At 68.1% G+C, this 56504-nt stretch carries 56 protein-coding genes (2 of these 56 running past the window's edge); 22 read left to right on the top strand and 34 right to left on the bottom strand.

From position 1 onward, the window contains the following. Positions 1-442: the beginning of a GTPase gene (locus VZC37_RS18080; protein WP_330434257.1), read on the bottom strand. Its footprint begins 995 nt before the window's first position; only the first 442 of its 1437 coding nucleotides appear in the window; it begins with the start codon at positions 440-442; its stop codon lies off the left edge, out of view. Further along, a complete protein-coding gene (locus VZC37_RS18085) occupies positions 439-2268 on the bottom strand; it encodes a dynamin family protein (RefSeq protein ID WP_330434259.1) in 1830 nt (609 codons plus the stop codon). Before VZC37_RS18085 ends, VZC37_RS18080 begins: the two co-directional genes overlap by 4 nt. Before the next feature lie 249 nt (positions 2269-2517). Between VZC37_RS18085 and VZC37_RS18090 the strand changes: the two genes are divergently transcribed. After that, a complete protein-coding gene (locus VZC37_RS18090; protein ID WP_330434261.1) occupies positions 2518-3777 on the top strand; it encodes a DUF7373 family lipoprotein in 1260 nt (419 codons plus the stop codon). On the opposite strand, the gene VZC37_RS18095 is transcribed toward VZC37_RS18090, so the two are convergent. Further along, the gene (locus VZC37_RS18095; protein ID WP_330434263.1) at positions 3778-5247 is read right to left on the bottom strand and encodes an MFS transporter; all 1470 of its coding nucleotides are present in this window, start codon (positions 5245-5247) and stop codon (positions 3778-3780) included. 309 nt (positions 5248-5556) lie between these two features. Between VZC37_RS18095 and VZC37_RS18100 the strand changes: the two genes are divergently transcribed. Then, positions 5557-7182, top strand: a complete 1626-nt coding sequence (locus VZC37_RS18100) for a peptidoglycan recognition protein family protein (RefSeq protein WP_330434265.1) — start codon at positions 5557-5559, stop codon at positions 7180-7182. A gap of 29 nt (positions 7183-7211) precedes the next feature. Here the strand turns inward: VZC37_RS18100 and VZC37_RS18105 are convergent, their stop codons facing one another. From VZC37_RS18105 to VZC37_RS18120, 4 genes are all read right to left on the bottom strand, one after another. Next, the gene (locus VZC37_RS18105; RefSeq protein WP_330434267.1) at positions 7212-8837 is read right to left on the bottom strand and encodes a DUF222 domain-containing protein; all 1626 of its coding nucleotides are present in this window, start codon (positions 8835-8837) and stop codon (positions 7212-7214) included. A 268-nt stretch (positions 8838-9105) separates the two neighbouring features. Continuing rightward, a complete protein-coding gene (locus tag VZC37_RS18110) occupies positions 9106-9963 on the bottom strand; it encodes an HAD family hydrolase (protein ID WP_330434268.1) in 858 nt (285 codons plus the stop codon). Beyond that, positions 9960-10733, bottom strand: a complete 774-nt coding sequence (locus VZC37_RS18115) for a lysophospholipid acyltransferase family protein (protein ID WP_330434270.1) — start codon at positions 10731-10733, stop codon at positions 9960-9962. Before VZC37_RS18115 ends, VZC37_RS18110 begins: the two co-directional genes overlap by 4 nt. 26 nt (positions 10734-10759) lie before the next feature. Then, positions 10760-11542, bottom strand: a complete 783-nt coding sequence (locus tag VZC37_RS18120; protein WP_330434272.1) for a lysophospholipid acyltransferase family protein — start codon at positions 11540-11542, stop codon at positions 10760-10762. A 74-nt stretch (positions 11543-11616) separates the two neighbouring features. Here VZC37_RS18120 and VZC37_RS18125 point away from each other — a divergent pair, with 74 nt between their 5' ends. From VZC37_RS18125 to VZC37_RS18135, 3 genes are all read left to right on the top strand, one after another. After that, positions 11617-12225: a P-loop NTPase family protein gene (locus VZC37_RS18125; RefSeq protein WP_330434274.1), complete on the top strand. Its 609-nt coding sequence runs from the start codon at positions 11617-11619 to the stop codon at positions 12223-12225. Positions 12226-12297: 72 nt separating this feature from the next. Continuing rightward, positions 12298-13902 carry a Rieske 2Fe-2S domain-containing protein gene (locus VZC37_RS18130; RefSeq protein ID WP_330434276.1) on the top strand — a complete coding sequence of 535 codons (1605 nt, stop codon included), beginning with the start codon at positions 12298-12300 and terminating at the stop codon, positions 13900-13902. Between the two features lie 74 nt (positions 13903-13976). Further along, the gene (locus VZC37_RS18135; protein WP_330434279.1) at positions 13977-14576 is read left to right on the top strand and encodes a TetR/AcrR family transcriptional regulator; all 600 of its coding nucleotides are present in this window, start codon (positions 13977-13979) and stop codon (positions 14574-14576) included. On the opposite strand, the gene VZC37_RS18140 is transcribed toward VZC37_RS18135, so the two are convergent. Beyond that, the gene (locus tag VZC37_RS18140) at positions 14577-15452 is read right to left on the bottom strand and encodes a hypothetical protein (RefSeq protein ID WP_330434281.1); all 876 of its coding nucleotides are present in this window, start codon (positions 15450-15452) and stop codon (positions 14577-14579) included. A 143-nt stretch (positions 15453-15595) separates the two neighbouring features. Between VZC37_RS18140 and VZC37_RS18145 the strand changes: the two genes are divergently transcribed. Next, on the top strand, positions 15596-16108 hold the full coding sequence (locus VZC37_RS18145; RefSeq protein WP_330434284.1) for a hypothetical protein: 513 nt from the start codon (positions 15596-15598) through the stop codon (positions 16106-16108). Positions 16109-16118: 10 nt separating this feature from the next. Here VZC37_RS18145 and VZC37_RS18150 read toward each other — a convergent pair whose 3' ends face one another. The 6 genes from VZC37_RS18150 to VZC37_RS18175 all read right to left on the bottom strand — a co-directional run bounded on the left by VZC37_RS18150 (position 16119) and on the right by VZC37_RS18175 (position 23897). Continuing rightward, positions 16119-17948, bottom strand: coding sequence for a glycosyltransferase family 2 protein (locus VZC37_RS18150; RefSeq protein WP_330434286.1), 1830 nt, complete (start codon positions 17946-17948; stop codon positions 16119-16121). Next, positions 17945-19948 (bottom strand): hypothetical protein, encoded by a 2004-nt coding sequence (locus VZC37_RS18155; RefSeq protein WP_330434288.1) that lies wholly within the window; start codon positions 19946-19948, stop codon positions 17945-17947. The genes VZC37_RS18150 and VZC37_RS18155 overlap by 4 nt, the downstream gene beginning before the upstream one ends. A 3-nt stretch (positions 19949-19951) precedes the next feature. Further along, positions 19952-21139, bottom strand: coding sequence for an NAD-dependent epimerase/dehydratase family protein (locus tag VZC37_RS18160; protein WP_330434290.1), 1188 nt, complete (start codon positions 21137-21139; stop codon positions 19952-19954). 70 nt (positions 21140-21209) lie between these two features. Beyond that, positions 21210-22151, bottom strand: a complete 942-nt coding sequence (locus VZC37_RS18165) for an EamA/RhaT family transporter (RefSeq protein WP_330434292.1) — start codon at positions 22149-22151, stop codon at positions 21210-21212. A 44-nt stretch (positions 22152-22195) separates the two neighbouring features. After that, positions 22196-23452, bottom strand: coding sequence for a serine--tRNA ligase (gene serS, locus VZC37_RS18170; protein WP_330434294.1), 1257 nt, complete (start codon positions 23450-23452; stop codon positions 22196-22198). A 10-nt stretch (positions 23453-23462) separates the two neighbouring features. Beyond that, positions 23463-23897 (bottom strand): ankyrin repeat domain-containing protein, encoded by a 435-nt coding sequence (locus tag VZC37_RS18175; RefSeq protein ID WP_330434296.1) that lies wholly within the window; start codon positions 23895-23897, stop codon positions 23463-23465. A gap of 64 nt (positions 23898-23961) precedes the next feature. Here VZC37_RS18175 and VZC37_RS18180 point away from each other — a divergent pair, with 64 nt between their 5' ends. Beyond that, positions 23962-25137 (top strand): septum formation family protein, encoded by a 1176-nt coding sequence (locus VZC37_RS18180; protein ID WP_330434298.1) that lies wholly within the window; start codon positions 23962-23964, stop codon positions 25135-25137. Positions 25138-25141: 4 nt separating this feature from the next. Beyond that, entirely contained in the window at positions 25142-25492 is a 351-nt protein-coding gene (locus tag VZC37_RS18185) for a metallopeptidase family protein (RefSeq protein WP_330434301.1), read from the top strand. Between the two features lie 289 nt (positions 25493-25781). Here VZC37_RS18185 and VZC37_RS18190 read toward each other — a convergent pair whose 3' ends face one another. Continuing rightward, the gene (locus tag VZC37_RS18190; RefSeq protein ID WP_330434303.1) at positions 25782-26444 is read right to left on the bottom strand and encodes a histidine phosphatase family protein; all 663 of its coding nucleotides are present in this window, start codon (positions 26442-26444) and stop codon (positions 25782-25784) included. Continuing rightward, entirely contained in the window at positions 26444-27394 is a 951-nt protein-coding gene (gene pheA, locus VZC37_RS18195) for a prephenate dehydratase (RefSeq protein WP_330434305.1), read from the bottom strand. Before pheA ends, VZC37_RS18190 begins: the two co-directional genes overlap by 1 nt. Before the next feature lie 154 nt (positions 27395-27548). On the opposite strand from pheA, the gene VZC37_RS18200 reads away from it, so the two are divergent. Continuing rightward, entirely contained in the window at positions 27549-28304 is a 756-nt protein-coding gene (locus tag VZC37_RS18200; protein ID WP_330434307.1) for a DUF2470 domain-containing protein, read from the top strand. A 30-nt stretch (positions 28305-28334) separates the two neighbouring features. After that, positions 28335-29141, top strand: a complete 807-nt coding sequence (locus tag VZC37_RS18205; protein ID WP_330434310.1) for a CPBP family intramembrane glutamic endopeptidase — start codon at positions 28335-28337, stop codon at positions 29139-29141. A gap of 17 nt (positions 29142-29158) precedes the next feature. Here the strand turns inward: VZC37_RS18205 and VZC37_RS18210 are convergent, their stop codons facing one another. The 3 genes from VZC37_RS18210 to VZC37_RS18220 form a co-directional block, all read right to left on the bottom strand. Further along, positions 29159-29689 (bottom strand): hypothetical protein, encoded by a 531-nt coding sequence (locus VZC37_RS18210; protein WP_330434312.1) that lies wholly within the window; start codon positions 29687-29689, stop codon positions 29159-29161. A 74-nt stretch (positions 29690-29763) separates the two neighbouring features. Beyond that, a complete protein-coding gene (locus tag VZC37_RS18215; RefSeq protein WP_330434313.1) occupies positions 29764-30450 on the bottom strand; it encodes a DUF4873 domain-containing protein in 687 nt (228 codons plus the stop codon). Beyond that, a complete protein-coding gene (locus tag VZC37_RS18220) occupies positions 30447-31361 on the bottom strand; it encodes an AurF N-oxygenase family protein (protein WP_330434315.1) in 915 nt (304 codons plus the stop codon). The genes VZC37_RS18215 and VZC37_RS18220 overlap by 4 nt, the downstream gene beginning before the upstream one ends. A 689-nt stretch (positions 31362-32050) precedes the next feature. Here VZC37_RS18220 and VZC37_RS18225 point away from each other — a divergent pair. Next, positions 32051-33001, top strand: a complete 951-nt coding sequence (locus tag VZC37_RS18225) for an LCP family protein (RefSeq protein WP_330434317.1) — start codon at positions 32051-32053, stop codon at positions 32999-33001. An 89-nt stretch (positions 33002-33090) separates the two neighbouring features. Continuing rightward, on the top strand, positions 33091-33636 hold the full coding sequence (locus VZC37_RS18230) for a ferritin (RefSeq protein WP_330434320.1): 546 nt from the start codon (positions 33091-33093) through the stop codon (positions 33634-33636). Between the two features lies 1 nt (position 33637). On the opposite strand, the gene VZC37_RS18235 is transcribed toward VZC37_RS18230, so the two are convergent. From VZC37_RS18235 to VZC37_RS18255, 5 genes are all read right to left on the bottom strand, one after another. Further along, positions 33638-34558, bottom strand: a complete 921-nt coding sequence (locus tag VZC37_RS18235; protein ID WP_330434321.1) for a DUF5926 family protein — start codon at positions 34556-34558, stop codon at positions 33638-33640. Between the two features lie 257 nt (positions 34559-34815). Further along, positions 34816-35607 carry a glycerophosphodiester phosphodiesterase gene (locus VZC37_RS18240; protein WP_330434323.1) on the bottom strand — a complete coding sequence of 264 codons (792 nt, stop codon included), beginning with the start codon at positions 35605-35607 and terminating at the stop codon, positions 34816-34818. Beyond that, positions 35604-36557, bottom strand: a complete 954-nt coding sequence (locus VZC37_RS18245) for a DUF4328 domain-containing protein (protein ID WP_330434325.1) — start codon at positions 36555-36557, stop codon at positions 35604-35606. The genes VZC37_RS18240 and VZC37_RS18245 overlap by 4 nt, the downstream gene beginning before the upstream one ends. 83 nt (positions 36558-36640) lie before the next feature. Continuing rightward, the gene (locus VZC37_RS18250) at positions 36641-36976 is read right to left on the bottom strand and encodes a rhodanese-like domain-containing protein (RefSeq protein WP_330434461.1); all 336 of its coding nucleotides are present in this window, start codon (positions 36974-36976) and stop codon (positions 36641-36643) included. Between the two features lie 430 nt (positions 36977-37406). Further along, positions 37407-38255, bottom strand: a complete 849-nt coding sequence (locus VZC37_RS18255) for a S49 family peptidase (RefSeq protein ID WP_330434327.1) — start codon at positions 38253-38255, stop codon at positions 37407-37409. A gap of 53 nt (positions 38256-38308) precedes the next feature. Here VZC37_RS18255 and VZC37_RS18260 point away from each other — a divergent pair, with 53 nt between their 5' ends. Continuing rightward, the gene (locus VZC37_RS18260; RefSeq protein ID WP_330434329.1) at positions 38309-39076 is read left to right on the top strand and encodes a VOC family protein; all 768 of its coding nucleotides are present in this window, start codon (positions 38309-38311) and stop codon (positions 39074-39076) included. 15 nt (positions 39077-39091) lie between these two features. Here the strand turns inward: VZC37_RS18260 and VZC37_RS18265 are convergent, their stop codons facing one another. Both VZC37_RS18265 and msrA read right to left on the bottom strand, forming a co-directional pair. Beyond that, positions 39092-40165, bottom strand: coding sequence for a winged helix DNA-binding domain-containing protein (locus VZC37_RS18265; protein WP_330434332.1), 1074 nt, complete (start codon positions 40163-40165; stop codon positions 39092-39094). A 3-nt stretch (positions 40166-40168) separates the two neighbouring features. Then, the gene (msrA, locus tag VZC37_RS18270) at positions 40169-40873 is read right to left on the bottom strand and encodes a peptide-methionine (S)-S-oxide reductase MsrA (RefSeq protein WP_330434334.1); all 705 of its coding nucleotides are present in this window, start codon (positions 40871-40873) and stop codon (positions 40169-40171) included. A 132-nt stretch (positions 40874-41005) separates the two neighbouring features. Here msrA and VZC37_RS18275 point away from each other — a divergent pair, with 132 nt between their 5' ends. Together VZC37_RS18275 and VZC37_RS18280 are read left to right on the top strand one after the other, a co-directional pair. Beyond that, positions 41006-41158: a hypothetical protein gene (locus VZC37_RS18275; protein WP_330434336.1), complete on the top strand. Its 153-nt coding sequence runs from the start codon at positions 41006-41008 to the stop codon at positions 41156-41158. 181 nt (positions 41159-41339) lie between these two features. After that, positions 41340-41969, top strand: a complete 630-nt coding sequence (locus VZC37_RS18280) for a superoxide dismutase (protein ID WP_330434337.1) — start codon at positions 41340-41342, stop codon at positions 41967-41969. Between the two features lie 81 nt (positions 41970-42050). On the opposite strand, the gene VZC37_RS18285 is transcribed toward VZC37_RS18280, so the two are convergent. Both VZC37_RS18285 and VZC37_RS18290 read right to left on the bottom strand, forming a co-directional pair. Further along, positions 42051-42800: an energy-coupling factor transporter transmembrane component T family protein gene (locus tag VZC37_RS18285; protein WP_330434339.1), complete on the bottom strand. Its 750-nt coding sequence runs from the start codon at positions 42798-42800 to the stop codon at positions 42051-42053. Then, complete coding sequence (locus VZC37_RS18290) at positions 42797-44884, bottom strand: ABC transporter ATP-binding protein (RefSeq protein WP_330434463.1); 2088 nt, start codon at positions 44882-44884, stop codon at positions 42797-42799. Before VZC37_RS18290 ends, VZC37_RS18285 begins: the two co-directional genes overlap by 4 nt. A gap of 208 nt (positions 44885-45092) precedes the next feature. On the opposite strand from VZC37_RS18290, the gene VZC37_RS18295 reads away from it, so the two are divergent. The 4 genes from VZC37_RS18295 to VZC37_RS18310 all read left to right on the top strand — a co-directional run bounded on the left by VZC37_RS18295 (position 45093) and on the right by VZC37_RS18310 (position 47158). Next, a complete protein-coding gene (locus VZC37_RS18295; protein WP_330434341.1) occupies positions 45093-45215 on the top strand; it encodes a hypothetical protein in 123 nt (40 codons plus the stop codon). Beyond that, entirely contained in the window at positions 45212-45604 is a 393-nt protein-coding gene (locus VZC37_RS18300) for a hypothetical protein (protein WP_330434343.1), read from the top strand. Before VZC37_RS18295 ends, VZC37_RS18300 begins: the two co-directional genes overlap by 4 nt. A gap of 212 nt (positions 45605-45816) precedes the next feature. Then, entirely contained in the window at positions 45817-46341 is a 525-nt protein-coding gene (locus VZC37_RS18305) for a peptidase (protein WP_330434345.1), read from the top strand. Between the two features lie 115 nt (positions 46342-46456). Next, positions 46457-47158, top strand: coding sequence for a TMEM165/GDT1 family protein (locus VZC37_RS18310; RefSeq protein WP_330434347.1), 702 nt, complete (start codon positions 46457-46459; stop codon positions 47156-47158). 7 nt (positions 47159-47165) lie between these two features. Here VZC37_RS18310 and VZC37_RS18315 read toward each other — a convergent pair whose 3' ends face one another. Genes VZC37_RS18315 through VZC37_RS18325 form a run of 3 tightly spaced genes read right to left on the bottom strand, consistent with a single transcriptional unit; the run spans position 47166 to position 49372 of the window. Next, entirely contained in the window at positions 47166-48293 is a 1128-nt protein-coding gene (locus tag VZC37_RS18315; RefSeq protein WP_330434349.1) for an MAB_1171c family putative transporter, read from the bottom strand. Beyond that, positions 48284-48793, bottom strand: coding sequence for a hypothetical protein (locus VZC37_RS18320; RefSeq protein WP_330434352.1), 510 nt, complete (start codon positions 48791-48793; stop codon positions 48284-48286). Before VZC37_RS18320 ends, VZC37_RS18315 begins: the two co-directional genes overlap by 10 nt. Before the next feature lie 30 nt (positions 48794-48823). Further along, positions 48824-49372 (bottom strand): helix-turn-helix domain-containing protein, encoded by a 549-nt coding sequence (locus VZC37_RS18325; RefSeq protein WP_431309439.1) that lies wholly within the window; start codon positions 49370-49372, stop codon positions 48824-48826. A 356-nt stretch (positions 49373-49728) separates the two neighbouring features. Between VZC37_RS18325 and VZC37_RS18330 the strand changes: the two genes are divergently transcribed. Next, entirely contained in the window at positions 49729-50601 is an 873-nt protein-coding gene (locus VZC37_RS18330) for a hypothetical protein (RefSeq protein WP_330434356.1), read from the top strand. On the opposite strand, the gene VZC37_RS18335 is transcribed toward VZC37_RS18330, so the two are convergent. After that, on the bottom strand, positions 50581-52260 hold the full coding sequence (locus VZC37_RS18335; protein WP_330434358.1) for a TM0106 family RecB-like putative nuclease: 1680 nt from the start codon (positions 52258-52260) through the stop codon (positions 50581-50583). The two genes, VZC37_RS18330 and VZC37_RS18335, sit on opposite strands and share 21 nt — an antisense overlap. A 185-nt stretch (positions 52261-52445) precedes the next feature. On the opposite strand from VZC37_RS18335, the gene VZC37_RS18340 reads away from it, so the two are divergent. Together VZC37_RS18340 and VZC37_RS18345 are read left to right on the top strand one after the other, a co-directional pair. Beyond that, on the top strand, positions 52446-53156 hold the full coding sequence (locus tag VZC37_RS18340; protein WP_330434360.1) for a DUF6474 family protein: 711 nt from the start codon (positions 52446-52448) through the stop codon (positions 53154-53156). Positions 53157-53161: 5 nt separating this feature from the next. Next, positions 53162-53881, top strand: coding sequence for a hypothetical protein (locus VZC37_RS18345; RefSeq protein ID WP_330434362.1), 720 nt, complete (start codon positions 53162-53164; stop codon positions 53879-53881). Positions 53882-53918: 37 nt separating this feature from the next. Here VZC37_RS18345 and VZC37_RS18350 read toward each other — a convergent pair whose 3' ends face one another. After that, the gene (locus VZC37_RS18350; protein ID WP_330434363.1) at positions 53919-56000 is read right to left on the bottom strand and encodes an ArnT family glycosyltransferase; all 2082 of its coding nucleotides are present in this window, start codon (positions 55998-56000) and stop codon (positions 53919-53921) included. Between the two features lie 200 nt (positions 56001-56200). Next, positions 56201-56504: the 3' portion of a succinic semialdehyde dehydrogenase gene (locus tag VZC37_RS18355; RefSeq protein WP_330434365.1), read on the bottom strand. It continues 1250 nt past the right edge of the window; the window shows 304 of its 1554 coding nt (coding positions 1251-1554); its start codon lies off the right edge, out of view; it ends in the stop codon at positions 56201-56203.

Raw genomic sequence — 56504 nt, forward strand, 5'->3', positions numbered from 1 at the left:
GCGTCGACAGGCCCGGGGTGTCGATGAGGGTCAGCCGCCGCAACGCAGCCGACGGCAGCCACCGGTCCACGAACGCGATGTCCGGGGTGGCCAGCGGCAGCGGCAGGCGCTGCTGGTGATGACCGACCGCCATCGGATGCCGCCGGCCGTCCACCCCGACGACCTCGGCGCGCGACGGCGAACCGTCCTGGTAGACGGTGACGGTGTTGGTGGCCTCCAGCGCCGCCGTCTCCGCCACCGGCGCCCCGATCAGCGCGTTGACCAGCGTGGATTTGCCGGCCTTGAGTCGCCCGACGATCACGACACGCGGCGGCGACCACAGGATGGTGCCGATCGAGTTCGCATGCGCCGCAAGGTCGCCGCCGAGCGCGGCGAGCTGATGCAGGCCGCGGTCGAGAGTGGCGTGGACGGGATCGGGCCGGCCGGGATCCGGGTGAGTCACGACCGGCCACCCGCCATCAGTTGTTCGGCCGCCGCGATCCGCTTGTCGACGATCTGCAGGTTCGTCGTGAGCCGCTGAGTCGATTTCTCCCGCGCCGCGGCGTCGGCCGACGCGGCCTTCTGCACCTCGTTGATCGTCTTCTGCAGCTGTTCGATGTTGGTCCGGAGGTAGTCGCGGTAGCGGATGATGATCTCCGGGCGCGATTGGGCCACCGCACTTTCCAGCAGCCGGCCGGTGGCGCCCTTGGTGGTGGCGATGGTCTCGCGCAGCCACGTCAGCAGGTTGGTCTTGCCGGCGCGGATCGCCCGGAAGCTCAGATTCACACCCACCCACACGGTGCCGACCACCAGGCCGACACCCATCAGCGCGGAGAGCCCGAGCAGACCGCCCAACGACGACCCGCCGACGACGCCCATGGTCAGCAGGGTCGGGTCGAGCAGGCCGTGTCGCTTGCTGCCCACCTGATGGGTCTCGATCCGCTTGTCCTGCATGGACGCGACGATGCGGGTGCTGAGTTCCTCCCACACCGTCGGATCGTCGGCGAACCGCGGGGCGATGATCTCGTCGTGCAGGCGCTGCAGGAAGGTCGACAACGTCTCCGCCATCGCCAATTGCAGGTCGGTCTGCATGTCGGCGGTGAACTTCTGCGCGCTGCGCCGCAGGACCGCCATGCCGTGGGTGTTCACGTAGTTCGTCCACTTGTCGCGGATGTCGTCGAGCCGGCGTTCGAGGTCGTCCACCGCCGACTGCCGCAGCAGCGTCAGGTCGCGGGCGAGGTACTGCTCCCATTGCCGCGACTGTTCCTGCAGATCCGACAGTCGTTCCATGTCCGCGGTGAGGTCGGGCAGCGCGGCCGCGCCCTCCTGGACGGCGTCGAGTTCCCTGCTGACCTTCGCCCGCACCACCCGCAGTCCCTCCAGACAGGTCCGGACCGCGTCGAGATGCGGCAGTTCGGCGGCAGCGTCGAGGCGGCGGACGATCTCCGCACGCAGCGCGGTGATCCCGCTGTCGTTCTCCAAGCGCGCCCGGATCGCCGGGTCGGGTGCGTCGGCGGCGACCACCGCGAGGAGGCTGGAGACGCCCAGCACGGTGACCGGCCGGGCGAGCTGCGCGGCGAGGATCTGCTCGTTCTCGGCGACGATCTCACGCCACCGCCGCAGGTTCTTGTCGGTCTTGGTCACCACCACGATCACCGAGTCCACCGTGGCCGTCGACTCGCGCACGAACGCCATCTCCGGCGCGGTGAGCGGCGACGACGCATCGCACACGAGAACCAGCACACAGGCCTGTTCGGCGGACTGCGCGGCGAGACGGGCCAGCCCGGAGTCGAGGCCGCCGACGCCGGGGGTGTCGACCAGGGTGAGGTTGTCGATCCGGGCGTCGCGGACGGCCACGGCGGCGGCGGTGGGTAGTTCCTCGACGCGCGGATCGCAGACCTTGTCACCCGTCGTGGTGACCCACTGCGGAACCTCACCGGCGTCGATGCGGCGGGCGCCGGTGGGGAAGAACAGTTCGGCGACCGTCGCGGATCCGAGGTCGGGATCCGGGGTCACGCTCAGTGCGACCGACGATGTCACGTCGACGCCGACAGGACACAGATCCCTGTGCCCGACAATCGCATTCACCAGCGAGCTCTTGCCGCGCTGCACTTCGCCGACGACCACGACAGTGCGTTCCTGCACGTCGCGGTTCAGCTTGGCGACGGCGACGTCGGCGAGGGCGTCCATCTGGTAGGCGCGCAGCACTTTCACCGCGCCGTCGACGACCGAGGCGGCGTCCGACGACGCGGATCGGGGGGCCGCTGCCTGCGGTGCGGACTCACCCATCGAAGACATTCCCCCGGTCGTCGTACGTCACGGAATCAGCAGAGCACGGTTCTCCGGCGTCCGCCGGGCCCGTAGTCTACCGAGATGAATTGTGCGCTGGTCATTCCTTCGGTGCACTAATCTGCAACCCGGACACCGGATGCGCTGCCGGGGAACATCGCGCCGCGGCCGACGCGTCGAATGAGCATGACAACCGTGAACGGCCGATCCGACACCCGGGGCCGCCGTGTGGCGAGAGGGAGCTGGCAGATGAAGCGTGTACCGACGGCTGCGCGGTGGCTGGGGGTGGTCGCCGCGGCTGTGGCACTCGCCGGCTGCACCGTCGAGGGAACGCCGACGACGACCGGCGCCGAGGGCTCGGCGGCCGAGCCGTCCATCGACATCGCCGCCCTGGACACCGGCGCCTACCCGACCGAGCCGCGGGCGGAGTTCGGCACGGCGACCGAGGAGAACATCCTGCAGATCGAGGGGCAGCGGATGGCGCAGTTCGTCGTCGTGCCGTTCGAGATCGACGCGGACCTCACCAAGAGCGGCATCCCGACCATGGTGATCTCCACGCGGGGCAACCTTCGTCTGGTCTTCTCACCCGAGGTGGCCGACGTCCCTGCCAACCGGTCGATGCTCGGCGGTTACGTGTCCACCGCCTCCACGCCCGACGAGAACCTGCGGGCCGGTAACAAGCGCAGTCTCAACAACATGGTGCTGCGCTATCAGACGGCTGACGATGCCGAGGCCGCCGCACGGCAGATGGCGGCGGCCGCCGCCGACACCGGCAACACACGGCCGACGACGCTGCCGGGATTACCGGGCACCCTCGTCGTCCGCACGAACAGCGGCGGCGACCGGCAGATCCTGGCGTTCACGCCGCGCGACACCTACGTGCTCTATCAGTGGTACGAGACGACCCCGGAGCAGCAGGACTTGCTGGAACCGACGATCCGCAAGGCGATCGGCCTGCAGGGACCGCTGATCGACCGGTTCCCCGCCACCCCCACCCGTGCGGAGGCCGCGGCGCAGGGCATCACCGGATCGAGCGCACCGCAGATCGACCAGGACCACGTACTCATCTACGCGCTGCCCTACACCGACGATGAGTTGGCGGACGCGGAGACCGGGGTGCCGGGCGGCAGCGTCCGCGCGGTCTACGGTCCACGCGGGATGGCCCACACGAGTAGCGATCCGGTGACCGACTACAACGTGCTCACCGAAACCGGTTCCACCGCGAACGCCGTCGAACGCTCCACCGTGTATCGAGCGGAGACGTCCGACGGCGGACGGCAGATCGTCGAGGCCTTCCTTTCTTCCAACCGCAATCAGGGGTGGGAGGACATCGACAGCCCGCCAGGGTTGCCGATCGCCACCTGCCAGTCGAAGGAGCGGTTCTTCTACTGCCTGGTGCAGGACGGCCGCTACGTCGCCTCGGTGTCGTCGCCGAGCCCTCAGGACGCCTACCAGCAGATATCCGCGCAGTACGTCATCCTGACGAAGGCCGATCAGCAGGCCGAATGATCAGCCGGCGGGTTGTGCGGCCGGTGCACTGGCCGGCGCGTCGGCTGGGGCGTCGGCGTGCATCGACCGGTCCTTGGTCTCCACGATGACCAGGGTGCACACCACGCTGACCGCCGAGAGCGCCGCCAGCATCACGCCGACCCAGATCGCACCCGGACCCGCGATGAGCGGCGCGGCGATCAGCGGCGGAATCGCGCCGCCGAAGATGCCCGCGAGGTTGTAGCCCATTCCGGCGCCGGTGTAGCGGTAGCGCGCCTCGAACAACTCGGGCAGCAACGCTCCGGCCGGGCCGTAGGCGATCCCGAAGATCAGCAGCGTGCCCAGCAGGCCGATGAGGAAGGCCAGACCGCCGCCCGTTTCCAGGATCGGGAACAGCACCAGCGCCCACGGCACGGCGAGCGCGCACGACGTCATGATCACACGGCGCCGGCCGATCCGGTCCGACCAGATCGCCGACGCGGCGGTGGACAGTCCGAAGACCACCGCGGCCGCCATACCCGAGGTCAGCACGAAGGTGCGCGAGAGCTCGAGGGTCTTGGTGCCGTAGTTCGTCAGGAACGCCGTGCCCATGTAGAAGAGGGAGAACAAGCTGGCCAGCGCGCCGCCGGCGATCAGGATCTCCTTCCACTGGTGACGGACGGCGTCACCGAACGGCAGGACCGCCTGGGCATCCGTTCCGTGGGCCTCCGTTCTGTGGGCCTCGGTGCGCTGGATCTCCTGGGCACGCTGGGTCTCCCGGAACACCGGGGTCTCGGCGACCGCGAGGCGCACCCACAGACCCACCGCGACGAGCGCGAACGACAGGATGAACGGAATGCGCCAGCCGTAGTCGAGGAACGCCGAGCTCGCTTCGCCCAGTGTCAGATTGGCGATCAGGAAGGTGAGGCTGGACAAGAAGAATGCGAATGCCGGCCCCAGCTGCGGGAACATCGCGTACAGCCCGCGTTTGCCCTCGGGGGCGTACTCCGCGGTCAGCAGGGTCGCGCCCGCCCATTCACCACCGACCGCGAAGCCCTGCAGGAAACGCAGGGCGACGAGCAAGATCGGCGCGAGGATGCCGATGCCCGATTCGGCGAAGCCGAACACACCGGTCTCGTAGCCCGGCAGCAGACCGATCGCCACGGTCGCCAGACCCATGATGAGCAGCGTCCAGACGAGGGTGCGTTTGCGCCCGATGCGGTCGCCGAAGTGCCCGAACAGCACGGCGCCGACGGGGCGCGCGAAGAAGGCGACGGCGAAGGTCGCGAACGAGGCGATCGTGGCGGTCACGTCGTCGGCGGCCGGGAAGAAGATGGTCGGGAACACCAGCGCGGCGGCCGTGCCGTAGATGAAGAAGTCGTAGAACTCGATGGTGGTGCCGATCGAGCTCGCGGCGGCGACGCGTCGCAGGCTCGTTCGGGGTGGCGCGGTAGTGGCCGGTTCCGGATCTCTCGGGACCGGCGAGGTCGGTGCTGTCGGGGTCGTCGTCATGAATTGTCCTTGCTCTCAAGAGAGTTGGATCTCGAACAGGAACGAGGCGAGTCGGCCTCGGCGCCCCTCGGCTCTGGCTCGAGGTAGATCACATCTGCTACGAACTGAGGGGTAGATCACACTCTGAAGAGGGTCGGGCGAATCCGGCACCCCCCGAAGAGGGGGACGGCGTGAACTCGGACGATTCGTGAACTCACACAGAACTCACGCTTCACAACGGCCACACTAGATAACAACTACATCACGGGTTGCTGAGAAGCGGCGCGCGCCGTCGTCGTGGTGCGGAGTCGGCCAGCACGATGGCGAACCATGCGCCGAGTTCGTCCCAACGCCCGTCCCAGGCCGTCGTTCGTTCTCGCGACGATCGCCGCCGCCATCGTCGCGAGCCCGTTCGCGATCATCGTCACCGGCTCGGACCCGCGCCCCACCGACAATCATCGCGAGGTCCCGCCGACCACCATCGATCAGATCGGCCTCGCCGATGTGCCGTCGGTGGTGGTCGACATCGCCGAGTCGGGTCTCGCCGCGGCGGGTCTGCGGTTGCCCGAGATCGACCCGACGGCCTTCGATCTGCCCAGCGTGCCGCAACCGTCGCAGCCGGCGGCACCCCCACCACCACCTGACGCGGACGAGGAGCCCGACTCCGATCCGGCGCCCACGTCCGAACCCGCACCTTCGCCCGCACCCCGGCCCACGCCCAAGGAACCGCGGGCAGATCGGGCACCCGACGCGAAGGGGAAACCCGCACCATCCGCGCCACCCGCGCCGCCACGGATGGCGGACGGCCGGGAGGTCGGCGCTGCGGTGAAGCACATCGTCCGCGACGAGCCGCTGAAGATGGTCGCGTTCACCTGGGACCGTGCCGTCGACGCGTCGATGATGATGCGGGCCAAGGAGAAGGACGGGTCGTGGGGCGAGTGGATGACACTCGACCCGGTGGACGAGATGCACCCGGTGTCGGCGGAGCATCCGATGGGCACCGAACCGGTGTGGGTGGGTGACGCCAAGGAGGTCCAGGTCGCGGTCACCGACGAGGGTCTGGCGATCCCGGCGGCCGAGCCGCAGGGCGGCGGCGTTGCCGAGTTGGGCATCGGGTCGGCGAGCACGATCGTCACCGAGCTGGTGACTACGGCCCTGTCGGCGTTGTCGGCGAACCTGATCAGCCCCGAGGGGCTGCTGTCGCTCGGATCGTCGTTGCTGACCCCGCTGCTGGGTGGCCCGTCGGTGGTCGGACGCGCCCAGTGGGGTGCCGACGAATCCGCCCGCTGTTCGCAGCCGCAGTACTCGCCGACCGCGCGGGCGGCGATCGTGCACCACACCGCCGGCAGCAACGACTACACACCCGAGCAGTCGGCCGAGATCGTGCGCGGCATCTACGCGTATCACGCACGCACCCTGAACTGGTGCGACATCGGCTACAACGTGCTCGTCGACAAGTACGGACAGATCTTCGAGGGCGCGTTCGGCGGGCTCGACCAGAACGTGCAGGGCACGCACACCGGCGGATTCAACAAAGACACGATCGGCATCTCGATGATCGGCAACCTGGACGAGATGGTGCCGCCGCCGGCGATGGTGAACTCGGTGGCGAACTTCCTGCGGTGGCGCCTCGGCAAGGCAGGCATCAACGCCAACGCGACCGCCCAGCTGACCGCGGAACCGTTCAGCGGCAGCAAGTTCCCGGCCGGTGCCGTCACCAATCTCCCGACCATCAGCGGCCACCGCGACTACAACAGCACCAGTTGCCCGGGTCAGCACGGCTACGCCGCACTCGGGCCGATCCGTGCGATGGTTGGCGGCGCACCGCCTCCGGCCCCACCGCAGGAGGCACCGCCGCAGGAGCAACCGGCCCCACCGCCTCCCGCGGAACCCGCGCCCGCACCGCCGCCTGCCGAGCCGGCGCCGCCGGCACCCGCTCCGCCGCCGGCTGCCTGAGAACAGGAGCCTGAGTCACGGAGCCTGAGTCAGGCGGAGTCGTCACCCTCCTCTTGTCGTCCCTCCGCCTCTCGTCTCGCCTCCTCTTGTCGACGCTGCCGGTTGCGTTCTCGTTCTTGTTGTCGGCGGGCGTGTTTGGCCGCCACCCGGGGTGTGGATCGGGTGGGCGGTTCCGGTGTCGGTGGTGGTGGCGGGTCGGGGTCGGTGTCCGACCGCGCCGGCGGTGGGTCCGGGGGTGCGAACCGGATACGACGCAGCCCGGGGAACATCGTTTCCAGATTGTCGGGCTCGCCGTCGATGATCAGCCCCTCCGGCGTGGTGAACGCCGTCCGCAACCGGCCGCGCCGGTCGCGGTACTGCTCATCGACCCACCGCCCGAACGTCTTCAACAGGTGCGAGAAGCGGTCTTTGGCGTTCAGGTTGTCCGGCTCGGTCTGCCCACCCCGCTCCGGATGGGCGTGGTCATACTCGTGGACGTGATCGAGATCGGCGTCAAACGACGACGTGCCGTTGCCCGGGATCACACTGTAGCCATCACGCACCCGCACAAACCGGTCCAAGGCCGCCGACGGCCGATACGGATCTGACGGCAAATGTGACGGCAGGGTGACGGTGCCGTCCGGGTTGGTGGGGGTGCCCTCGGGCACCAACGGCGAGATGACCGCGTCCGGGCGGGCGGCGAGATCGCGGGCATGTTCATCCGAGATCACCCCGTGCCCCGCGATGAACGCCGCATGCTGCGCGGTGCCGTTCAACGTGGACTCATCGGCGACCACGTGCACCACGATCTTGGCGTCGACCGGCGGCACCGTACCCGGCACCGGAATCTGCGCGGTGCACTCGGCACGCCCGCAGCTGCACTCGAACCGGGTGCCCGACAGCAGCGCGAACATGGCATCCGAGGCCCGCTGCTGTCGGGTGCGCTCATCGAACTCACACACCGAGTGGGCGAGAGCTTTCACCGCGGCGGCGGCGATCCGCACATTTTCGGCGGCCATGGTCGCCGAGATTTCGGCCATCCCATCCGGCTTGTTCTTGGTGTGCATACCGCGCGCATCCAGGGCACGTTGGCGGCGTTCCCGGACCGCATCCGGGTCATGCCGGAACACGATCCGGTCGACCATGTCGCGTAGCCGGTGCGCCGACCAGCCCCCGGCATGCGCATCCAACTCGGCGGCGATCTCGGCATCCACCAAGGGCGCGTACGGCTGGCCGTCGGCCAGATCGGTACGGGAGATGATCGTCGGAATCAACGCGGCACTGATCCGGCCGTCCCGCAGCCGCTCGGAGACGCGGGGCAGGCGGTCGCGCAGCGCGATCGCCTCAGCGATCAGGTGTTCGGCGGCGGCCTGGCCGATGCCCAACCCGAGCGCCACCCGCGCGGCGCAATCGGCGAGGCCGTCGACCAGGAGGAAGTCGTGATCCGACCGCTCATCACCGACCAGACGGGCATGCAGTTGTGCGGCGATCTGGTAGCGGTGCCACGCCAGGAACGCCTCACCCCGCACATCCGAGACGAGCGCACCGATCAGATCATTCGTGTCCGTCGACGCGACATCCTCGGCGTCGAGGCCGCCGGTGAACAGGGGCGGCACGTCGGGCCATGGTGACGGATCCCGCCACCACGACGACAACGCCCACCCCGGACCCGACACCGCACACAACCTTTCAGAGACAAATATTGGACAGCACAGGACAACTGCGTCCCACATATCTCTGAAAGAAGGCCCCAAAACCCTACGGTCCGGCCGGCATCACCATCGTGTCGTTCCTGCTGACAACCAAACTACGACATGGGTCTGACAAGTTTGGTTCGTGCAGGTCACGGGGGTTTCGATACGCCGGCTCGCACGCTCGCGCGGCTACTCAACCAACGAAAGAACGCGCCGGCTCGCGCGGCTACTCAACCGGCGACAGGACCCCCTACCCGAACCACCGCTCCAGCACCCGGGCGACCCCTTCGTCGTTGTTGGTGACCGTCACCTCGTCAGCGGCGGCGAGGGCGGCCGGATGCCCGTGCGACATCGCGACGCCGTGGCCGGCCCAGGTGAGCATCTCCACATCGTTGGGCATGTCGCCGAAGGCCACGGTCGCGGAGGTGTCGAGGCCGCCCAGGCCGGCGATCTCACGCAGGCCGGATGCCTTGTGTGTATCCGGGACCGCCAGTTCGATGAGCCCGTTGTCGGTGGAGAAGGTGATCTGGGCGAGCCCGCCGACCGCATCCTTCAGGGCCGCCGACATCTCGTCGCTGCGCATACCGGGCTGGCGCACAAGGAGTTTCACCGCCGGCTGGGCGTACACCTCGTCGTCGCCCACCTCGATGTGATCGGGATTGAGCCACGCGTGCCGGTAGCCCGACGTCGCGACGAACGGCGGTGTGGCGGCGTCGTAGGCCGACCTGCCGGCGCGTTCGGCGGCGATACCGCAGCCGGGCAGCTGCCGGTATGCGTGATCGACCAGCTTCTCCAGCGTGTCCGGGTCCAACGTCGCGGCGGAGATGATCCGGTCGTGTTCGACGTCATAGAGGATCGCGCCGTTGGCGCACACCGCGTAGCGGACATGAGCCGCGGTGTCCTCGAACTGATCGGTGATCTCGGCGATCCACCGCGGCGGTCGGCCAGTCGCCAACACGAAGTCGACACCCGCGGACACCGCCGCACCGAGCACATCGATCGTGCGCCGCGACACCCGGTTCTCGTCGTCGATCAGGGTGCCGTCCACATCCGACGCGATCAGCGTCGGCGGGCCGAAAGTCTTGTTGTCCGTGTGCTTTTCGATCACTGTCCGCCCTTCGCCCGCTGCTCGCGCGCCGCGGCCTTGGCAGCGGCCTCGGCATCCTCGATACCGCGCGCCTGCTCCGGTGTGGGCGCCGATCCGCCGAGCCGCGCCGGCACCCAGAACTCCCCGTGCGGATGCGGGCCGTACTCGTCTTGCACATGGTGCAACAACGTCGTCATCTCCTCATGCAGTCGTGCGGTTGCCGACTGCGGCTCCTCGTCGGCGCCGACGTGCAGCGGCGCTCCATAGCTCACGGCGACCGGCAGGCGACTGCGCCCCATCTGTCGGTTGCCGGTGTCGGTCTTGGTCCATTGTCGCTGCGCGCCCCACACGATCGCGGGGACGATCGGCACCCCGGACTCGCCGGCCATGCGCGCGGCACCGGTCTTGAACTCCTTGAGCTCGAAGCTACGGCTGATCGTCGACTCCGGGTAGACCGCGACGATCTCGCCGTCCCGGAGTTCCTCGACGGCGAGGCGATACGCATCCGACCCCGCCGACCGGTTGACCGGCACGGTTTTGGTGTGGTTGACGAGGAACCGCATGATCGCGATGTCCATCACCTCGGACTTGATCATGAACCGCGTGCGCCGTCCCGCCCGGTACAGCCCGAGGGCCACCGGCAAGAAGTCGACGTAGCTCGTGTGGTTGACCGCGAGGACGGCGCCACCGGCGCGCGGAATGTTGTCCAGTCCGGAAAAACGCAGGTCGAGGCCCTGTGCCCGAACGAGGCCATGTGCGATGACCTCGAGCGTCCGGTAGACCGGTTCCATACCGGCAAGCCTATCTGCCCGAGGTGTCAGGAATCGGCGCCCGGGTTGGGCCCCCCGGCCTCCCGCTCGGCGCGCCGGGCGGCCTTCGCCGCCTGCTCGTCGGCGTCCATCTGGTTGGCCTCCTCCAGCGTGGGGGCCGACCCCCCGAGTCGCGCGGGCACCCAGAACTCGCCCTGCGGGTGCTCGCCGTAGGCGTCCTGCAGTTCGAGCAGTTTCTCGCTCATCACCTTGTGCAGGCGGGTCGTGATGGTCTCCGCGTCGCCGGTCGGTTCGATCGGTTCGGCGACTCCGATCATGATCTTGACGTTGCTGCGGCCGAGGTTCTTCGGATGCCCCTTGGTCCACACCCGCTGCGCACCCCAGATCACCGTCGGGATGATCGGTGCACCCGACTCCAGCGCCATCCGTGCGGCGCCGGACTTGAACGCCTTCAGCTCGAAGCTGCGGCTGATGGTCGCTTCCGGATAGACACCGACGAGCTCCCCGCGCTTGAGGTACTCGACCGCGGTCTGGTAGCTCTGCGCGCCGCTCGACCGGTCGACCGGGATGTGTTTCAGCGCACGCATGATGGGGCCGCTCGTCTTGCTGTCGAAGACTTCCTTCTTCGCCATGAACCGAACCTTGCGGCGCCCCTGCAGAAATGCCGGAATCCCGGCGTACGTGAAGTCCATGTAGCCCGTGTGATTGATCGCCACCACGCCGGGGCCGTCCTTCGGGACGTTCTCCACGCCCGACACCTTGAACTTCAAGCCCTCGGCCAGCCACAACATGCGTGCGGTGGTGATCACAGCGTCGTAGACCGGTTCCATGCGTCGAGCTTAGGCCAGAGCCCAGATCGTCCGCGACGGCCGGGACGGCAGCCACGGCTGGCACACTGATCGACGTGGAGACGTCCACCTCGTCGCCGCAGGCTGCACCCCGTCGCCTGCGAATAGTCGGCGTGGCCGGGTCCGGGAAGAGTCACCTCGCTCGTGACATCGCCCAGCGTCTGGACCTTGCGCGGCTCGAGCTGGATGCGGTGTTCTGGGACGCCGATTGGACCCTGCGTGACCTGGACGAGGCGTTGGACATCGTGCACGACTTCGTCACATCCCACCCCGCGGGATGGGTGATCGACGGCAACTGGACGTCGCGACTCGGCGGCCACCTCGATCCCGGAACCCGCCACGGAGCCGACGTCGTCGTGTGGCTCGACCACTCCCGATGCACCACCATGCGACGGATCGTCACACGTACCGTCCGACGTGGGATTCTCCGCCGGGAGTTGTGGCACGGAAACCGCGAAAGTCCCTGGTGGTGGCTTCACTGGGACCCGGAGCGGAACATCGTTCGGTGGACGTGGGTCAAGCATCCGGAGGTGCGTGCACGGATGGAGCGCATGATCGCCGCGGGGACACCTGTGGTCCGGTTGCGCACCCAGACCGATGTCGACGAGTGGCTGGCGGCAACAGTGGCCCAATGGCCCACGACATCACGTAGCCGCGGTCGTTAGATTGGTAGTTCGAGCGACACCCGCGCAGCCCAGCGCATCGTCACGAACCGCACAGTCCATGAAAGGCCATCCGTGCAGATCACCAGCGTCGGCCATGCCGGTTTCCACATCCAGACGACGGCCGGGTCGATCCTCTGCGATCCCTGGGTCAACCCTGCCTACTTCGCGTCGTGGGTGCCGTTCCCGGACAATTCGGAGCTCGACTGGCGCTCGCTCGGCGACTGTGACTACCTGTATGTCTCGCACCTGCACCGCGATCACTTCGACGAGCGCAATCTGCGGGAGAACATCAACAAGGACGCCACGGTCCTGCTGCCCGACTATCCGGTGCCGGATCTCAAACGGGAGTTGGAAAACCTGGGGTTCCACAAGTTCGTGGAGACCGAGGACTCGGTGAAGACCACGGTCAGCGGCCCGAAGGGATCGCTGGACGTGATGATCGTCGCGCTGCGCGCCCCGGCGGACGGACCGATCGGCGACAGCGGGCTGATCGTCTCCGACGGCGAGACGACCTGCTTCAACATGAACGACGCTCGCCCGATCGATCTCGACGTGATCTCCGAGGCGTTCGGGCACGTCGACGTGCATCTGCTGCAGTATTCGGGCGCCATCTGGTATCCGATGGTCTACGACATCCCGCGCAAGTCGAAGGCGAACTTCGCGGCGCAGAAACGCCAGCGCGGCATGGACCGGGCGCGGTCCTACATCGAGCAGGTGGGTGCCACCTGGGTGGTGCCGTCCGCCGGTCCGCCGATGTTCCTCGACGAGGATCTGTTCGCGCTCAACGACTTCGGATCGGGCGTCGATGGCGAGGAAGGGGAGAATCCCCGACCTGGCGACGTGACGTCGATCTTCCCGGACCAGGCCACGTTCTTGGAGCAGATGACGATCCACGGCACCGACGACGGTGAACGCCACCGGGGCCTGATGATGGTGTCCGGCTCGGTCGCCGACTTCACCGGCTCCGAGCTCAACGAGGTCGCGCATCCGTATCCGCCGGAGCAGGTGTTCGGCGAGCACAAGCAGGCCTACCTCGAGCAGATGAAGGAGAAGTTCGCCCCGGTCATCGCCGCGCAGAAGGCCACCTGGGCCGTCGACGACGGCGAATCGCTCCTGGAGCCGCTGCGTCAACTGTTCGAGCCGATCATGGCCCAGTCGGACCTGATCTGTGACGGCATTGGCTATCCCGTGGGGCTCGTCATGGGTGAGCAGACGGTGGTGCTGGACTTCCCCAACCGGATCGTGCGTGAGCCGAAAGAGGGAGAGGGCAAGTACCGCTACGGTTTCCGGATCGCCCCGGAGTTGGTCCGGACGGTGCTGCGCGACGACGAACCCGACTGGGTGAACACCATCTTCCTGTCCACGCGGTTCACCACGTGGCGGATCGGCGGCTACAACGAGTACCTGTACACCTTCTTCAAATGCCTCACCGACGAGCGGATCGCCTACGCGGACGGCTGGTTCGCGGAGGCGCACGACGATTCGGCGTCGATCGTCAAGGACGGCTGGGAGATGCAGCGCCGGTGCCCGCATCTGAAGGCTGATCTGTCGAAGTTCGGTGTCGTCGAGGGTGAGAAGCTGACGTGCAACCTGCACGGCTGGCAGTGGGATCTGACCTCCGGGCGTTGCCTGACGTCCAAGGGTCACGAGTTGCGCGCACAACGACTGGAATCCTGACGAGCCCGCAGTAGACGAGGCAACAGTAGAACTCGAGAGACCCTGTGACACACCGCTCCTATCGGGGCCGCCCGATGACCGAACGCCGCGCCGACCGACGCGAGCGGTTCATGTCGGCGGCCCTCGAGGTGTTCGGGACGCAGGGATATTCGGGCGGCACGGTGTCGGCGATCTGTTCGGTCGCCGGCCTGTCCCGGCGACAGTTCTACGAATCATTCGACAGCCGTGAGGATCTGCTGATCGCGGTGTACGACCTGATCCATGCCGAGGCGCGGACGGCGGTGGCCGCCGCGTTCGCCGGCGTCGACGACCCTGCGGCGACCATCGCGGATCGGGCCCGACCGGCGATCGCCGCCTTCTTCGATTCGGTTGCGGCCGATCCACGGCGGATGCGCATCGCATTCGTCGAGGTCGGCGGCGTCAGCGCACGGGTGGAGGGCCACCGGGTGCGATCCCGGGAGGAGTGGACCGCATTCTTCGACGGGGCGGCCGCCGCGATCCTCGGCCCGGATGAGACGGGGTTCGGATTCGCCTACGAGGCAGCAGCTTTCATCGGTGCGTTGACCGCCACCGGACACCGGTGGGCGAGCAGCACGCACCGGCCTGAGCAGGAGACGGTCGTCGAGATGCTGGTCGCGATGATCGAGGCGCTGGCGGCGACGCACCGCACCTGATCACCCCTGAGGCACGGCCGGCGACGACGCCACCACCACCGCACCGACCACCGCCGCGATGAACGCGATCACCGCGACCGGCCCCCAGCCGGCGCGGGTGGCGTCCCCGAGCAGCGCCAGACCGACGGCTCCCGGCACCACCGTCTCCCCGACGACGAGGGCCGCCGCGGCACCGTTGACCGACCCGGTCTGCAACGCGACGGTGAACAGATAGAAGCCGCAGATCCCGCAGCCGACCACGGCGTAGGCGGCTGGGTCGGTGAGCATCTCGGTCAGCGAGAACGGATCGAGTCCGTGCACGATGCGCACCGCCACCGCCATCACACCGAACAGTGCGCCCGCGAACAGCCCGGCGATGGCCGCGGTCCGGGGACCGCCCGCGAAGTGCAGCAACGCGAGCCCGCCGGCGAACAGGGCCACACCCACCAGCAGCACCGACCAGTGCAACCACGTGGCGTCGTGCCCGTGCCCTTCGTCGGCGGCCGCGATCCCCAGCACGATCAGCGCGACCACGACGACACCGATCGCGATGCGGTCCTGAGTACGCAGTCGCACATGCAGGAAGATCGCGGCCAGCACGGCCGTGACGACGAGGTTCGCACTGACGATCGGCTGCGCGAGGAACAACGGCAGGTCGCGGGCGGCGACCAGGTTGCCCACGAAGCCGACGGCGTCGAGACCGATCCCGGCGAGGAACGAGATCGTCAGCATCGCGGTCACCGTCGACCGCAGGGTCGGGGTACGGGTCGCGGTCATCGTCCCCGCACCGCCGACCGGTGGCGGCTCGGTGACGCTCTGCGCGCCATGGGCCTGTAGGACGGATGCGGTGCCGTAGGCCAGCGCGGCGACGACCGCGGCGACGATCCCGATGATCACCGGACCAGTATCGGCCCGGCGGGGCATATCCGCGCCCTTTCGGTGCGATAGCGGACGTCCTACGGTTGAGAGGGCGGGAGTCGGGTTACTCCCTGAAGGGGTGGGGACGCGAAAACTCCGGGGGCTCGAGAAGGAGACACCTCATGAGGAGATCAGCTCGCATCGCAGCATCCGTGGTCGCGGCGTCCGGCCTGGCCGTCGCTTCCGCCACGATGGCCGCGGGCACCGCACCAGCCGTCGAACCGGCGACCCTGTCGATCGACGGCGACCTACAGCTCACCCCCACGATCCACCTGCTGCGCATCGAGGCGCAGGGCGACCGGACCGAATCCGGCGAGACCACCGGCGACTACAAGGCCACTGTCCTCAACGGTGCCGATCCGACTCCGATCGAGGTGACCGGGCCCGTCACCTGCATCTACGTGAAGGGCAACACGGCCTCGCTCGTGTATCCGATCAGTGACGTCGCGCCGTTCGGCGTGCCCGAACAGTTCGTGGACGTCGCGGCCATCAAGATCACAGTCCGTGAGGGCACCAACGGTGGCAGCGACATGGTCGGCGTGGGCCTGCCGATGCTCACCGCGGACGTCAAGGGTTGCCAACCCGGCGACACCCCGTTCGCCTTCGACGGCGAGATCGAGACGTCGGGCGGGTGAGGGCCGCCGATCATCGCGCCGCGCGGCGACGCATTGTCGGCATCTTCGGATGCATGGGCGGATAGATCAGCGTCAGCGCCGAGGCCAGCGTGAAGTAGCTGCGCAACACGCGAAATCCGAGATAGTGGAGCACGTACCGGACCGAACTGGCGCGATAGATGAGACACACGATCACCGTGAGGATCAGCGACATCCCCAGCAGGGTGGCGACGACAGGCTGCCACCGCATGGTGGTGAACGTGGTTCCGAAGATCGTGTAGGCGATCAACGCGTAGATCAACAGCGGCGCCAGCATGGCGCGACGCGCGGCGTTGACGAGGTTGAACGGGAGCACGAATGTCCCGATCATGGTCCGTCCGTCGAACACCAGGCCGCGGTTGCGCGCGGTCAGGTGATAGATGCTGCGGAACCATCGGGTGCGTTGCTCCCGTAGGTGGGCGTAGGACACAGGGGTTTCGCTGTAGTAGACGGCAGTCGGATCGGCGACGCTGCGGTACCCGGCAGCGGCCAGGCGCATGCAGATGTCGGTGTCCTCGCCGTTCATGCCCTGCACCATGCCGCCGACCGAGATCAACTGACTGCGCCGATAGACGGCGAACATCCCGGGGATCCCCATCACGCCGTCGTAGCCGTCGAGAGAGACCTGGAAGAAGCCGTGGCGCATGTACACCTCGATGAGGCGACACTTGTCGATCCAGGTCTTCTCCTCCAACGGCATCGGCAGCCCGCCCACGCAGCCCACCTTCGGGTCGGCGAAATGACGCATCGCCGTTTCCAGACAGCCCGGGCCGATCACCGTGTCGGCGTCGATGCGCACGATGAACTCCTCGGTGATGTGCTCCACGCCCATGTTCAGGGCGATGGCCTTGCCCGGTGTGGGGCAGTCGAGGACGACGCCGGTGATGAACCGGCAGTCGCCGATCGTCTCTTCTGCTACCTGAGCCGTCGCATCCGAGGAGGCGTTGTTGACGACGTAGAGGCGCACGTCCCCGGGGTAGGTCTCGGCACCCCGGTCCACCGATTCGATGGTCGCCCCGATGCTGTGCGCCTCGTTGTGTGCGGGAACGAGAATCGCGATCGGCGGGGCGAAATCCCTGCCACGCGAGCGGCGCAGCACGCGGATCCCGATGATCGCGGTGGAGACAGCGAGGATCTGCTGCATGAGGAATACGCCCGCGCCGATGCCGCCGAGGATGGCGAACTGCTTCAGGACGCCGATCACGTCATAGAGCACGTGCATCGCGACTGCCGCGCCGGCCGCCGCCAGGGCCAGGCATCCGGCCCACTGCAGGAAGGCTTTGCGCGGCAGCGGCGGCGGTTTCGCGAGCGGACCCGCCTCGGGCAATTGCGCCTGCCGCATGATCGTGTGCGGGAAGATGGCGAGCCCGGTGAGACCGGAGATCATCTGTCCCGCGAACACCGAGATCGATACGATCCCCGCACTGTGGAACGCCCAGGCGATGACGTCGATACCGATGCAGAAGATGGCGAACTTGCCGAGCAGTGCCCCCGCCAGATACAACCGCCGCCAGATGTTGGAATACGCGAGCATCGCGTATGTGAGGAAGAACAGCGCGACGAACAACCTGACCGGGAACACCACACTCCCCCGGTCGTGTCCGAGAAAGACCAGATCGCGGGGCGTACCGTCCAAACCTCCTTGGACCATGAACGTCCGAATGCAGAACGCGATGATCGTCAGTCCGATGAACGTGACGAGGAACCCGTTCACCGCCGAAGCCGGACGGTCGATCGCGTAGCCCTTGGGTGCACTGTCGACGGAACGGAAGTGATCGGCGATCGCTTCCGTGGCGTGTTCGGGATGCGGCGCGATCGTCATCCGGGACCGCCTGCACTCGCCTGATCGCTGGGCACGGTGCTGCCGTCCGGATTGACCGCGAAGCTGCCCTGCGCGGTCACCACCTCGGCCGTTTCCCGTCCGAACGCTGGTAGCGCCATGCCGGCGGGGGCGCCCGCGTACTGGATGGACAGCCCTCGCGCAGCGCCCGGCCCGGTGGCGGTCTGGATGACCATGCCGGTCTCGAACGAGGTGATGTCGAGAGCGGGTGTGGCGGGGCCCGCCTCGATCCTCCCGTCCACGATGCGCACCATCGTGTTCACCCCCGGACTCTCCCCGACGACGATGTACGGTTGCCCCGGGTTGGGTGCCGCACCCCACCGGAACTCCGGATTGTAATGTGACGGAACGAAAGTGGACAGCACGGGGACGATCGTGTCGAGTTGGGTGATGGCATCGGCGTTCGACGCGTCCGGGATGTGCACGGCGAATCCCGGCGCCAGGACACGGGGCAACGCGGTGAACCCGGCACCCGGGTCGTTACCCATCTGCAACGACGACGTCGGCAGCAGCTGCATCGGGTACGGCGTCACCCGGACGTCGCATCCGCCCAGATCCCGGTCGCGCAGCACCGAGACGGTCAGGTCGTTGTTCAACAGTTGCCCGGTAGGCGGCAGCGCGACGACGGTGTCGCCGGTCGCCTGGGTGAGCCGACGGCTCTGCAGCAGTTGGCCGTTGAGTTCGGTGTTCATCACCCAGGTGAGGTCGTCGGGTGTCGCGGGTAGTTGTATCGCCACTCGGACGGCCTGCGGCAGGCGGCCACCGGGCAGGTCGTTCAACGAGTATCGGACGCGCCAACTCTGCGCATCGAGCACGTCGGTGACCGACATGTCGGCACCGAGCACCGCCAATCCGATCTCGTTGCCCGACGGTGCCGCCGCAGGAACCGATCTCGGGTCGCTGGCGGCGGAATCGGCGGTGGCAACCGGATTCTCGGTGATGAGCGACGCCAGCACGCTGCCGTCCGGTTCCGTCGCGGCCAGCACGGGTGTGTCGTCGACGGTGCCGACCGCCAGGGCACCCTCGGCCTGGTCGGGCGCCGTCCATCCGAGGTCGGCGAGCCCGGCCGGCGGTCCGGCCAGCAGCACGTCGTCGGCGTCCGACTCCGGCATCGCGGCGGAGAAGGTGACGTCGTGCCCGGCCTGGGTCAGCGCGATCCCCAACTGCGCGGCGGCAGTCCGCCACTCGTCGGACTGGTCGGGCACCACGACGGTGACGTCGCGGTCCCAGGACACGACCGCGTCTCGGACCGTGTGTACGGGCTCCGACAACGCCGCCTCGGCCACGGAATCGGCGGCGATGTGCACCTGCATACCCGTACTGCGGTCGGCGGTGCACTGTTGGTCGGTGAGGTCGCCGTCGACCCGCACCTGGACGCGGACCTGTCCATCGGCCGCGATCTGGTCGGGTACGTCGATGTACTCGTCGAGTTCGTTGTCGCCGCGCGGCAGTTCTTCCTTGAACACCTGCTGGCCGTCCATCCGAACCGTCAGGAACACGATGCTGTCCTCGGCGACCTTGGTATCCCCCTGCAGGTGCACCCTGGTCTCTTCGCGCGGCGAGTCGGCCGGGAAGGTGACGAGAAAGCTCGATGCCGGCGAATCGTCGGTGAGCCACACGCCATCCTCGCGCCCGGCGCCGGCCAGCGACTTCACGAAGTGACGTTCCGACGGAACGTGCAGGCTGCGGTCGCCGACGTCACGGGTGAACCATCCCGGACGTGCGAACACGAACACCAGCAGCACGGCCAGGGCGATCCCGAGAACCACCAGCGCCGACTTCGGAATCCGTCGCCCACGCTCGCCGGTGAAGTACTCGTCCTCGGGCGGGTCCGGTTCCCTCGGCTGGGCAGGCGATTCATCGCCGGGGTTCGCCGCGGACCGATCATCCTCGAGGTGCGGCTGTTCGGGTTGTGGGTTGTCGGATTGTGGGTTGTCAGCTGATGATCGATCCTCGTCCGGCGATTTCTCGTCGTCGCTCACCCGTCACTCCTCGGCTGCCGATTGACGATCTCTGTTCCAGTACGAGCGGCACGGGATGCGGCTCATGTCAATGCGATGTGCGTAGTGCTTTCCCAGTTCGATCTCCGCGGTGAGAAGATCCGAATCGAGCCGGACAGGGTCGAGGCCGAGCCCGAGAAGTCGGTCGTTGCGGACGCTGAGTGCGTTCTCGTCGGCTTCCGCGCGTGGGTTGACCTGGTGGTCGATCTGGGCGCCCACCTTGTCGGCGACGAGATCGGCGAGATCGGCGACCTTGTGCGTCTCGGTCATCTGGTTCATCACACGCACCCGGTTGCCGACCTCGTCGCCGGATTCGACGGCCAAGCGGATGCACTCGATCGAGTCGTTGATGTTGATGAATGCTCTTGTCTGACCGCCACTTCCGTGCACGGTCAGCGGATAGCCAATGGCTGCCTGCACCAGGAACCGGTTGAGGACGGTGCCGTAGTCGCCGTCGTAGTCGAAGCGGTTGATCAGCCGCACGTCCTGTTCGGTCTCCGCCGTCTGTGTTCCCCAGACGATGCCCTGGTGCAGATCGGTGATGCGCACACCGTCGTTCTGCGCATAGAACTGAAACATCAGTTGATCCATGGACTTGGTCAGGTGGTACACACTGCCCGGCCTTGTGGGATAGAGGATCTCGCGGTCCCGCATCACCCCGTTGTTGTCGGGATAGCTGACCGTCAGATACCCCTCCGGCAGGTCGAGCGGGACCGACTCGTAGCCGTAGACACCCATGGTGCCGAGGTGGACGAGATGCACGTCGCGTCCGCTCTGCACGATCGCGGCCAACACGTTGTGCGTGGCGTTGATGTTGTTGTCGGCTGTGTAGCGCTTGTGCGCCGGGGATTTCATCGAGTACGGGGCCGAGCGTTGTTCGGCGAAATGCACGACGACATCCGGTCGCACGTCATCCAGCATGGACACCAGGCCGTCGTAGTCGTGGGCGATGTCCAGGTCGACGTTGTCGATGATGCGGCCGCTCACGTCTTTCCACACCGCCACCCGCACGTCCAGGGGTTCGATCGGTGTCAGGGACTGCACACCCAATTCGTCGTCGGCCCGCCGGCGCACCAGGCTGTCGACGATGGTCACATCGTGACCGGACGCCGACAGGTGAAGCGAGCTCGGCCACCCGCAGAAACCGTCGCCCCCCAGGACTGCGATTTTCATGCACTTCAGATTCGCACGATGGCGCCGTATTTGTCGGATACCAGCGAAATCGGCGTCCGGGACTTCGCGGTCAGTCCGCGGAGCGGGCAGCCTGCCTCGGCGGATGCCCGTAGCCATACGGCATGTTCGTCGCATCGGCGGTTTCGACCGCGGTGACCGCACGCGAGGACGACAGCACCACGCCACCGGCGACGGCGGCGACGAACGCGATGATCGCCGCCGGCCCCCACCCGGCCCGCGTCACGTCGCCGAGGAAGATGATGCCCACCGCACCGGGTAGCACGGTCTGCCCCACGACAAGTGCTGCGGCCGCACCGTTCACCGACCCGGTCTGCAACGCGACGGTGAACAGGTAGAAACCGGTGATGCCGCTGAACAGCAGTGCATACAGTGCGGGGTCGGTGAACATCGCCGCCAGGTCGAACTCGTCGAGGCCGTCGACGATTCGCGACGCGATCGCCATGACACCGAACACGGCACCCGCCATCAGACCGGTCGCGGCGGCGATGTGCTTGTGCAGCATGCGCATACACAGCAGTCCGAGTCCGAACAGCACCGGGCCGGCCACCAGCACGGCCCAGTGCATCCACCGTTCGTTCACGGAGCCCTCGCTGCCCGCGGACACGGCCAGCAGCACCAGCGAGGCCACAACGACGGTGCCCGCGATCCAGTCCCGCATCGTCAGCCGAATGTGCAACACCACCATCGCGAGCAGGGCGGTGGCGACCAGGCGAGCCGAGATGATGGTCTGCGACAAGAACAACGGGATCAGCCGCGCGGACAGGATCGTCGCGACGAAGCCGATGATGTCGAAGACGAACCCCACCAGGAAGGGCACCGTCAGCATGGTCGCGACGGTCGAGCGCACCGACGGATGCGCGCGGGCCGACTTCCGGCGTTCCTCCCGCACCGCCGCACGTTGCGCGACCTGATCGGCGCCCAACGCCTGGAGCACCGCCGCGGCGGCGAAGGCGAAAGAGCCGATCACCGCGATGATGATCCCGGCGGTCATCGGCTCGGACTCATCATCAGCTCGGACTCATCGCATCCGCCGGCTCAGCGTGGCTCGAGAACGTCGGTGCCGACGAACTTGGCGAGTTCGGGTGGCAACGTCACCGAGCCGTCCGGCTGCTGGTGGTTCTCCAGGATCGCGACGATCCAGCGCGTCGTGGCCAGAGTGCCGTTGAGGGTGGCGGCGATCTGCGGTTTGCCGTTCTCGTCGCGGTACCGGATGGACAGTCGCCGCGCCTGGAAGGTGGTGCAGTTCGAGGTCGAGGTGAGTTCCCGGTAGGTGCCCTGCGTCGGGACCCACGCCTCGCAGTCGTACTTGCGTGCCGCCGACGAACCGAGGTCGCCGCCGGCCACGTCGATCACCCGGTAGGGCACGTCGATCGCGGCGAGCATCTCGCGCTCCCACCCGAGCAGCTTCTGATGCTCGGCGGCGGCGTCCTCGGGCTTGCAGTAGATGAAGCCCTCGACCTTGTCGAACTGGTGCACCCGGATGATGCCGCGGGTGTCCTTGCCGTAGCTGCCGGCCTCCCGACGGAAGCAGCTCGACCAGGCGGCATAGCGCTTCGGTCCGTCGGCGAGGTCGATGATCTCGTCGGAGTGGTACCCGGCCAGCGGCACCTCGGAGGTGCCGACGAGATAGAGGTCGTCGTCTTCGAGGTGATAGATCTCGTCGGCGTGCGCGCCGAGGAACCCGGTGCCGCCCATGATCTCCGGACGCACCAGCACCGGCGGGACCATCAGGGTGAAGCCGTTGGCGACGGCCTTCTGCGCAGCCATGTTGAGCAGCCCGAGCTGCAGCAGCGCGCCCTGCCCGGTCAGGAAGTAGAACCGCGACCCGGAGACCTTGGCGCCGCGTTCCATGTCGATGAGACCGAGCGACTCCCCGAGTTCGAGGTGATCCTTCGGCTCATCGATCGTGCCGGGTTCGCCGACGTGCTCGAGCACCTTGTAGTCGGCCTCGCCGCCGGCTGGCGCCCCGTCCTCGACGAGGTTGGAGATGGCCCGGTGTGCGGTCGCGGCCGCCTCGTCGGCCTCGTGCTGTCGGGCGACGGCCGCCTTGACCTGCTCGGCGAGTTGCTTGCCCTTGGCCAGCAGTGCGGTTTTCTCCTCACCCTGCGCCTTGCCGACCTGCTTGCCGAGCGCCTTCTGCTCCGACCGCAGCCCGTCGGCTTCGACGATGGCGGCCCGGCGCGCAGCGTCCGCGTCCAGCAGCGCGTCGACCAGGCCGGGATCCTCGCCCCGGGTCCGCTGAGAGGTGCGCACGAGGTCGGGGTTCTCACGAAGAATCTTCAGGTCGATCACGTGTGAAACCCTACTGGAGGGCCGAGCGCCACAACTGCGCGTAGTCTTCGCGACCGAACATCTGGGCTGCGTCGGCCGCGGTGGGCGTACCGGCGTACGGGTCGGCGCCCGCACGCACCAGTGTCTCGACGACGTCGTCATGGCCCTTGAACACCGCCCCGGCCAGCGGAGTCTGGCCCTTGTCGTTGGCGGCGTCGACATCGGCACCCCGCTCGACCAGCGCGGCGACCGTCGCGGCCGAGCCGTGATACGCGGCGAGCATCAGCAGGGAGTCGCCGGCCTGATTTCGCAGCGCGACGGGCACCCCGGCGTCGAGGTAGGCGGCCAGGGTCGCCGCGTCACCGGCCCGGGCCATGTCGAACAGGCGACCGGCCAGACCGGCGACCTCGTCGGGGATCGGACTGTCGGGGTCGGGCTGTTCGGGGATGGGGTGCTCAGAGCTCATCGGACGCGAGTGTAGGCCGAGAGACGGTACTGCCGTTCCGCGACAGCAGGCATGATGGATCCCGATGAACGGCGAAGACCAGACCCCGAAAGACGGGGCCGACGACTGGGTGAACGTGCCCGCCGGCGACGAGCCCCCACCCGACGACGAACCGAGCGAGCCGCAACGGGAGCAGGGCTGGCGTGGCTCACTCCTGCACAATCCGGTCCGGGTGGTCCTCGCGGCGGTGGTGATCGGCGCGATCGTCGCCGGTGCGATCGCGTTGGCGATGGGCGTGTTCAACGACAGCGGCAGCGTCGGCGGCACGGACATCGGCGAAGGTGAGCGGCTCGCGGAGAACGCCTTCACCGAGTCGGTACCCGGGGACTGTCTCGACTGGCCGGAAGGTGCGCCGGGGGACCCGAGCAAGGTGGCGTGCGACCAGCCGCACCGATTCGAGGTGGCAGGCCCACTGGACACCGCTCTGTTGCCCGGCAGCGAGTTCGGCGAGACCGCTCCGTGGCCGGGGACCGAACGATTCGCGGCGATCCGCGACGAGCAGTGCCCGGTCATCGTCGACGGCTACCTCGACGGGCGGCTCGATCCGCAGGGCCGCTTCGCGGTCGGGATGATGTATCCCTCCCAGGTTCAGTGGGACAAGGGCGCCCGCGAGTTGCGGTGTGGTCTGCAGCAGACCGGCGCCGACGGGATGGCCGACCAGTTCGTGGGTCGGGTCGCCGACCAGGACCAGTCCTTCCAATGGCCGCCCGGCACCTGCGTCGGCATCAACCCGGCGACGAAGGCGGCCACCGGTGTCGCGGTGAACTGCACCGAACCGCACGCCTTCCAGACCACGGGCACGGTGGTGCTCGCCCAGCGGTTCGGCAACAGCCTGTCGGGCAGGCCGTGGCCCGGCGTCGAGGCGCAGAACGACTACTTGCGATCCATCTGTCCGGTGCAGGCCACCCGATTCCTGGGCGGTAAGCCGAAACTCGACGCCACCACACTGAACGTGCAGTGGTCGGTGCTGTCGGAACCCAGCTGGCTCGCCGGCAGCCGCACGGTGGTGTGCTACCTCGGACTGCCCGACGGCGGCGGGTTCGCCACACTCGTCGGCGACGCCCGGTCGACGGTGCTGATCAACGGCAAGCTGCCGGTCCCACCGCCGCAGGCGCCGCCGGGCCGCGCCCTGCCCACCCCGGTCCCGTTGCCACCGGGCATCGCGCCCAATCCGGACGAAGTGCCGGCACCGGCCGGGTGATCCGATGACGGTTCGCATGTCCGACGACGAGTTCGACGGGCTGGTCTCCGACGCTCTGGACACCATCCCCTCCGAGCTGACCGACAACATGTCCAATGTGGTGATCCTCGTCGAGCCGTACAACGAGGAGGAGCCGACGATCCTCGGCCTCTACCACGGGGTGGCGTTGACGATGCGCGACCACGAGTACGGCGGATTCCTCCCCGACACGATCACCATCTACCGTGACCCGATCCTCGCCATGTGCCACAGCCGTGAGGAAGTGGTGCACGAGGTGGCGGTGACGGTCATCCACGAGATCGCCCACCATTTCGGCATCAGCGACGAGTGGCTGCACGCCAACGGGTGGGGCTGACGGCGCGGTCCTCCGCCTTCCGCCCCATCGCTCCCCCCTCCCCCGCTGGTCTTTCCGCTGGTCGAGTAGGGGCCGAGCCGCTAGGCGAGGCTCCGTATCGAGACCTGTGGTGAGGTACCCGGAAAGCCCTGCGCGAGAACCGGTCTCGATACGCCACTCGGCTAGCGCCTCGTGGCTACTCGACCATCGGGGGGTCGTGGCTACTCGACCATCGGGGGGTGGTGGCTACTCGACCATCGGGGGGGGGTGGTGGCTACTCGACCATCGACGGGACCACCGGAGGGGCGGCTCACCCCATCGGGTCGGTGACCAACGGCTCGTCGATCCGCGGGCCGAACGGCCCGGTCACCGCGCCCCAGCGATGCAGATGCCAGTTCCCGTCGGTGAATTCGAGTTCGATGGTGCCGGTGTTGCGTAGGTGTGTGCCGGCGGCGAAGCTCGGGTCGACCCCGGCCAGGCGGGCGGCGATCAACCGGATCGCCGCACCATGGCTGACCACGTACACATCCCGTTGGTCGGCGCCCTGCAGATGTCGACCCCGCAGGTCCTCGATCACCGGCAGGTAGCGGTCATAGACCATCGCCAGGGATTCGCCGCCCGGGATGCGTGCCTCCAGGTCGCCCTGATGCCATCGGTCGACGATCTCCTTGAACACGCCGTGCGCGTCGTCGTCGAAGCGGTCCTCGAGTTCACCGACCTGCACTTCGTGGATGCCCTCGGTGACGGTCGAATCCACATCCCAGACCGACCCGATGAGTTCGGCGGTCTGCTGCGCACGCCGCGCGAGCGAACTCAACAACACCACGTCCTGCGCCGGGCGGTTCTCCAGCGCGAACCGGACACCCTGTCGCACACCGAAATCGGTCAGCGCGGCGCCCGGCAGCGCGGTGTCGAGGCGACGCATGACGTTCGATGTGGTTTCTCCGTGTCGAACCAGGTGGAGCCTCGCCACTAGCCGTCCTCTCCGCGACGAAGTCGTTCGAACCATGCAGCACTCTCGGCGGTGTCGGGTGGTTGAGATCCCGTCGACCGGTCGGTGGGCCACGACCCGAGGAACACCACCCGTTCGCACCGCCGGTAGAGCGCACGCAACGCCTCACCGACGGCATCGTCGTCGATGTGGCCGACAGCGTCGAGGTAGAACCGGTACGAGCCCGGGACGTCGCGACGCGGACGGGACTCGATGCGAGTGAGATCGATTCCGCGCGAAGCGAACTCATCCATCGCCGTCATCAGGCTGCCCGGCACGTTGGGTAGATCCAGGATCACCGATGTGCGGTCGGAGCCGGTCGCGTCGGCAGGGGCCGCCGGCGCCCCGATCAGCAGGAACCGGGTGTAGGCGTCGGCGGCGTCGGCCACCCCGTCGGCGAGCACGACCAGCCCGTTCAATTGCGCCGCCAACGAGGTCGTGACGGCAACGTCCGCCGCGCCGGCGGCAACATCGGCGGCGGCCGCCGAGTTGGACGATGCGGTGACGAATTGTGCATTGGGATAGAGCTTTTCGATGGATTCGCGAACCTGCGCGGCGGCCACCGGGTAGGCCGCCACGGTGCGGACGTCGACCGGCGACAGCGCGGTCCGCGCGCCGATCGTGAACGCGACGTCGAGGACCACCTCGGCGAAGACCTGCACCCGGCCCGACGTGCCCGGGCCGGGCGGGACCAACGCATCCGCGGTGGCCGGCACCGCACCCTCGACCGAACTCTCGATGGGGACGCACCCGAAGTCGGCGACTCCACCGCGCACCATGCCGATGGTCGCCGCCGGACTGACCGCCGCGACCTTCTGCACGTCACCGGCCGGACGTGGCGCGCTCTGCCGGGGCAGACGGTCGGCCAACAGCCGGTCGAGCGCGATCTCGGTGAAGGTTCCCGTGGGACCGAAATAGGCGAACACAGTCACGACAAGATCCTAGTCGAGCGAGCGACCCACTGGCCGTCGTTGCCCCGTGCGTGATCGGAAGGATTGACGGACAGCCGACACCACCTTAGGTTAGGGTTACCTTCATTCCAGATCGAACTTCTTCTTCACCACACTGCCGAGAGCGAGGGACCGCATGACGCACGCAGTCACCGACCGTCCGTCGGACGCCGAACTGATCCAGACCGCGTGCCGCCAGGTCGGCGGCGCCACCCTCGCGGTGGAGGGCGCGGAGACCACGACCGTCAACGTGGTCCATCTGTTCGAGTCGCAGGCATTCCTGCTGGTTCCCACCGACGGGGAGGCCATGACGCTGGCCGGCGAGTGTTCGGATGGGCTCGCCGCGATGGTCGAGGTGACCGACTGCGCACCGATCGACCTGCGGGAACGCGTCCGGTCGTTGGTCTGGCTGAACGGCAGCCTGCACGCGGTGCCCGCCAATCTCGAACGCGACCTCGCCGTGGAGATCGCTGCCGAGCATCCCGACGACGGACTGCTCGACCTCGGGCACGGGTACTCGATGCTGCGTCTGCAGATCGACAATGCGGTCATCGCCACCTCGGCGGGCGCGGCCTCGGTCGGATCAATGGAACTCGCCGGAGCCGCACCCGACCCCTTCTGGGAGTTCGAGGGCGACTGGATCGCTCACCTCGACGCCGATCACGCCGACCTCGTCGGGCAACTCGCCCGGCGCCTTCCCCGCGACATGCGATCCGGACGGGTTCGGCCGCTCGGCCTCGATCGATTCGGCATCCGGTTCCGTGTCGAGGCACCAGCCGGAGATTCCGACGTCCGCGTGCCCTTCGCGCGACCGGTGTCCGACGTCTACGAGCTCTCCCAGGCATTGCGCACGCTCGCGGGATGCCCGTTCATGAACAGCCTGCCGGACTGAATCGCTCGCCCCGACCGTAGGGTGGCCACCATGCGTGCCACGCTGCGATCGGTGCTGCACCCACAGCGCCCAACCGGCGTCGCCGTCGTCACCGACCCCACCGAACGCCGCGCGATCATCGTCGAACTCGTCATCGTCGGCGTCCTCACCTTCCTGTTCTCCGCACTCTCCGCGGCGCTGTCGCTGATCGAGGCACAACTGGCGGGCGGCATCGGCAACAGCACCGTCGCGCTCAACCCGGCCCGGTCCGATCTCGGCTGGATCGACTTCGTCCGGCAGCTGATGAGCGCACTCCGGTTGTTCGCCATCGGCGGCCTCGGCGCCTACCTGCTGTGGCGCAGCGGGCTCCTGGAGCGAGCCGGTCTCGGGCGCTGGCGGCCGCGCCGCGACATCCCGGCCGGCCTGGGCCTCGCGGCACTCGTCGGACTGCCCGGTCTCGCGTTGGTCGCGATCGCCCGTGCGCTCGGCGTCAACGCCCACCTGGTGCCCAGTGAGGTCGACGGCGTGTGGTGGCGCTGGCCGATCCTGATCCTGCTCGCGGTGGGTAACTCCGCCGCGGAGGAGATCATCGTCGTCGCCTACTTCATCACCCGGCTACGACAGCTCGGCACTTCCGAGAACACCTCGCTGATCGCCAGTTCGGTGTTGCGCGGCGGCTACCACCTCTATCAGGGGCTGGGTGCAGGCCTGGGCAATCTGGTGATGGGTCTGGTGTTCGGCCGCTTCTTCCAGATCACGTCACGGCTGTGGCCGCTCGTCGTCGCCCACGCGGTGATGGACATCGTCGCGTTCGTCGGTTACGCCCTGCTCCACGAGCATTTGAGCTGGGTGGGGTAAGGCCGTAGCCGATCCGGCTACGCGGACGGCCCAGCCGACGGCGGGTACTGCTGATGCGGGTACGGCTGTTGCGCGGGGCGCTGCGGCGGATGGTTCTGCGACGGGTAGTGCTGCGGTGGGTACTGCTGCGGCGGATAGGGCTGGGGCGGTTGGCCCGGTGGGTAACCCGGCGTGCCGTACCCGGCAGCGGGGTACCCAGGGTTCGCATACCCGTAGGCCTGCTGAGCCGCCTCGATTTGACCCGCCAGGCGGAGCAGCCGCCCGCGACGTCGGTGCAGCATGACGGCGCCGAGGGCCGCGGCGAACGGGATCAGGAGTGTGCCGATGACGCGGCCTGCGGACTCGGCCGCCGAACCCGACTCGCTCACCATCGGACCGCTGGTCGATCGGGTGGCGTTGCCCAGCACGCTCAGAAGCGACAGCGCGACGACGATCCACAGCAGCACGGCCCAGGTTCGTGCGGACCCGGCCTGTTTGCGCAGGACGCGGGGATCGGGCGGTGGCGCCATCCCCGTCGGGGGTCGGCCGGACTGCGGCGGGTAGCTCATGCAGGGATCGTAAGGAGGCCGGCCCCGGTGCGACGAACGCACTCGGCTGATTCGGTCAGGCGAACGACACGCGGTCACACCATCAGGTCATCGAGGACATAGGGCGGGGCCCCGACGCCGACGATCCGCACCGCCCCAGAAGGCGTGACCTCGGCCAGCCGCGCATCGACCGGCTCACGCCCGTCGATGGACACCGTCACCGAGCGCACCCGGTCGTCCTTCCATCGTCGGATCTCGTTGCCGAAAGCCGTACCGGCCCAGTGATAGCGGCCGTCCAGGGGATCGAGGTGGCCGACCAGACGCAGCCGGACCACGAGGTCGGCGCAGCCGTCCGCCGACACCGCCGCGGCGCCGTCGAACACCTCGTCGTCGATGGATTCCACACCCGGCCAGTCGTAGTCGTCCGGCCGGAATCGGCGCAGGCGCGCGCGGCGACGGCGCGGGTTCGCGATCATCGCCCATTCGTTCTCGATGGGACGGCGCACGGTGACGCTCACCGCGCCCGACATCGCGAGGTGTTCGATCATGGCGACGACGTAGTCGAGGGCGCGTGCGTCATCGAGGAACACCTCCCCCTCCCGACTGGCGGTGACCAGGCCCAGATAACTACCCGCGGGTGCGGGACCCGCACGCACGATCAGGCCCGCACGACGCCCGTCGTCGATGATCTCGATGGGCAACGGGGAACGCCGAACTCGGGATCGCAGTCGCTCTGCCAGCGGTCCGCGCCCACAGACCGCCACCGACGCAGCGGTGGTCACGGCAGGAACCCGCCGCGACGCCACCCATATCGGGACAGCCGACTCATCAGTCCAGCATCCTCGAAAAAGGCTGCGAGCGAGGCGAAGCCGCGGACCTGGACGTCACGGAAGTGCGGGTTGGATCTCGCCGCGCGTGCTGCCGCGCGACCGTCGAGCCCGGCGCGCCGGTACATGGCCGGGTTGGTGAAGAGCCGTTGGAACAGGACCCCGGCCATCGCGTGACCGTTGGCCGCGACGAAGGTCTCCCATCGGCTACGGGTGGGCTTGCGCCGCATGATCCCGTCGCGCGCGAAGCCGATGTGACGGGCCTCTTCGGCGACATGAACCTGCATCAGCCGCGCCACCAGCGGTTGTAGCAGTGGATCGTCGAGCATCTCGCGCTGCAGCGCGTCGAAGATCTCCTCACCGACCAGCGCGGCGACCCACAGCAGACTGCCCCGCAACGCGTTCGGCAGCGCCTTCATCACCGCGCGCTCCCACAACCTCATGTTGTACGGGCGTGCCCCGGACCATTCGATGGCCCGGCCGAACATCACCATGTGCCGGCACTCGTCGCCCATCTCGGTGAGCGCGTAATGGGTGCTGGCGGACGCGGGGTCGGCGGTCATGAGACGGGCGAGCAGGGTTCGGTTGAGGAGGTTCTCGAACCAGATCCCCACCGAGAGGATGTTCGCGAGCTCCTGACGTGACACCTCGATCCGCTGCTCCTCGGAGAGGCGTTCCCACAGCTCGGTGCCCGTGAGGGTCACCACGCGCGGCGGCAGGAAGTAGCGGTCGGTTTCCGGTCCGCGATCCCAGTCGAGATCGACGACAGGCTCGTAGGAGCGCTTCACCGATCCGTTGATCAGACGCTGGGCGATGACCTCCCGTCCCGACGTCTCACCCTGTCTCACCTGCGATGTCATCGTCATCGCGCACCTCCTGCGATGGAATCGGCTGTGACCCCCGACACTAGGATCGCGGTCCTTATGTGTCAACACTCACTGTCACAATGGTTGGTGGGTGATTTTGGCCGCCGGTGGACGGCGAACGCAGCGAGGCGGGGATGACCCCCGTGATGCGTACATTGGACGGGATGAACGAGCCCGAGCCGCCGATGATGCGCAGGCGCGACGTCCCCCCGGGGCCGGCGCCGCGTGGCGGCGACCCTGCTCGTCGCGGCACACCGCCTAGGCGGATGCCACCCCCGAATCTCGACCCCGGCCGCACCCACCGGGTGCCACCCCCGCACAGTCCATCCCCGCCCAGTCCACCCCAGCGCAGTCCGGCGCCGCCACCGCCTCCCCCGCGCCCGAACGCTCGGCCGCAGGGCCCCCGGCCCCCTGGCCCGACCGCGCATCTGCGTGAAGGCCAGGCCGCCGACGGCCGTTATCGTCCGCCCCTCGCATGGTCTGATTCGTCGGACGCCGGCCGCGCCGGGCAGGGGTACGCGCCGACACAGAAACCCGAGCCCATCCCGGCGGCCGAACGCACCCGTCGCCCCGTCCCCGACCGCGCGGGTTCCTCCTCACGCGGGAGTAGCGGTGCGCCGCCTCGACGGCCGGGAAGCAGGTCGGGGCGACCGGTCGGGGCACCCAAACCACGACGACGTCGCCGTCGTATGCGCGTCGGACGGCTGCTGCTGGTGGCGCTACTGCTCCTGGTGGTCGCGTCGGTCGGCCTCGTCTTCTACTACGACGGCAAGCTCCACCGCACCGACGCACTCGCGGCATATGCCGGGCGGCCGGTCGACACCCCGGGCACGAATTGGCTGATCGTCGGGACGGATTCGCGGGCCGACCTGAGTGACGCCGAGCGCGCCGAACTGTCCACCGGCGACAGCGACGGGTCACGCACCGACACCATCATGATGGTCTACAAGCCGCCGAGCGGCGATGCGATGCTCATCAGCGTTCCGCGCGACCTGTACGTGCCGGTCCCGGGCCAGGGATCGCACAAGATCAACGCGGCGTTCAACTTCGGTGGGCCGCAGCTGCTCGTGCAGACACTCGAACAGCTCAGCGGTGTGCGCATCGACCACTACGCCGAGATCGGATTCGGCGGGTTCGACCAGGTCGTCGATGCGGTCGGTGGCGTGGAGATCTGCCTCGATCAACCGCTCAACGATCCCCTCGCCGGCCTCAACCTTCCCGCCGGCTGTCAGGAACTGAACGGGCAGCAGGCGCTCGGGCTGGTGCGCACGCGCGCGTTCCCCAACGCCGACCTGGAGCGGATCGAGAACCAGCGCAAGTTCCTCAGTGCGCTCATGGCGAAGGCGACGAGCCCTTCGGTGTTGTTGAATCCCTTCGCGCTCGTGCCGTTCGTGAACTCCGCGGTGGATGCGGTCACCGTCGACGAGGGCGACCATCTGTGGAACCTGGCCGGGCTGGCGTGGTCGTTGCGCGGCGATCCGATCACCACCACCATTCCCACGGGAGGCAACGAGTACACCTCCGACGGCTCCTCCCTCGCTGTGAGCGACACCACCGAACAGTTCTTCACCTACATCCGCAAGGGCGCGCCGGTTCCCGAGGATCTGCTGTCCGAACAGGGCGGAGTCGTCGGCGGCTGAATCGAACCATCGCCGAAATATGGTGAGGCTCAACTCAGTTAGGTTGCGCTGACCCGAAAGTGCTTTTGACGTGCCTTTATTCTGGTGTCATGACATCGAGTACCGGTGAGTCCGTGTTCCACAAACTGTTGCACGATCAGATCGGCAACGAGTTCGCCGCCGCGCAGCAGTACATCGCGGTCGCGATCTACTACGACAGCCACGACATGCCCCAACTGGCCAAGCACTTCTATGCGCAGGCCGTCGAGGAACGCAACCACGCGATGATGCTCGTGCAGTACTTCCTCGACCGCGACGTCAACGTCGAGATCCCCGGAGTCCCGGCGCCCCGCAACGATTTCGCCGACTATCGCGAACCGATCGAGTTGGCGTTGGCGCAGGAGAAGTCGGTCACCGAACAGATCGTCGACCTCGCACGCGCGGCGCGTGACTCCGGCGACTACATGGGCGAGCAGTTCATGCAGTGGTTCCTCGCCGAACAGGTCGAGGAGGTCGCCACCATGACCACGTTGCAGACCATCGCCGAACGCGCACAGGGCAACCTGTTCGACCTGGAGAACTTCGTCGAGCGCGAGATCAACGGCGCCGCACCGGAGTCCGCGACTCCGCCCGCGGCCGCCGGCGGCAATCTCTGATCTAACGCAGCGTGACCTGCCGCCCGCGGATGCCGTCACGTGACCGCACCTCCGCGGTGGTCAGATCCCCGTCGACGGCCAAGGCCTCGGAGAGCCAGTCGTCGAACTGATCCAGCCCCGCCTGCCACTCCTGGTGGTGCAGTTCGTTGTCCAGGTCGAAAACCGGGACCAGGAGGCCATGGGTCCGGAACGATCCGGCGAACCGCGAACCCTCACCGAGGGTGAGACGGCCCGCCGCGTGCAGGCGGGCCAAGGCGTTCATCACCTCGTCCTCGGGTTCGGGCCGCACCCATCGCAGGTGCGCCCGTTCCCCGGCATCGACCCACCACGGGGCGCCGATCCCGCTCTTCGCGGACAGACGGGCGCTGGGCATGATCGAATCCTTGGCCTGCTCGAGCATGTCAGCGAATTCGGCCGGGACGTCGGCGCCGGGCGGGAACCACCACGCGAAGTCGTCGTGCACGACGACGTCGAGAGTGCTGTCCGGATCGATGACGTCGACGAGCGCCGGCGGGTCGTCCGAGCGCACATAGTCGGCGTCCGGCTCCGCCCGCGTCGACCACACGATCGCGTCGGCGATCTCACGCTCGACGTCGTCGGGGTCCACCTCGGTCTGCAGGGCGACAATGCCCTGGGGGCCGTCGTCGGTGCTGCGGACGAGGGCACGCACGGCACCCGGCAGGATGCTGGCCAGGACGACGCCGCGGTCGGCGCCCTGCTTCAGGGTGCCGACGCCCAGATCGACTGTGGCGGAGGCGAGGAAGGCGCGCATGGCGACCAGATCGCATTCGGCGGCGAGGCCCGCGAACGGACGCGGCGGCGGCGCCATGGCGGCCCGCTGACGCTCCTTGCGTGCCGCCACCCGCTCGGCCCGGTTGCTCCCCGGTCGTGGCCCGCTGCCTCGTTTGCTCTTCTTCGCCATGAGACCACCTTCTCACGGGGTTCTGTCGGCGAGAGCACCCCTGGTCCCTGAAACGAGCGGGCGTCCACCCCCGATCCCTGAGGAGCCCGTGAGGGACGAGCGGGCGTCACGAAGGGGCTCCCGCAACATCCGCGACTACGTGGCCCTTCGTGACACTCGGCTAGCGCCTCGTTCCTCAGGGGGCGGTTGGACAGTAGCGCCTCGTTCCTCAGGGGGCGGTTGGACACTGGCGCCTCGCTCCTCAGGGACCGAGGCGATCAGTCGACCGTGACCAGCCAGTCGCGGACTTTGGCGGGTCGGTTCGTGGAGAGCCAGCGCACCCCGAGGTCGGCACACAGTTGCACGTCGGGCAGTTCATCGACCGTCCAGCAGTAGGTGACCCGGCCGGCGGCGGCCGCGCGGTCGACGAGATCCGGATACATCCGCAGCGTTTCCACCGAGGGGCCGATCCCGGTGGCTCCCACCGCGGTGGCGGCGCTGCCGCCGAGCAGTCGTGCCGTGTCGCCGAGCAGGATGGTCGGCAGCATCGGCGCGTGCCGCCGGATGCGCCACACGGCCGCCGACGAGAACGAGATCACCACCGCGCGACTGTGATCGGCCGACGGCGGGGTGGCGACGCCGAACTCGTGGAGCATCCCGAGCAGCTTCTGCTCCACGAGGCTGCCGTACCGGACCGGATGCTTGGTCTCGATGAACAGCCGCACCGGGCGACGCCAGTCGAGGGCGAGGGTGATCAATTCACGCAGGGTCAGCACCGACGACGGCGTGCCCGCGGGATGCCAACTGCCGAAGTCGAGTTCACGTAGCTGCGCCAGCGACATCTCGCTCACCGCGCCGACACCGTCGGAGGTGCGGTCGACGGTCCGGTCGTGGACGCAGACGAGTTCGTGGTCGCTGGTCAGCCGGACGTCGCATTCCAGGCCGTCGGCGCCCTCGAGGAGGGCACGCTCGTAGGCGGCCAGGGTGTGTTCGGGCAGATCCTCGGATGCCCCGCGGTGCGCGACGACGGCCGGCTTGCCTGACCGGGAGATGTGCTCGGTGCCCGTCATCCGACCGCCACCCATCGGCGAGACGGCACCGGATCCTCCCGGCGTTCACCGAACGTGGCGTCGAGCCGGTCGGGCAACCACCACGCGAACACGCCGGAGCACGCGGCGGAGACGACGACGGCGAGGAGCGCGTCGGCGCCGGTCTGGATGGACCCCGACGACATCGCGACCAGCCGGGTCACGACGGCCGCCACCGCCACCACGTTGACCAGCACCCACCCGACCCATATCCGCGACAGTCGCCTGCGGGTGCGATCGCGGTCGAGGTCGGTGCGCATGTTCGCCGCCTCGTGGAGCAGCACCGCGGCCCCCCACACGTTGAGCAACGGGACGCCCGCCATGAGCAGGATCTGCCAGCGACGCCGAGGATCGCGCCGCTCGTCGCGGCGATACGCGTCGGCCCGCAACGCGACGACCCAGCGGGCGAACACGACGGTCGCGTAGACGAAACAGCCGACCGACAGCAGGCCCCCGAACAGCACCAACGCCGAGGTGATCAGATCCGTCCACGCCGGCACCGGCGTCGACCGGTTCACGACCAGCAGGATGTACCGGCCCAGGTGGGCCACCGCGGCGAGTCCGAGCGCCGCCGCGAGCACGTGCAGGGCGCGCGACAACGCGGCCGTGAGGGTGTCCCGGCGGCTGAGGGCGGCCTCGGTGACCACCGGCGCATCCCGCAGGCCCCACTGCGGAATGTAGAGGTAGCGGGGGATGTATCGGGGGCGCAACGCCAGGTCGGAGCGACGACGCGCGGGGATCGCCTCGGGTGGGCGGCGCGCCACCCACCGGACGTGCCGGCTCCGATAGAGGCGGCCGCTGCGCGGACCGCTGACCGGCGATGGCCTGGGTCCGGGCACCGGCGCTGCCGGGCGTGGGGTGGGCGCGGGGCGTGGTACGTCCGCGACGTCGCGGGGCGTCGTCGGAGCGCCGAGCAGATCCGAGTCGACCACGCGGAGCGGCCCACCGCAGCGGGGGCAGCGCTCGCGACCTGGGCGGTGCGGCGCCTGTATCCGGCACCGCGGGCAGAGGTCGATCATTTCGACCCGGTGCTCCCTGTCTCGACGGGCTTCCCGTTCTCCACCCAGGCGAGCATGCCGCCGCGGACACAGCTGCCCTCGTACCCCATCTGGTCGAGGTACTGCAGCACCCGCATCGACCGTCCACTCGAGTGACACACCACCAGCAGGTCGGCATCGAGGTCGATCTCGCCGAGCCGCGCGGGGACGTCGCCGAGTGGGATGTGCAGCGCACCTCGGACGTGTCCGGCCGCCCACTCATCGTCCTCTCGGACGTCGAGCAGGACTCGGTCGGCGTCGTCGGTGAAATCGTTCGGAAGCTCCGTCACCGGCACCTGTCGGATGTCGCCCATGCTCACGGATTCCATGGTGGCACAGGCGCCTGAGGCCAGGTGCGCATCATGCGACTCCCGCTGTGCACAACCTTGGGATGGGCACAGTCGAATTGACACGGCGTCGCCCCCATCCACCCCACTATGACGACCTACATACGGCTATCCACATGCTGCTTTGCGCGGGACCCCGGAAGTGTGCATCAGCGTCCTTCAAGCTGTGGATGAGACTGTGGAAAGTGTGGAGAAACCGCCGACGACCTCGGCAGATCTGTGACCGCCCTCACACACTCTGTGACGGTCGTCACCAGATTGGTTGCTCGGCGTAACAAGTTCTTCACCAAACTGCAGAGCCACGTCACACCTGAAGAATGTTGCACATGATCACAACGCCTGTGGACAACCTGGGGAGAACTGTGCACATCTGCTCACCGACGATCCCGTCGGGGGCTCATCGCACCTCGGTGAGGGTCTGTCGATCGAGCGCACCGAGTGCGCCCGAGACGGCGCTCTCCATCACGCCGGCTACGCTCAACTGCCCACCGAAGATCCGGGCGAGCAACGGCTTGGGCGCTTCGATCACCGTGATCTCGGCGTCCGGGTACCGCTCGGCGATCACCGACCGCATGACCCCGATACCGTCCACCAGTCCGACCTCCACCGCGCGACCGCCCACCCAGAGGTCGCCGCTGAACAGTTCTGCATCCGGCGCGTTGAGCTTCTTCCCACGACGTTGGCGAACCCAGCCGATGAACGCATCGTGCAGTTGCGACTGCAAGCCCTTGAGCCATTCGACGTCCTCCGGCCGTTCCGGGGAGAACGTGTCCAGGCGCGCCTTGTTGTCGCCGGTCGCGTAGAGCCGACGTTCCACCCCGAACCGCGACAGCAGATCGGCCAGGCCGAAGCCCGAGGACACCACCCCGATCGAGCCGATCATCGACGTGTGGGCGGCGAAGATCTCGTCCGCGGCGCACGCGATCCAGTACCCGCCGGAGGCGGCGATGTCCTCGCAGAAGGCGAGCACCGGCACCCCCTTCTCGGCCGAGAGCTGCCGGATGCGTTCCGCGATGTACTCCGACTGCGCCGGCGACCCGCCCGGCGAGTTGATCACGACGACGACGGCCTTGACGTGCTCCGTGCCGAATGCGCGCTTGAGGACCGGCTCGAGGCTGTCGGTGCTGATGCCGTGCCGACCCATGCCCGTGACGCCGATCGGGCCGTCGAGCCGGACGACGGCCACCCGGTCCGCGCGGGAACGCGCCAGACGTTTGGCGATCGATTTGCATCCTGCACCGGTCATGGGGCCGAGTGTAATGGGCCGCCACCGGCGTTCGACGACACTAGACTTTGCGCGTGCGGATCCGATGGCTCACGGCATTCTTGGATTTCCCGACCGATCAGTTCGGCGCCGAGGTGACCTTCTGGCGGGCGATCGCCGGCAGCACGGTGTCGCCACCACGGGGTGAGCGACGCGAGTTCGCCTCACTCGAGCCGTTCAACGGCGACCCACATCTGCGGGTGCAGCGGATCGACCACGGGCCCGGCGGGATTCATCTCGACCTTCACGTCGAAGATCTCGGCGCAGCCACCGACGAGGCCATCCGGCTGGGCGCCAGCATCATTCGAGCACAGCAGGGCGACGGCTACGTGACGGACGGCTACGTGACGATGGCGTCGCCGGCCGGGTTCGTGTTCTGCCTCGTCGACTGGCAGGGCGAGTCCGAGCGGTCCCGCCCGATCCGCTGGCCGGGCGACACGATCAGCATCATCGACCAGGTCTGCATCGACGTGCCGTATTACGCGTTCGAACCCGAGACGGACTTCTGGGAACGGCTGACCGGTCGCCCGACGACGGCCACCAGCCGGCCGGAACTGATCCGCCTGGCTCGTGACCCGGCGCTGCCGATCGGAATCATCTTGCAGCGCAGGGGCCGCGAGGACACCACAGAGAAGGCGAGCGGACACCTGGATCTGGCCGCGACCGCTGTCGAGGACGAGGTCGCGCGCCACGCCGACTGGGGCGCCGAGGTGGTCGAGCGATTCGAGAACTGGACGGTCATGCGCGACCCGGTGGGACGGCGGTACTGCATCACGAGCCGCAATCCGCGCACGGGCGACTGAGGCCGGAGTCGTCCGCTATCGGTCGGGTTCGGCGATGAACTGTTGCAGCTGTTGAACTTCCGCTTCGAGATCGTCCCGCTCGGCGGTCGTGGGGTCGACCATCAGGTCCACCGAGACCCGGCCGTCGACGATGCGCCAGGAACCCGCCAGCCGGCCGTCGAGGAGCACGAAACCCGGTGATCGTCCGTTCGGGGTGCGCAGGGCGCCGAATCGGTCCTCGTCGGCGATCCGCCGTCGGTCTGCTTGCGCGACAAGGACATTGTCATACGGGGCGAGCAGGCGTGCCGGAGCGGGCCGATCGGCGTCGACGAGGTCGAGACCCTCGAGGTCGAAGAGCCGCTCACCGTCGGGTCCGGTCAGTTCGACGAGTTCCCAATCGGCTTCCATCTTCTCGACGAGCGTTTTCAGCCTGGTCATCCCACACCAGCTCTGGATGCCCGCCACGGTCGACGGTCCGAAGCCGCGTAGGTAGAGCCGGATGAGATCACGGCGGGCCTCGTCGCCGGTCACGGCAGGTTCGCCGGGGCCGGCCCAGTCGTCGAAGAGTGCGTATGTCGGCGCACCGACCCCGCGCCACAGTCCCCGGGGAGGCACCTGGACGAGGCTCAATCCGCACCGCGCGACGGCCACCAGTGTGGACGGGTCCTCGTCGGGATGCCGCTGCGCGATCGCGGCCCCGAGCCGCGCACCGGGCATGGGCCCGTCGGCCAACAACTCGGCCGCGTCGTCGAGGACCTGCTCGGGCCGGACGCCGACGAGGTTGCGCGCGTGCAGCGCGAGTCCGCTGTCGAGCGTCGGCTGCGCGAGCCGGCGAATCCACCGCGCGTCCTCCGCATCGAGGAGGAACACCGTCGAACGCAACGCCGCCATGCGCACGACCTCACGCCGGCGGAGCAGGTCATCGAGCTCGGCTGGCTCGAAATCGGCTATCCGCGACCATAACCCGAAGAAGGGCGCCGCAGGATCCTGGGCCTGCAGGCCGACGCATCGGTCGAGGACCTCGATCGCGTCCTCATCGACACGCCCGAGCAGGTGCTGGCGGTGCAGCACGGTCCGGTTCCACTGACCGGCAGTGATCTGTTGGGGCACCGCTCAGCCGGCGGGATAGTGCAGGCCGGTCGCGGCGTGGCAGCGATAACCGTGCGGGTTCTTGGCGAGGTACTGCTGGTGGTGGTCCTCGGCGTAGTAGAACTGGCCGTTCCCCGCCTGCGACAGCGGCGCGATCTCGGTGGCGATCGGCCCCAGGCCGGCGTCGGCGAGTACCTTGCCGAACTTCTCGGCACTGGCACGGGCGAGGTCCGCATCAGCCTCCGACAGCGTGTAGATCGCCGACCGGTATTGCGTTCCGACGTCGTTGCCCTGCCGCATCTCCTGGGTCGGATCGTGGGACTCCCAGAAGATCTTCAACAGTTCCTCGAGGCCGACGACGGCCGGGTCGAACACCACCAGCACCGCCTCGGTGTGCCCGGTGCGCGCGGTACAGACCTCGTTGTAGGTCGGGTTCGGTGTGTGGCCGCCGGCGTATCCCACCGCCGTTGTGTAGACCCCGGGGACCTGCCAGAAGATCTCCTCCACTCCCCAGTAGCATCCGCCGGCGAGGATCACCGCCGACAGGTCGGCGCCGAAGTCACCGATGCCGTGCGACTCGGGTGCCGGGGCGCCCCGCAACGGATGTCGCAGCAGGAGGTGCTCGTCGGCGACGGGCATGGCGGTGTCGCGGCCGGGCAACGCCTGCTCCGGCGAGATGAGTTCCCGCTTGTGTGAACGGGCGGAAAGTAGCTGGTCAAGCCATGACATGGCATCGATCCTACGCGCGGGTGGCCGACCGATCGGGTTGATGGATCGCCGGCGGTCTGCCTATCATGACCCCCACGCCGGACGTGTGATCGTTGTCACTCCCGGCGGCATCGCCGACAACGAAGGGTGTTCATGGCAGCGCACGCGAGTTCCGACCTCGGTCGAGCCCTCGGCTCGCGTCCGACCGCTCCGCGCGCCAACTACAACGTCCGTTCGTCCTGCATCGGTACCGGCGTCAGCATCCTCGGACTCATCGCTCTGCTCGTCGTCTTGATGCTGATCTGACCTGCGATCGCACGGCGGATGACGACCGCCGAAACTTCAACCGCACTTGAGGTGGATTACCGCCCAGTGTTTGCAATCCCCCAGGCAGTGGGTAAGGGTGGAAGTACTCGCGCGACCGGCGATAGACCGCCGCGGTTGAGCGCGCAGAGTGAGTACGAGAAGCACCTCAGAGAGGAATATCGTGGCTGAATACACCTTGCCGGATCTCCCGTACGACTACGCGGCACTCGAGCCGCACATCTCCGGCAGGATCATGGAGCTCCATCACGACAAGCACCACGCCACCTACGTCAAGGGTGCCAACACCACCCTGGAGAAGCTGGCCGCAGCCCGCGAGGACGGCACCATCGCCGACAAGGTCTACGGCCTCTCGTCGACGCTGGCCTTCCACCTCGGTGGCCACACCAACCACTCCATCTTCTGGAAGAACCTGTCTCCCAACGGTGGTGACAAGCCGGAGGGTGACCTCGCGGCCGCGATCGACGACCAGTTCGGTGGCTTCGACAAGTTCCAGGCCCACTTCACCGCAGCCGCCACCACCCTGCAGGGCAGCGGCTGGGCGATCCTGGGCTACGACACCATCGGTGGCAAGCTGGTGATCCTGCAGCTGACCGACCAGAGCGGCAACATCCCCGCCGCGATCATTCCGGTCGTCATGCTCGACATGTGGGAGCACGCCTTCTACCTCGACTACCAGAACGTGAAGCCGGACTACGTCAAGGCCTGGTGGAACGTCGTCAACTGGGCCGACGCCGCCGAGCGTTTCGCCACGGCGAGCAAGCAGGGCGCAGGACTCATCGTTCCCGCCTGATCGACGCACAACGCCCCGATCCCTGAGGAGATTCGGAGCGCTAGGTCTCCTAGCGCCTCGCTCCTCAGGGATCGTGGTTTTTCAGAGCAGGATCGTCGCGACGATCGCACTCACACACGCAATACCGACGACGGCCAGCGTCACATAGTCGGCCCGCCCAGGCCGCGACGGGTAGGCAGTCAGCCGCCCGGTTCCGCCGCGCGCCGTGATCGCCTCCGCCATCTCCGAACTTCGCCGTAGCGCACTCGACATCGCGGCGGTGAGCATGTCGAGCACACCCATCTCCGCCGCCGGGTGACCACTACGTGGCGGCGCGGACGGCCGCAGCCGATGCGCCGCCCGCAACATACGTAGCTCGTCGATGAGCATCGGCAACCCCCGCAGGCACAGGGCGATCGCGACTGCCCATTCGTCGACCGGCAGCCGGAGGATCCGCAGCGGCCGCATCAGGGTCGCGATGGCCGGCGCGATGTCGGCCATCGGTGTCGTCCAGATCACCAGGATCGAACTCGCCACGAGCACCAGACCGAGAGTGACCGCCCGCAGGTACACGATCAGCGCGGCGGGTCCGAACACCAGGTTCACCAGGCCGCCGGCGATGATGAGTCCCCAGAACCACCAGGGCGGGCGGGGAATCGCGCCGAGCGGGATGCCGGCGATGATCGCGGTGATCACCACGACCGCGGCGACCATGCCCAGCGCGGGCCACGACGGCAGCACCCAGGTCATCACGCCGAGCATGAGCACCACGAGGAGCTTGGTGCCCGCCCACAGGCGGTGCACCAAAGAGTCACCCGGTACCTGCCGCAGCGGAATCGTCCGAACGCTCATTCGCCGACCTCCCCGGATGTGTGCTGAAACTGCTGGTGCCCACCATCTTTCGGATACGCGGTGGGCGGATACTGGGTGGGCGGCGGGTCGACCGGGGTCAGCGTGCCGGCGGTGAGCTTCACGCGGCGACTGACCACCGCGTCGAGGTCGGACAGATCGTGCGAGATGATCACGATGGTCATCCCGTCGGCGCGCAGCCGGCCGAGTAGATCCACGATCTCGGCGCGCGCATAGGGGTCCACCCCGGCGAGCGGTTCGTCGAGGATGAGGACCTTGGGGCGCCGGGCGATGAGGCCGGCCAGTACGACGCGGCGCATCTGACCGCCGCTGAGCGAATCGGTTCGGCGGGCCGCCATCTCCCGGGGCAGACCGACCGCCTCGAGCACGCGGGCCACTTCGGCGGTCCCCACCTCGATGCCGCCGGCGGCCATGATCTCGTCGCCGACCGTCTGCTTCTGCAGTTGCAGACGGGCGTGCTGGAATGCCAGCGCGACGTCGCCGACCTTGTCCGCGGTCGGCGAACCGTCGAGCAGTGCGGTGCCCTTGCTCGGCGCGATGAGTCCGGCCATCACCCACGCGAGAGTGGTCTTGCCCGAACCGTTTCCGCCGACGATGAGCAATCCGTCGCCGCGGTGCACGGTGACCGACACATCGTGCAGGGCATGCACCGCCCACGGCGATCCCTCGAGGTAGGTGTGTCCGACACCCTCGAGTACCAACAGACGCTCCGCGGGGCGGGGTGGGTACCCCGACTGCGCCACCGGCGTCGGGCGGGACGGCTCCTCGACCGCGCCCGGCCGTGGCACCCAGTCCGGCGGGTGCGGGATCACCCGGCCGTTGTGCAGGTGGATGATCCGGTCGGCGGCGGCCGCCTCGTGCCCGCGATGCGTGATCAGCACGACGGACATGCCGCGGCGTCGCGGCAGATCGGCGAGCAGGGCGAGGAGTTCGTCGCGCCCCTCCGGATCGACCATCGAGGTGACCTCGTCGGCGATGAGGAGCGCGGGTTCACGTGCGAGGGCGGCGGCGATCGCGAGCCGTTGCTGTTGGCCGCCGGACAGATCCGATGTCTCACGGTCGCCGAGACCCGACAACCCGACCTCGGTGAGCAGTCCCTCGACGTCCACCTCGACCCCGGCTGGCAGACCCCACACCACGTCGTCGGCGACCCGCGACCCGAGCATCTGGGTCTCGGGGCGTTGCAGCACCATCGCCGTCCCGCCGTGGCGTCCGAGTCCCGCGGCGCCGGGCCGGACGACGGCGCCCGTCGTCGGTGCCCGTCCCGCGAGGATCTTCGCCAGCGTCGATTTCCCGGAACCGTTGGCGCCGACGACGGCGACGAACTCGCCGGGCGCCACCGTCACATCCACGTCGTCGAGGATGATCGGCCCGTCCGGCCGGTAGCGGAATCCGATACCGGTCAATTGCAGCGGCAGCGGGGCCGGCTCGGCTGCGTCGCGGTCGAGTTGGCCGACATCGAGGGTGTCCTCACTGGGGATGTCGGCGAGGCGGGCGATGACGCCGCCGAGCAGCCACCACGCGACCGCCAGCGAGACCACGGTGCCCAGCGCGCCGGACACCCACATCCACACCCACCAGTAGTCGACCATGCTGGACCCGAGCGCTTCCACGGTGTCGGCGAGCCCGCCGAGGGCCGGAACCGCGTTGAGCAGTTCGACCAGACCGCCGACGGTGTTGCCGAGCGCTTCGAGGATCAGTGTGCGCAGCGGCACCAGGACCAGCAGCACCAGCACGGAGATCCCGCCGATGATCGGGGCCGCGGCCAGCCCGGCGAGGGTGATCGTCCCGATCCCCCGCCCGCGCCGCTTGGTGTCGCCGACGATGCCGCCGATCAGGGCCGACCCGAGCACGGACGCCGCGGCGCCGGTCCCGGCCATCGCGAAACTCACGCCGGTGGCGGCCACCGACGCGGCGATCAGCGCCCGCGGTCGGGTGCGCGCCGCGACGAGCGCCAACGGCACCGGTGCCAGCAAACCGACCGCGGTGGCCAATGGGACCACGGCGGCGACCACGATCGTCGCTACCGTCAATCCGCCGAAGATGGCGATCGACGCCATCTCCATCGGGCGCAGCGGAACAGAACTTCTCACCTCATCCAGTGTGCCTGGTGGCGCCGACGTCCCCGCAGCCTGTGTCCACCGTTCGCGTCCGGTCTGTCAGACCGATCACAGCAAACTGTGGCGCGCCGAACTGCCTGTACTCCGGCGATACTGCCGGGGCATCCCACTAGTTTCGTATTACACTAGGCTCGTTATGTAGTACATTGTGCTTGTGGAGTTGGAGATCGACTGGTCACACCGCGAGGAGTACATCGCGTGCAAGCACCAGACGACGCCAACCATTGCGAACGAGGCACTGACCGATCCGAACCGTGTGGTCATCTCGCCCGAATGAGTGATCGAGAGGGCAAGCTACAGCAGGCAATCGATGAGGCGCAGGACATCGAGCGTGATCCCGATCGGGTGGTGCGCACCGACGTGAAAGTGACACGCGGGCATAGACGCAGCAAGGTGTTGCAGGTCCGTTTGAACGACGACGAGTACAACGAGCTCGAGCAGCTCGCTGGAACCATCGGCGACGGAGGGGTTCCACTGTCGACGCTGGCCAGGTCACTTCTGATCGAGGGAATCCAGCGTAGAACCGACGAAGTCGACGGCGGCAGTGCGGACTCCGCTGGTCCGGCGGAGGCCGCCCAGATGCTCGTCCATCTGTCAGCCCAGATGGCACGAATCGCAGAGACCCTGGTTCCCGATCAACAGCAAGGAATCGCGTCACGCCGATAGTTCATAATCAGGCGCGCTACTCTCGTTGCGACACGATGCAGCTGGGTTCCGTGTCGGGTTACGTCGTGTAAAAGAACCGTCACAAGAGCCGTGTTCGAGTTGTCACCGGCCCCGCGGCGGAGGATTCTTCTTCCACAGGTTCCGTATCGCCGGATCCTGGTCTCGGAGTAAAGGCCCTGTGGCGCAGCAGCACCAGCGATGGGAGACCAGTGATGACGACTTCCATTCCGATCGGCCTGACGCCGTTCCAGTTCGAAGGACATCTGAACGGCATCCTGATCTCCGGGCGGTGGCCGGAGTCGACCCTGGAGTGGACACAGACGCTCGTCGCGTCGGTGCGGATCGCGTGCCGGCCGGGTTTCCTACCAACCACAACGGTCTTCGGTGTGGTGGAGGAACGTCCCGACGACGCCGAGCAGGACGCCGTCGGCATGATGGTCGCGGTCGGCAACGTCGTCGACGACAGCTTCGTGGAGGCCGGACGGTTTCTCTCGAATCCGCCGGCGCTGGTGATGTTGCATCCGCCGTCGCAGACCCGCCCGTCGCTGCCCGAGTGCTCCGAGGTCGCCTCCGGCTGTGTCCTTCTCCCCGGCCTGCCGGAACTCGGGCTCGAACACCGCGCCGGATGGGCCGAAGCGGAGGCCGACGGCACCGTGGTGAACTTGCGAAACCAAGTCGGTATCGACCCCAACGCCGACCCCGACACCGCCGTGCTCGCCATGCTTCTCGCGGCCTGACCTGCGGGTAGGCGAGTTAGGGTTCCCAAACTTTTAGTTTTGAGCCTCCTACCAGCGGAAATACGGCTCTGCGATCTGTTGCACCGCCAACTCTGGGCACACTAACCTGGCCTTCATGATCGCTGCGATGTTGTTGAGCTTCGGCGTGATCTTCGTCGCCGAACTCGGCGACAAGTCACAGCTGATGGCGATGACGTACGCCCTCCGCTACCGGTGGTGGGTGGTCTTGTTGGCGATCACCGCCGCCACCACGGCCGTGCACGCGGTGTCGGTGTTCTTCGGCCACTTCCTCGGGATGTCCATCCCTTCGGACACGATGTCGATCCTGGCGGGTCTGGCGATGCTGGTGTTCGGACTGTGGACCATCCGCGGCGATCACCTCGACGACGCCGAGGCCGCCAAGGCCGAGCGGGTGGGTGCATCGGTGTTCCTGGCGGTGATGTCGTCGTTCTTCCTCGCCGAACTCGGCGACAAGACGATGCTCGCCACCATCACGCTCTCGACCAACAACGACTGGCTCGGCGTGTGGATCGGCTCGACGATCGGCATGGTCGCCGCCGACGCCCTCGCCATCGCCGTCGGTGCGTTGCTGGGCAAACACCTGCCGGAACGGACGATCGCCCGGGCCGCGGCCGCGCTGTTCTTCGGCTTCGGTGCATGGCTGTTGTGGACGGGATTGGCCGGCGCCGGGGCGGTCACCGTGATCGCGACGCTGACGGCAGCGGTCGTGCTGCTCGGCATCGGCACCGCCTACATCATTCGCCTCCGGCGGGCCGACGATGTGCGGCAGCCGCGCGACGAATCCGTCCGGACCTGACCCGGCTCTAGCCCGTTTCCAATCTGGCCACGGCCGCCGACAGTCGGAGCAACGGGTCGGCGTCGGCCGCGAGATCCGGCCCGCCGGGCACCAATTCGCGTACGGCGCCACGCGGGCGGCCGGACACCTGGTACTCCTCCACCGCCGCCCACAGCATCTCGGCGCGCGCCGCCTCGTCGACGACCCCGAAGTCGTCGGTCAGGTACGGGCTGAGCTGGGTGAGGGCGTCGCGGATCTCGACGACGCGCCGATGCAACGTCATCGTCGGCGCCGGTGTGCCGCCCACCGGGAGCACCACCTCGGGCACGGCGTCGGTCACCAACTGCCAGAGCGGAGCGAGGGCCTCGACGTCGCGGCGATGCCGCCGGCGCGAGGAGATCGTGTGCCAGCGCGCACGCAGCATCGGATAGCTGATCCCGATCAAGAACAGGACCACCCCGATTACCGACAGGACCGCGCTGACATCGAGCAGCCACCGCACATGCCAGCTCCGGGTCGACGATCCGACGACGAAGACGATCTGCAGGACGGTCCCGGCCGTCAGCATCACCAGGCCACCCAGCAGCAGCCCCAGCGATGTGCGCAGGTAGCCCTCGGCCAGCCGCAGGAACTGACGGATACTGCGGACGCACGCCACGAACCCGTAGGTGAGGTAAGCGCTGGCGATCAGCACGAACAGCGCGTAGGCGATGTTGCGGGCGGTCCACACCGACAAACCCTCGGTCCGCAAGTCGGTCGGGATGACCAGCATGGTGATCTGTAATCCGATCAGGGCGACCACCAGCGGTACCGCCTCGATCCCCGCCCGCCGTTCCCGGGTCGTCGACCGCCCGGGGAAGAAGAACACGACGATCAGGGCGGCGACACCGACGGCGAGCAATGCGTAGAAGAGGACCCGCGCGGCGCCGACGAACGTCACCGAGTCGATCGCCGCGGTCACGTCGTCGCCGGAGACCACGTACGCCAGGGTGAGCGCGGCGATCGCCACTGTCATCGCGACCGACTGCAGTCCGCCGCCCTCGCGGCGGATCTGTTCCAGGCGCCAGCACAGCGCGGCGGCGAAGATCACGGCCGCCACCGTGTTGAGCACACCGACGACGATCACGCCGGCCCCCTCGATGACACCTACAGCCATCCCTTGTGGCCGCCGAGGACGCGTTGGATACCCCGCAGGTCTTGGTTGTCCGGCGTCGTGCCGACCGTGCGCGCCGCTTCGGATGCCCACGTCAGGATCATCGAGGCCAGCATCTCCGCTTCCCACTCACGGTCGTCGGAGTAGCACGTGCGCTGCAATGCTGCGGCGGAGTCCTCGTCGGACGGTGCGGTCAGCGCGACCGCGGACACCGCCCCGAGCATCTGGTGCCCCGCGATGAGATGGCCGAACTCGTGGATGACGATCTGGTCCTGATGCAGTGGCGAGGTGTTGGCCTGATAGAAGAAGTAGTCCGCGTCGTCGGCGGCCAGCCAGACGCCGTTCGGCATGCCGACCGGCAGCGGATGGGCGATCAACCGGATCGGACGGCCACGCTGTGTGCCGTAGCGGTCGCACAGTTGCGCGACATCGAGCGGGAGATCGAGATCGAGGCCCTTGAGCGTGTCGCGGCACAACGCTCTCAGCACGCGATGACTTCGCATGGATTCGACGGCGTGCGACTCTCGGTTACCTCAGTTGTTGTTCAGATGCCCGCCGACGACCCGCAGATGCGCGTCCTCGGGAACATCGGAGATACCGGCCGCGATCACGTCAGGCGGGTCCTTGGGCAGACCCTGCTGTTCGCGCAGCACCTTGATCAGCTCGTTGACGATGGTCACCGAGTCACTCGACAGTCCGGCGAGCCGGAACGCGGCGAGCTGGACGTTGGTGTCGGCCTGCAGACGCATCAGGTCGATCTCGTCGCGGGTGCGCTGGGCCGCGCGGTCCTCGAGGAAGTAGTGCACATCCACGCCGAATGCGGCCGCGATCCCCTCGACGGTCCGGAACGACGGCGACTTCGCCTTGCCCGAGCGCAGCTGGCTCAGATACGACTCACCGAGCCGGAATCCGCGCTCAGTGGACCGTGCGGCGATCGCCTTGGCGCTGTAGGCGCGACCGTTCGGACCCGGTACCGTCCGGAACAGTTCTTCCAAGCGTCGAGCGAACAGACCCGGATCCAACGCTCCGGGCTGCTCGGAGTCGACCGTCCCACCCTCGGTTCGACGTCCGCCAACAGGCATTTCCGCACCTCGTGTAGTCATTGTTTCTCCCCGGCAAATTCAAAGCTGCTTGAACTTGCAAACATTAAAGACCGGCGTGCATCGTGGATGCAACGCTCCACTCCGTCTGAACGTACCCGACCACCATCGCGCATGCGTATCACCTGTGCCAACGATGTAACGATTACCCAGTGTGGCATTGTTCACACTCGATCGTGAACAACATGCGGCAAGGCGAATCATACGTTGCCGGGGGATGAACATGTGGGGTCGAGTATGTCCAGCGTTCGTGTTCGCGTAACCAAACGGGGGGTCCGATGACACATCGTGTTCCGTCTCATGGTGCACGTCGTCGCCGTGCGGGTCGCGGAGTCGCGATGGTCGTCGTCATCGTCGCGATGTTCGCCGTCGGCGCCGGTGTCGCGTTCTCGTCGCCCGGCGCGGACGACGACCGCGGCCACAGCAGGCACGGCGACCGGCATCACCACCATTGGCACGATCACGACCGCGGAGATCGCGACGGCGACGACAGCGACGACGAGGACAGCGACGACGAGAACGCCGGCGAGGATCAGGGCACGGACCCCGCCGAGCCATCGACGAAGCCATCATCTAAGCCACCGACGACAACGCCCCCGGGGACCTCCGAACCCACGACATCAGAACCGACCACGACCGAACCCACGCCCACGGAATCCACCACGACGGAATCCACCACGAGCGAGCCCACCCGCACACGCTCGACGAGGTCCACTCCCTCGACCGGGACGGCGACGCCTGACGAGACCACCGCCGGCAACCCTCGGACGAGAGATCGGGACAGCAGCGATTCCGACAGCAGTGATTACAACAGCGGCGATTCCGACAGCGGCGAATCCGACAGCGAGGCGGCGGTCATCGGACCGCGGTCGGCTCCACCTGCCGCCCCGCCCCCTGCGCTCCCACCACCTGCAGTCGCCGCAGTCCCGGCGCCGGTTCCCACCGTGCCGACCGTCGAATCCGGGTCGGATGCCGCCGGTAGTCGCGTTGATTCCGCACCGACACCGGGGCCCGGCGGCCCGCCGACCGAATCGGCCACCGCGACGCAGGCTGTGACGGCCACCGGCCCACCTGTCTCGACGGACACGGCGCTGGCATCGGCCCGGCGCATCATCGTGGGCTTGGCACCCGGCGCACTGCTGCTGCTCGGTGCGGTCGCCCTGCTCGGCAGCGGATCGTTCCTGGAGGCCCTACGTTCGTCCCGCTCGTGAGTCGCCTCCGCGGCGGAACGCGAGCATCTGGTCCTGATACGGGATCTCGACCGCGGCGCGATCGGTGATCCATTCGCGCAGAGCCTTGGTCGCGCGGACGTCGTCCTCGTTGTATTCGAGCAGTCGTCGACGTTGCGTGGGGTCCGGGGCGGTACCCCCGAGCCCGACGGCATCGCGGTACCAGTCCATCGACGCCTCGCCGCCCGCCTCCGCGTCGCGCCAGGTGAAGCCCGCAACCGGGGCAACCTTCTTGAGGCCTTTGCCGTTCGGGCAGACGAAGTTACGTCCCACCGCTTCGTAGATGTCGACCCATTCGTCCGACGCGATGAAGGCCTCGATCTCGGCGCGCGGGGGCACGCCGGGCGTGCCGGCGAAACGGTCCGCCGACCCGAGCAGCCAACGGTTCTCCGCCTGCTGGGAGTAGCAGTAGGCGGCGAACGTCTTGCCTGCTGCGCGCGCGGCGTCGCGTTCGATGCCCAGCCACGTCCAGAACTCGCCGAAGGAACGGCCCTCGTCCGGCGTCGGCAGCGGATGCCATGTCCCGAACGGCCGGTAGCGGACCTCCCGAGCCGGATCGGTGTTGTCGGTGAGGAGGGTGCCCCACAGGTAGGCGCCGTGCTCCCCATAGCTCTCCATGTCGACGTCGACCTCGACGTCGGCGCGCGCGACCGTCGGTTCGGCGAGACGACGGATCAGCGGGGTGCCGGTGAGCCAGGCGATCGCGGCGAGGACGGCGTCGTCGAACCGGGCGTTGGCCGGCCAGTCGTCGGGTGGGTTCCCGTCGAAGTGGGCCAGCTGGTCGACCGTCGTGATCCCGGCGTCGGCGAGAACGACGCTCTGATACGCCCCGACCACCAGGCTGACATCCCGGCGTTCCTCGAGCTCCGGGCCGCACCGAAACCACCAGGGACAGCTCCGGCACTCACCGATCCGGCGCGGTGTGGTGGCAACCCGCCCGTCGGCGATGGCCTGGCGGCGAGCGAACGTGTCGCGGTAATCCTCGAGTGCCGACGCCATCTCGTGCACGACGATGCAGTCGGCGTCGAGCCCGATGGCCCCGGCGCGGAGCTCGGCCGGATCGGTGGACGTGGCGAGACCGAGGTCGCGCAGCATGGCAGTGATCTGGGCGAGCCGCAGTCGGTCGCGACGATGGTTGCGGCTGTTGCGGGTCGGGTCGACCGTCGGCGCCCAGCCCCAGATCGGACTGGTGACGGCCGCGGCACCGTTGCCGTTCCGCGGCCCGTTGGCCGACTTCGCGGGGTAGCTCACGCGGTGGTTCACCACGATCACCGGCACATAGCCGTCGCCCTCGCGGATGAGCAGTTCCACATCGCCGCGACGACCCACGACCCGGTCGGTGGGCAACGCCGCTCCCCAGATCCACTCGGCTCCGGCGGCACAGGCCGCCTGTGTCGCCGTCACGCGCGCCCCGTGGTCGGTGGTGGGGTCGATCAGCACGACGGTGCCCGGCGGCTGATCGCTGTGCAATCCGCGGATCAGTTCCCGAACCGACACGCGGTGATCGGCCGCAGCCGCCTTCCGGCGCTGCGCCTCCGGCGTGTCGGGGCGAGTTCTCACCATGTCGGGGTGAGCATTGTCGAGCGCGAGTCGGTGTTCACAGCCCGCGAGATCACGAGGGTGCAGCACCACCGTCGTCACTCGCCTGTCCTTTCCCGACCACGTCCGGGCCGTCATGCCATCCGCGGGGACCTGTCCGGTTCACGCGGGTTCGCCCATGTCGAGCCTATGTAATGCTTGTACCGATGCAGTCGACGCCCGCTCGGCGTTTCCCGGCCACGGGTCGGGCAGGGCGCAGGAGACACCACACAGGAGGTAGGTCCTAGATGGGATTGTTCTCGTCGGACAGCAAGACCCGCGCTCAGCGAAAAGCCGAGGCCAAAGCGTTGAAGACCAAGGCCAAGCTGGAGGCGAAGCTCGACGCGAAGCAGGCGCGCAAGTCGGAGAAGTCGCGGCGGAAGGCCGAGCACAAGTTCCGCAGCAAGGAACTCAAACTGCAGCGCAAGAACGAGAAGGCGAGCGGTAAGGCCCAGGTGAAAGCCGCCAAGGCCGACGCCAAGGCGACCGAGGCCAAGGCGAAGGCCGCCGCCGACGCGCAGCGCTATTCGCCGGCGAGTGTGCGGCGGTATCTGACCGTCGCTCGCCTGCTCTCGCCGATCGTGATGCCGATCGCGTACCGCGCGGCGGTCGCCGCACGCGGGCGTGTGACGGCGATCCAGGCGAGCCGCGCCGGTGTCGCACCGGACGTCCTGCGCCAGTTCTCCGGCCACGGCGCCACCCTGTCCGCGCGCATCAGCACCACGCGCAGCGCGCTGGAGAAGGTCGGCAACAACGATTCGTCCGACGATTCCGCCGCGTTCGTCTCCGCGATGGTGACCCGACTCGACAACCTCGCCATCGCCGTCGACGCCGCCGAGGCGATGCCGTCGTCGCAGCGCCGCACCGCGCATCAATCGATCGAGAAAGAGCTCGAAGGTATCGAGGCCGACATCCTCGCCCGACTCGGTGTGCAGGATTCATCGCGCAAGGGAGCGTGAACACCATGAGCAACCCGGATCCGGCCGACGAGAACTCGGACGCCGGCCCCGCCGAGGAACCGTCGACCCCGGAGACGGCGTCCCCGGAGACCGCAGCCGACGAGCCGGCGGCTGAGAAGGTGCCTGCGAAAAAGGCCCCCGCCAAGAAGGCGCCGGTCAAGAAGGCTGCCGCCAAGAAAGCTCCAGCCAAGAAGGCCCCGGCAAAGAAAGCCGCTGCGAAGAAGGCTGCGCCGGCCAAGAAGGCCCCCGCGAAGAAGGCCCCGGCGAAGAAGGCCGCGGCCAAGAAGGTCGCCGGGGACGAGGCTCCGAAGACTCCTGCCACGCCGCCCGCCGGCGAGGACGCGGCCGATGTCGGATCGCCGACTCCGACGCCACCGAAATCACCTGCCGCCGAGACGAATTCACCATCCGCCGACGCCCAGCACGTGGCTTCCGGTCCGGTGTCGTCGAAGCCGGGCGCCACCAAGCCCCCGACCAAGCGGTCGGCATCGACGGGGCCGTCGGGCCCGGCGTCGACGGCACCGACCGCACCTTCCTCGCGCCCGTCCCCGGCCGTGGTCGACGTGGTGGCCGAATCCGACGCGCAGCGAGCAACTTTCGCGCAGCTACGGTCGGGTGCGCCGACCGAGTTGCCGGGCGGCAGTCGCACAGCGCCGATCGTGGCGGCCGGAGTGTTCGGGCTGCTCTTGCTCGTCGTGGCCGAGATCCTGCGTCGGCGGCGCTGAGCAACCCGGGCATCTCCGACCGCCCGATCCGCACCGGTCAGTTCAGGGCGTAGACCGTGGTACCGCCGACGGTGGTCGCGGTGTAGTTCTGCGCCACCCATTCCGCGATCTCGGAGTTGCCGCCCGGTCCGCCCTGGCTGCCGCCGATGTAGTAGGCGATCTCGCCGGCCTCGACGTAGTCGATGAACTGCTGGAGGGTGGGAGCCGGATCGCCGCTCCACCCGCCGATCGCCATGACCGCCTGGCCGGTGGCGATCTCGATGCCCGCCGCCGACTGCGAGCCGTTGGTCGCGGCCGCCCATGTCGTGTCCGTGGCCTTCAGCACCTCGACGAGTTCGGTGTTCGACGAGATGTCGCCCAGGCCTCCGGGGCCTCCGGAGGGGCGGGCACCGGCGACTTGACCATCCGCCTGCGTGCCGGCGTTTGGAGTTCCACCGTCTTGAGTTGCGCCGTCTTGAGTTGCCCCGTCTGGAGCTGCCCCGCCTGGCCCACCGCTGCCGCCTGGCCCGCCACCGCCTCCGGGCCCGCCCATGCCACCGGATTCCATCGACGTAGCCACCGCGTTCGGGATGGACCCGCTGTGCGGTGTCGCGGCCGTCGCGATCGAGAAGGCCGCGGTGCCACCGAATCCGGCGAGCGCGCCGGCGATCACCGCACCGGCAACCACTTTTCGCCATGCCATCACACCGCCGACCAACAGGGCGACGACGCCGATGGCGGCGACCACACCGATCAGCCAGCGGCACCACACGGGCCCGAAGTCGTTGCGGTTCAACAACACGATGGACCATCCGGCTGCCAGACCGATCATCCCGGCCAGAGCGAGACGTCCGTCCCAATGGTCGCGACGGCGCCAGGCGAACACGCCGCCCATGCCGACGAGCGCGGCAACGGCGGGCGCCAACGCCACCGTGTAGTACGGGTGGATGGTGCCGCTCATGAAGCTGAAGATGAGGCCGGTGATCAGAAGCCAGCCGCCCCAGGCCATCACAGCTCCGCCTTCGACGCGGCCGATACCGCTGGTCGATCGGAAGATCGGGACGCTGCGCACCATCAGGTAGGCCGCGAACACCAAGGCCAGCAACGCGACCGGGAGTAACCAGGAGATCTCGTTGCCCATCTCCGAGCTGAACAGTCGGTTGAGTCCGGTCGAGCCGCCGAACGATCCGCCCGCCTGGCCGCCACCCATGCCGCCTCCGCCCCCGGAGCCGCCGCTGATGCGGCCGACGCCGTTGTAGCCCCACACGAGGTCCATGAAGGTGTTGTCGGTGGAGCCGCCGATGTACGGGCGGGCCGACGCCGGCACCAGGATCGTCGCGACGACGAACCATCCCGCCGAGACGATGAGCGCCACGGTCGCACCGACGAGGTGGCCGATACGCCTGAGCCAACCGTTGTTCGCGAACACGAGGTAGGCCAGCCCGAAGGCGGGCAGCACGAGCAGGCCCTGCAGCATCTTGGTGAGGAACGCGAAGCCGAGCGCGACCCCGACGAGAGCCAGCCATCGGCCGGAGTTGGTGGCGATCGCTCGCGTCAGTGCATAGCCGGCCGCGACCATCAGCAGCACCAGCAGTGCGTCGGGGTTGTTGAACCGGAACATCAGTGCCGCCGCGGGGGAGAAGGCGAGCACGCCGCCCGCGATCAGCCCGGCAACCGTGCCGTGGCGCGGGTCGGTGAAGGTGCGTCGCATCGCGCAGTACATCAGCGCGACCGCGGCCACTCCCATCAACGCTTGCGGCACCAGCACGGCCCAGCTGTTCATCCCGAACAACCGCACCGACAACCCGGTCACCCACAGCGACGCCGGGGGTTTGTCGACGGTGAGGAAGTTGGCGGAGTCGAGCGATCCGAAGAACCACGCGGTCCAGCTCTGCGACCCCGCCTGTGCCGCCGCCGCATAGAACGTGTTGGCGTACCCACTGGCGGAGAGGTTCCACAGGTAGAGGACGGCGGTCGAAACGAGCAGCGCCGTCAGCGCGTACGGGCTCCACCGGACGGCGCGTCGCGGTCGCGGCTTCTCGGCCTGACGCCGTCCACGGCGGGTTGTCGGTGGTGGCGGTTCCCCGGGTGTCGATGCACCCGGGCGCTCCAACCCCCGTCGCTCCAATACTGCGGTCATTCGGGTCCTCCTGTGTGGGATGTGGTGATCCCACACTGGGCCCCGGCGCTCCCACGCCCCTGGAAGTCGGCTGGGAGAACCCTGTGAACGCCGCGCAGCCCTACCGCGCCGTCACCCCAAGGTTCCTCCCCCCGACTTTCGTTCGTCCCCCCTAAACATGCGGGGGGTTTGACGAAACTGGGGGGAGGAACCGCCTCGGGTCAGCGACCGGGCAGGTACTTCAACGCACGCACGGCGTACGGCGTGACCGCACGATAGATGCCCTGCGGAATCCCGGGTGCACGGTCGATCCCGATGAAGCGCTGCTCGGCAACGGTCTGCGGCTCGGTGTACTTGAGCAGGCCCTCCTCGCCGTGGCGTCGTCCGACACCGGAGATGCCCATGCCACCCATCGGGGCGGCGGTGGAGCCCCACGCGGCGGCATAGCCCTCATTGATGTTGACCGTGCCGGCCCGCAGTTGGTCGGCGATCTCGTTGGCCTCGGCGCTGCTGCCGGCGAAGACG

It is taken from the genome of Gordonia sesuvii (assembly GCF_036350415.1).
Classification (GTDB): domain Bacteria; phylum Actinomycetota; class Actinomycetes; order Mycobacteriales; family Mycobacteriaceae; genus Gordonia; species Gordonia sesuvii.

Bases quoted from the DNA above. Each gene is read 5' to 3' on its own strand.
- VZC37_RS18085 (WP_330434259.1), bottom strand. From the start codon at position 2,268: ATGGGTGAGTCCGCACCGCAGGCAGCGGCCCCCCGATCCGCGTCGTCG.
- VZC37_RS18090 (WP_330434261.1), top strand. From the start codon at position 2,518: ATGAAGCGTGTACCGACGGCTGCGCGGTGGCTGGGGGTGGTCGCCGCG.
- VZC37_RS18095 (WP_330434263.1), bottom strand. From the start codon at position 5,247: ATGACGACGACCCCGACAGCACCGACCTCGCCGGTCCCGAGAGATCCG.
- VZC37_RS18100 (WP_330434265.1), top strand. From the start codon at position 5,557: ATGCGCCGAGTTCGTCCCAACGCCCGTCCCAGGCCGTCGTTCGTTCTC.
- VZC37_RS18115 (WP_330434270.1), bottom strand. From the start codon at position 10,733: ATGGAACCGGTCTACCGGACGCTCGAGGTCATCGCACATGGCCTCGTT.
- VZC37_RS18120 (WP_330434272.1), bottom strand. From the start codon at position 11,542: ATGGAACCGGTCTACGACGCTGTGATCACCACCGCACGCATGTTGTGG.
- VZC37_RS18135 (WP_330434279.1), top strand. From the start codon at position 13,977: ATGACCGAACGCCGCGCCGACCGACGCGAGCGGTTCATGTCGGCGGCC.
- VZC37_RS18145 (WP_330434284.1), top strand. From the start codon at position 15,596: ATGAGGAGATCAGCTCGCATCGCAGCATCCGTGGTCGCGGCGTCCGGC.
- VZC37_RS18150 (WP_330434286.1), bottom strand. From the start codon at position 17,948: ATGACGATCGCGCCGCATCCCGAACACGCCACGGAAGCGATCGCCGAT.
- VZC37_RS18160 (WP_330434290.1), bottom strand. From the start codon at position 21,139: ATGAAAATCGCAGTCCTGGGGGGCGACGGTTTCTGCGGGTGGCCGAGC.
- VZC37_RS18165 (WP_330434292.1), bottom strand. From the start codon at position 22,151: ATGACCGCCGGGATCATCATCGCGGTGATCGGCTCTTTCGCCTTCGCC.
- VZC37_RS18175 (WP_330434296.1), bottom strand. From the start codon at position 23,897: ATGAGCTCTGAGCACCCCATCCCCGAACAGCCCGACCCCGACAGTCCG.
- VZC37_RS18180 (WP_330434298.1), top strand. From the start codon at position 23,962: ATGAACGGCGAAGACCAGACCCCGAAAGACGGGGCCGACGACTGGGTG.
- VZC37_RS18185 (WP_330434301.1), top strand. From the start codon at position 25,142: ATGACGGTTCGCATGTCCGACGACGAGTTCGACGGGCTGGTCTCCGAC.
- VZC37_RS18200 (WP_330434307.1), top strand. From the start codon at position 27,549: ATGACGCACGCAGTCACCGACCGTCCGTCGGACGCCGAACTGATCCAG.
- VZC37_RS18205 (WP_330434310.1), top strand. From the start codon at position 28,335: ATGCGTGCCACGCTGCGATCGGTGCTGCACCCACAGCGCCCAACCGGC.
- VZC37_RS18210 (WP_330434312.1), bottom strand. From the start codon at position 29,689: ATGAGCTACCCGCCGCAGTCCGGCCGACCCCCGACGGGGATGGCGCCA.
- VZC37_RS18220 (WP_330434315.1), bottom strand. From the start codon at position 31,361: ATGACGATGACATCGCAGGTGAGACAGGGTGAGACGTCGGGACGGGAG.
- VZC37_RS18225 (WP_330434317.1), top strand. From the start codon at position 32,051: ATGCGCGTCGGACGGCTGCTGCTGGTGGCGCTACTGCTCCTGGTGGTC.
- VZC37_RS18230 (WP_330434320.1), top strand. From the start codon at position 33,091: ATGACATCGAGTACCGGTGAGTCCGTGTTCCACAAACTGTTGCACGAT.
- VZC37_RS18235 (WP_330434321.1), bottom strand. From the start codon at position 34,558: ATGGCGAAGAAGAGCAAACGAGGCAGCGGGCCACGACCGGGGAGCAAC.
- VZC37_RS18240 (WP_330434323.1), bottom strand. From the start codon at position 35,607: ATGACGGGCACCGAGCACATCTCCCGGTCAGGCAAGCCGGCCGTCGTC.
- VZC37_RS18250 (WP_330434461.1), bottom strand. From the start codon at position 36,976: ATGGGCGACATCCGACAGGTGCCGGTGACGGAGCTTCCGAACGATTTC.
- VZC37_RS18255 (WP_330434327.1), bottom strand. From the start codon at position 38,255: ATGACCGGTGCAGGATGCAAATCGATCGCCAAACGTCTGGCGCGTTCC.
- msrA (WP_330434334.1), bottom strand. From the start codon at position 40,873: ATGTCATGGCTTGACCAGCTACTTTCCGCCCGTTCACACAAGCGGGAA.
- VZC37_RS18275 (WP_330434336.1), top strand. From the start codon at position 41,006: ATGGCAGCGCACGCGAGTTCCGACCTCGGTCGAGCCCTCGGCTCGCGT.
- VZC37_RS18285 (WP_330434339.1), bottom strand. From the start codon at position 42,800: ATGAGCGTTCGGACGATTCCGCTGCGGCAGGTACCGGGTGACTCTTTG.
- VZC37_RS18290 (WP_330434463.1), bottom strand. From the start codon at position 44,884: ATGGAGATGGCGTCGATCGCCATCTTCGGCGGATTGACGGTAGCGACG.
- VZC37_RS18300 (WP_330434343.1), top strand. From the start codon at position 45,212: ATGAGTGATCGAGAGGGCAAGCTACAGCAGGCAATCGATGAGGCGCAG.
- VZC37_RS18305 (WP_330434345.1), top strand. From the start codon at position 45,817: ATGACGACTTCCATTCCGATCGGCCTGACGCCGTTCCAGTTCGAAGGA.
- VZC37_RS18310 (WP_330434347.1), top strand. From the start codon at position 46,457: ATGATCGCTGCGATGTTGTTGAGCTTCGGCGTGATCTTCGTCGCCGAA.
- VZC37_RS18315 (WP_330434349.1), bottom strand. From the start codon at position 48,293: ATGGCTGTAGGTGTCATCGAGGGGGCCGGCGTGATCGTCGTCGGTGTG.
- VZC37_RS18320 (WP_330434352.1), bottom strand. From the start codon at position 48,793: ATGCGAAGTCATCGCGTGCTGAGAGCGTTGTGCCGCGACACGCTCAAG.
- VZC37_RS18325 (WP_431309439.1), bottom strand. From the start codon at position 49,372: ATGCCTGTTGGCGGACGTCGAACCGAGGGTGGGACGGTCGACTCCGAG.
- VZC37_RS18330 (WP_330434356.1), top strand. From the start codon at position 49,729: ATGGTCGTCGTCATCGTCGCGATGTTCGCCGTCGGCGCCGGTGTCGCG.
- VZC37_RS18340 (WP_330434360.1), top strand. From the start codon at position 52,446: ATGGGATTGTTCTCGTCGGACAGCAAGACCCGCGCTCAGCGAAAAGCC.
- VZC37_RS18345 (WP_330434362.1), top strand. From the start codon at position 53,162: ATGAGCAACCCGGATCCGGCCGACGAGAACTCGGACGCCGGCCCCGCC.
- VZC37_RS18350 (WP_330434363.1), bottom strand. From the start codon at position 56,000: ATGACCGCAGTATTGGAGCGACGGGGGTTGGAGCGCCCGGGTGCATCG.